The organism is Tepidanaerobacter sp. EBM-38 (genome assembly GCA_001896545.1).
In the GTDB taxonomy this organism is placed as follows: Bacteria; Bacillota; Thermosediminibacteria; order Thermosediminibacterales; family Tepidanaerobacteraceae; genus Tepidanaerobacter.
Window position 1 is genome coordinate 57,672 of sequence record MPOT01000041.1, and the last position, 49,760, is coordinate 107,431.

Below are 49,760 nucleotides of genomic sequence, written 5' to 3' on the forward strand. Positions count from 1 at the left end.
GATGCACTAAGTGTTATTAAAAAGGCTAAGCAAGACGGCATACAGGTAATAGTGGGAGATGCGGTATCTGTTCGATACAGTAAAAAGTTGGGTTTACAGTCTGTGCTTGTAACTTCCGGTAAAGAGTCTATAAGTATGGCATTAAGAGAAGCTCAAGAGTTAGTTGCCGTGCGTCGAAGGGAAAAAGCTAAAGCTGAGCAGTTTAAAGCAATACTTGATTTTACGTATGAAGGAATTATCGCTACAGATGCAGAAGGCAAAATTTCCTTGGTAAACCCTGCAGCAGAGAAGATATTAGGTAAATCAAAAACTTCACTTTTAAACCAGCCTGCGGGAAACGTGCTGCCAAGCCTAGCTTTAAAAAGGGTTCAAGAACAGGGCAAGCCCCTTTTGGGAGAACTTCATCGTGTTGGAAACTCTATGGTGGTTCACAATTTAGTCCCGGTAATAACGAACAACGAAACAACCGGAACCGTAATAACATTTCAAGATGCCGGCCATCTACAGGCTGTTGAAAATAAAGTGCGACGGGAACTTTATTTAAAAGGACATGTTGCTCAACATACTTTTGAAGATATTATAACTTGTTCGCCGATAATGAAAAAAGTTATCAATCAGGCAAAACAATTTGCACAAGCTGAGGCAGCAGTGGTAGTTACCGGGGAAACTGGTACAGGCAAGGAAATGCTTGTGCAGAGCATACATAATGCGAGCCTCCGAAAAGACGGCCCTTTTGTTGCCGTTAACTGTGCGGCGGTCCCCGAGAATCTGTTGGAAAGCGAGCTGTTCGGCTATGAAGAAGGAGCCTTCACCGGTGCTCGCCGCGGAGGCAAAAAAGGATTATTTGAATTAGCTCACAATGGTACTATATTCCTGGATGAGATTGGAGAACTTCCGCTAAAATTACAAGCCCGCCTTCTTCGAGTTCTTCAGGAAAAGGCTATTATACGAGTAGGCGGTGACAGAGTTATCCCGGTTAATGTTCGCATTATTGCGGCAACTCACAGAAATTTAGAAGAAGATGTTGAAAAAGGCACCTTTCGTCAAGATTTATATTATAGGTTAAATGTGCTTAGATTATTGCTGCCCCCTTTACGAGAACGAAAAGATGACATTCCCTTGCTAATAGACCGCTTACTTGAAAAGATTTGCAGTAAAACTAACAAGGCACGGCCTATAATTACTGATGAAGTATTGCAGATATTTAATGCCTATCATTGGCCAGGAAATGTGAGAGAACTAGAAAATATGCTTGAACGATTAGTAGTGCTTAAGGGAGGATTGCAAGTTACTCCGGAAGATATAGGTGGAATAAAAGGGATACTAGAAGATAAAATGAAAAACAAAGAAACATCTGGCAGTGTTCACATAGAACTAAAAGGTAGCATGGAAGATATGGAAAAAGAAATAGTATGTAAAACTTTAGAGCTTACGGGCTACAATAAAGAGGAAACCTGTAAAAAACTCGGAATAAGCCAGACCACATTGTGGCGGAAATTAAAAAAATGGGATATTGCAAAATGAAATATCCATTTCAAATTAAAAAAATACGTTATTTTATTACCACTCAATGAAAATAGGTTGTTTATTAAGACAGCCTATTTTTCATTTTGAAAAATAAAATTAAAATAAAAAAAGCATTTTTACCTATAAAACTAAATTAGTAAGTTCTTTAAACCCTTGCTATTACAAAGATATAGCTGCTTTTAAAATTATTTATCAACTTTTAATCAATGTTGGCACAGATATTGCATGTTATTAAATAGTGAAAATAAAAATTCATTTGACATTCGCTGCACTTTAAAAAGCAAAGCTATCGGAAGGAGTAGATCTATGGGGTACATATCAATAATAGCAGATGATCTTACCGGTGCCAGTGATACAGGCATTCAATTTCGAAAATATGGATTAAAGACTAAGGTTGTAGTAAATTATGATACATTAGACGAGTTTTTAGACAGTGATGAGATTTTAGCAATTAATTCAAATACCCGACCATTAAATAATGAAAAAGCCTACAGAAGAGTTTTTGATATATGCAACATGCTAAAAAATGCTGGTTTTAGCCGTATATACAAAAAGGTAGATTCAACATTTAGAGGCAATCCGGGAGCTGAACTGGAGGCTGTGATGGATGCTCTGAGTTCAAACTTAGCAATATTAGTCCCGTCTTATCCAGATAATGGACGCTACATGGTAAATGGATATTTAAAAGTTACATCAGTACCTGTTTGTAATGATAATAATGTTGAAAACGCATGTCCATCCAATAAAACGGAACAAGAATTATGCCATGTTCCAACGATTATTCAAAAACAAGTAGGAAGAAAAGTGGCCAACATAGACTTGAAAACTGTCCGTCAAGGAAGTTTTGCAATATTAGGTGCAGTTGAAGATCTCCAGGAAAATGGATACCAAATAATAGCAATTGATGCTGTCACGAAAGATGATTTTAACAATATTGCACTTGCTTGCAAGTCCTTGCCAGAAGAAACAGTAATGGCAGGCGCAGCCGGATTTGCCGCATATTTACCTAAGGTCATAGGTCTATCATCTAATAAACTTGCAAAGCTGCCATCTAAGGAAGGAATTATACTAGTGGTAGCCGGAACATGCAACCCGACAACTCGCAGGCAGATAGAAGAAGTATTGCAAAACATAAATGCTGATTTTGCAAAAATCAATACAGAAAAAATAATTAAAGGTATGGCAGCTGAAGAAGTACAAGACATTGTGCAAAAGATTCAAATAAATATTGAAACTCAAAAAACAGCAGCTAAACCATTCATAATAGCGGTTGATACGCTTTTTAAGCCAATAAACGAAAAAGACTCCTCAATAAATGAGAAAGGAAAGATTATAGCATCTGCTATCGGTGAAATTGTAGTCAAGCTGGTTGATGAGAAAGTAGTTCAAAGCCTTGTAATAACCGGTGGCGATACGGCTCTTCATGTATTAAGCGCATTAAAAGCGAAGGGTATAGAGTTGGAAGATGAAATCCTAGCCGGTATTCCATTGGGACGATTAATCGGAGGTAAAGCCCATGATATTCCCATTGTGACTAAAGCCGGAGGTTTTGGAACACCAACGGCACTTTTGGAGGTAATTAAACATCTACAAAATAATATCGAAGTAGAAAAAACATTAAGTTTTTTAGAAGAAGCATAATAATCCATAATACTTAAATTTGTTGCCAAGGAGGTTAATAAATAATGTCTAGTAAAAAGCCCATAGTAGCCATTACGGTAGGAGATCCCTGCGGTATCGGACCTGAGATAACGGCTAAAGCCTTGAGTGAAGCTGAAATATATAATAAATGCAACCCTGTTGTAATAGGTGATGCCGAGGTCATGAAACAAGCGGTAAAAATTGCAAAAGTAAATATGAAAATAAACCCTGTGACTAATCTTGAAGACTGTAAATACGAGCATGGAATAATCGATGTATTTGATTTAAAAAATGTAAATGTCGAGAAAATTGAATTTGGTAAAGTAACGAAACTAGGAGGTGAGTCAAGCTTTCAGTATATAGTAAAAGGTATCGAGCTGGCATTGGAAGGCAAGGTAGATGCAGTTACAACAGGTCCGATACACAAACAAGCCATAAATCTTGCAGGACATAAGTATTCGGGCCACACGGAGATATTTGCCGATTATACTAAGACCAAAGACTACTGCATGATGCTTGTGGACAAAGATTTTCGAGTTTCACATGTTACAACACATGTGGCCTTTAGGCAAGTGCCGGATTTAGTTACGAAGGACAGAGTTCTTAAGGTAATCCAGCTTACGAATGAAGCAGTAACAAAAATGGGCATAGAAAATCCTCGCACAGCTGTAGCGGGTCTTAATCCACATTCCGGTGAAGACGGCCTTTTCGGACGAGAGGAAATAGAAGAAATTGAGCCTGCGATAAAAGAAGCATCTTCAATGGGAATACAGGTAGAAGGTCCCATACCGCCTGATACCGTATTTGTCAAACTTAGAGGAGGCCAATATGATGCGGTAGTAGCTATGTACCACGACCAAGGCCATATCCCCATAAAACTTGTTGGCTTTAAATACGATGACAAGTTAGGAAAATGGGGCTCCCTCTCCGGCGTCAATACAACTTTAGGATTGCCAATAATTCGGACATCGGTAGACCATGGTGTGGCTTTCGGCAAAGCCGGTAAAGGCACAGCAAACCCCGAAAGCATGATTGACGCCATAAATCTTGCAGCTGTGATGGCTGGTGGGAAAATTTATTAAGAGGGTGATATATTAATGTTCCAGCCTAAAGGTATTATAGTTGCTATGTTGACGCCTATGTTTCCTGACGAAACAATAAATGAAAAAGAATTAAGAAATCAGGTAAACCGCTTTGTAAATAGCGGAATACATGGCCTTTTTTGTCTCGGCACAAATGGGGAGTTCTATGGGTTGAGTTATGAAGAAAAACTGCGAGTGATGGAAATTGTAATAGATGAAAACAGGGGCAGATTGCCAGTTTATGCAGGGACAGGTTGCATTACTACAAAAGAGACCATTGGATTAACAAGAAAAGCTAAAGAAATGGGAGCGGATGCGGTATCAATTGTATGCCCATATTATGCTGCAAGTGATCAAAAAATGCTTTACAATCATTTTAAGGATATAGCTTTAGCAGTTGATATACCAATTATCCTCTACAATATTCCTCCACGAACAGGAGTGAATTTAGGGGTAGAAACAGTAAAAAAACTTTCAGAGATAGATAATATTGTTGGGATAAAAGACAGCAGCGGAAATTTTGATAATATACTTAAGTATATAGAAGCAACACCGGAGGATTTCTCAGTACTTTCGGGAAATGATTCTTTGATTTTATGGAATCTATTAGCCGGGGGCAAGGGAGGAATAGCTGGTTGTGCAAATATAGTTCCTAAGGAATTAGTTGCTATATATGAAAAATTTATCGCAGGAGATTTGGAAGGCGCCAAAAAAGCCCAGGTCAGTATAAGACCGATTAGAGAGGTATTTAAAATGGGGAATCCTAATTCAATTATCAAACGTGCAACGGAATTAATGGGTTACGAGGTAGGTCCTTGCCGAGCGCCATTTAATCTAGATGATTCTAAAATTGATGCTGCATTAAAAGAAGTTTTAAGTAAATTTGAGAAGCAATAAATAAAGGAGAATAAGTATGACAAGTTTTTATCAGATGAGGCTTCCAAGAATGGTCATAGGCGGAGCCGGAAGCGTCTCGCAGCTATCTGAACTAGCAAAAGAATCAGAAGCAAAAGATGTAATAATTTTGACAGATAAAGGTATATTTGAAACCGGCATTACCTCGCGGATTGAAAAAATACTTACTTCATGTAATACAAGGATTGTAAAAGATGTTCCATCTGAGCCGGAATATGCCCAGGTACTTAAAATATATGATGAAATTAAAAATGTAGAATTCGACTTAATTGTTGCAGTAGGCGGTGGAAGTGTTATGGATACTGCCAAGATAATTTCAGTTTTGGTGACGAACCCAGAATATGCTAAAGATATTTTAAATCCCTCATTAATTAAAAACAGAGGTAAATTGTCAGCATTTATCCCGACTACAGCAGGAACGGGCTCCGAGGCAACGCCTAATTCCATAGTAGTCGTTCCAGAAAAAGAATTAAAAGTTGGGATCGTTAATCCAAACTTTATACCGGACTATGTGATACTTGATCCTGAAATGACATTGAAGCTTCCACCTTCGGTTACTGCCTCAACCGGCTTAGATGCATTTTGCCATGCTATCGAATGTTTTATTTCTAAGAAGGCCAATCCTTTCAGTGACATGTATGCATTAAAAGCAATCAACCTTATTTCAAAAAATATAAGAAGGGCATATACCAATGGTAGCGATATTTCTGCACGGGAGAATATGTTGCTTGCTGCCTTTTACGGAGGGATGTGTATAGCATCATCGAGCACGGTTGCAGTGCATGCTCTCTCTTATCCCCTTGGTGGCAAATATCGCATACCTCATGGAATATCGAATGCCATTTTACTTCCTTATGTTATGGAATACAATGCAGATTATGTTGAAGATAAGTTTAAAGAGGTTGCCATTGCTATGGGTTTAGATGTTGATGAATCTAGCAATATCTCCAAAAAAGTTGTAGAAGAAATATTCAAGTTAACAGATGACTTAAAAATACCACATGATTTAAAGAAATATGGGATAACAAAAGCAGATCTCGACATTCTTGTCGAAGGAGCTGCCGAAGTGACAAGGCTTTTGGATAATAATCCCAAATCAATGACAAAAGATGATATAAGGAATATATATCTAAGATTGATGTAAAACGCTATAATATAAAGACATCAAAAAGAGCGGCCTAATAGAAATCGCTCTGGTTAAGAACATAAATGTATCAAAATTAAAAATGGAGGGAAAATTATGACTAATTACAGATTTACCAAAATTTTAGTGCTTGTCATGTGTTTAATTTTTGTGCTTTTAATGGCAAGTGGATGCGGGGGTACATCTCAAGAGCAAATAGATGGTAAAACATCAAGTAGCGAAACTTCTGAACCTGTTAATCTTACATTCGCTACTATGGGTGTTGGCACAGGTATGTATGTTTATGCATCTAGTATAACTCAACTTATAGAGCCGGTTCTTCCTGAGGGTTCAACGATTGATGTTGTAACGACTTCTCCGGGCGGTGTAGGCGCACCTATTGTTATAGAAGAAGGTAAAGCTGATTTGTGTCTAGGTAATTCTGCTCCTGCAAAATGGGCATGTACAGAAGGTATTTTAGGCAAACCGCCTGTTACCAATGTTGCATCGATCGTAGGCGGTTTAGATGCTCCATTTATTAATGTAATGTTTACGCAGTCTTTTGTTAATAAAACAGGTTATACAACACTTGAAGAAGTTGTTGAAAACAAGTATCCGATAAGAATTGCTATAAAATCTACTGGTTCTTTTGGTGAATTAGCTTGTTCTAGTGTTTTGCAAGCTTTGGGCATAGATTATAAAACTATTGAGTCATGGGGAGGTTCTGTAACACAGACTGGATCTGATGCGATTGTAACATTACTAAGAGATGGCAAAGCTGATATGACTATAGATCATCTTGCTGCTGGTCAATCTGCTACAACTGAACTTTGTATGACTACTGATATGTTTTTCCCACAATTAAGTGATGAGCTAATTAACAAGTTAGTTGAATCAGGCTGGGATCGTACAATAATGCCAGCTGGCACATGGAAGGGTCAAGATAAAGATATAAAAACGGTAGGTTCAGGTCAAGTGCTTTTGTGTTCAAAAAATCTTCCAAATGATATTGTGTATGCTATGACAAAGGCCATATGTGAAGGAAAGGAAATACTCGCTAGTGCTCATAATGCTATGTCTGTTTTTGATCCTACGATTGCTTGGCAAGAGTCGAAATGTGGTGCTCCGCTTCACCCAGGTGCAGAGCAGTACTATAAGGAAATGGGATATATGAAATAAGTTGATTATTCAAGCAAATTATACATTGTCGGCTTCTGCCGGCAATGTATAATCCTTATGATATTAGTTCTATATTGCAATTTATTTTATATATAAAAGAATCTATTTCCTCAGGCGTATATGCTTAAATAATAGAAGTGCGAAGCAGGATTAAATTATGAAAATAGTGGAAATTAAAAAGAAAAGAGAGGTAATACTATGGGTGACATAGGATTTGGCATAGTTGGATGCGGAACAATAGCTGATACACATGCGCTAGCAATATCCCATATTAAAGACGCCCAATTGATTGCTGTTTCATCTCGCAATGAGGATAATGCTAAGCAATTTTCAATTAAATATGAGTGTGATTATTATACTGATTACAATGACATGTTAAAAAGGCAAGATATCGATGTTATAAACATTTGCGTTCCTAGCGGCCTACATGCTGAAATAGCAATTAAGGCAGCTGAAGCAGGAAAACATGTCATTGTAGATAAACCTATGGAGATAACCATCGAGAAAGCAAACAGAATGATTGAAGTGTTTCAAGAAAAAAAGTTGAAACTTTGTGTGGTTTTCCAACGCCGATATAAAAATGACATAATGATTGCAAAAAAAATAATTGATCAAGGAAAACTAGGTAGAATTTTTTTTGGTGGCTGCTATATAAAATGGTATAGAAGTCAAGAATATTATGATAGTTCAGCTTGGCGAGGAACATGGGCATTGGATGGTGGAGGAGTGTTAATGAATCAGGCGAGTCACTATATTGACCTTATGCAGCATTTTTTGGGTCCAGTGAAAGAAGTTTACGCTCGCAGCAAGACTGTTAATCATTGCATCGAGGTAGAGGATTTGGCTATAGTTAACCTAGAATATACTAGCGGAGCATTAGGAGTCATTGAGGCAACAACTAGTGCCTATCCTGGGTTGTGCTCCCGTATTGATATATATGGAACTAATGGAAGAATAGTTATAGAAAATGATGACATTATCGAACTTTATACAAAAAATAAAGAAGCCTTGTTTGATAAAACACAAAAACAGTGTCCCGAAAACCCACATGTTCCTTTTCAAAGGCAGTTTGAGCAGATGATGGAAGCAATTCGAAATGATAGAGATCCTGAAGTAAATGGCAACGAAGGTAAAAAATCATTGGAAATAATCCTTGCAGCATATAAATCAGTCTTTTCGAAAAAATCAGTAAAGCTACCATTGAAAGATAGTAAATTTTTGGAAGAATTCATACAAACAAACAACCAAAATCTAGAAACAACAAAAATGAAGAGCGTAAACAAGCTTGTAAAAAATTGATTAGTTTATTCTACGGACCTAAATAAATGTACTTTTGAAAATGAATGGAGGTATTATGATATGAAAGACAAAATAGCACCTAGAGCTATAGCATCAATCATTGTTAGCATAATATGGTTATTATTTCAACTGTATATTGCTGTATTTGTACCCTTTCATCCTATTCTGCAAAGCCCTTTACACCTTCTCTTTGCTTTAACGTTGGTATTTATAAACAATCCTATTGATAAAAGTTGTAGCAAAAAATGGGTAAAACTTATAGATATTACTGTATATATTGGTATCATTTACGGATTTTACTACTTTATTTCTCAAACATACAGACTTCAAACTCGTGTTCCATATATTTCAGAAATTACCCCTACGGATATTATAGCTATGTTGGTTGTTGTAGCAATACTGTTAGAAGCGGTAAGAAGAGTATTCGGAATAGTATTACTTAGTTTTATCTCTGTATTCATTGTATACGCATGGTTTGGAAAATACATTCCTGGATTACTATCTTATAAAGGCACGAACCTAAATCAATTTACAGAGTTAATGATTATGGGGCCTGATGGAATCTTTGGTGCACCTCTTGCTACCACGGCAAACTCTATTTTTTATTTTATAATTTTTGGAGTTCTCTTTTCGGTATGCGGTGGAGGTGGGCTTCTTATTGACGTTGGAATGAAGTTTTCCGGCAAAACTTCTGGTGGGCCTGCTAAAGCGGCTGTAATCAGTTCGGCATTACTGGGAATGGTAAGTGGAAGCGCTGTTGCAAATGTTTCTACGACGGGTGTTATGACTATTCCGATGATGAAGAAAGTTGGATATAAACCCGAGCAGGCAGCTGCTATTGAAGCCGTAGCTTCAACAGGTGGTCAAATTATGCCACCAATTATGGGGATTGGCGCTTTTATCATGGCGGAGATGCTTGGCATAAAATATGGAAAAATTGCAATGTCTGCCTTGATTCCTGCAAGTGCATATTTTATATCAATTTTTCTTCTTGTTGATTTTATCGCAAGAAAACAAAAAATCTCTGAACAGGAAGTTATGACAGATTTTAATATTGAACCAATTATTCCGCGTTTGTATTTATTAATTCCCGTATGCATTCTAGTTGGTTATATACTTAAGGGTGCTTCGCTCATGCGGGCTGGTATGGCTGGCATTGTATCAGTTTTAGTTATTAATTTTATCAGCAAATTTGTATCAGACGGGAAGAACTATGCAAGTGTTAATGAAATAGGGAAAGCACTTATCCAAGGCACAAAACAGGCTTCAGAAATTGCAATACCTACAGCAGCTTGTGGCATTATAATTGGTATTGTAATTCAATCAGGCTTTGCTACAAAGTTATCAAGTGTAATAGCTAAAATTGGAAGTGGAAGTCTTGCCACAGCTTTAATTATTGCAGCTACAGGTTGTATACTTCTTGGTATGGCTCTTCCAACAGTTGCTGCTTATCTAGTATCTAATGTGCTTTTTGTTCCTGTTATAATCAAATTAGGCGTAGATCCATTGCCTGCTAATATGTTTGTATTTTACTTCGGGATTATTGCACAAATAACACCACCTGTTTGCGTTGCTTCATTTACGGCAGCAGGCATTGCTGGGGCAGATTCTTGGAAGACGGGTTGGACTGCGTTTAACTATGCAATAGTTGCCTTTCTGATTCCTTTCGTATTTGTGTACAATCCAGGAATACTGCTCATAGGTACAGTAACTGAGATTATTAAATCGACATTGATTTTAATTTTTGGCACATATATTCTTGCGGGTGGAGTTGCAGGCTACTTCTTTATACCATTGGAAAGAATATGGGAAAGAACAGCGTTGATTGGAACGGCAATTCTATTGATCATTCCAGAAACTATTACCTCAATAATTGGTATAGTTTTAGGTATTGTTCTAATACTTTTTTTTAATACAAAGAAACGAAAAAGTAAATCCACGCACGGGAGGGCTTATAATGAAGCAGCACAATAACATTATTATTGTTGGTTCAGGTCTTGCAGCACTTTCTACAGCTGCTAGGCTAACTGAACTAGGAAAACAAGACATATCGATTTATGCATTGGGAGATGGAGCAACTCCATATATAGCAGCGATTAATTTTGTCCTTGAGGATAATCCTTATAATGATACTCCGAAGCAATATGCTGAAGATATGATGAATGCAGGATATAATATTAATAATCGTATTTTGGTGGATTTAATGTGTAATTCTACAGTAGAGGGATACCAATTGTTGAAACGCTGGGGAGTAAAATTTGCGACAGAAAAAGACAAAAGTATAAAACTTAGGCATGCTTCAGGTTCCACTTATCCTCGCTCTTTGTGTCTTACAACGCGATTAATAGGCGAAGAAATGATCAATAAATTGACCAAAGGGCTTATTGAACAGGGAATTGAGTTTCATACTGGATGTGAATGTTTAAAAATTTTAGTAAAAAATAATAAAGTCCATGGTATTACTATAAAAAATGCAGAAGGTCAGATTCAAAACGTCTATGCCCCTATAGTGATTGCTGCATGGGGCGGAGTAGGAAATTTATTTTATGATTCTACGTATCCTAACGACATCTGCGGAAGAACAATAGCTATTGCATACGAAGCTGGTGCTCAACTAGTTGATATGGAATTCTTAGAGTATGAACCAATGGTTGTAATCTCACCAGATAGTGCAAAAGGCGAACCATGTCCAACAGCAATGTTAGGTGAAGGGGCATATTTACTAAATAGTGATATGGAGCGTTTTATACTAAACGACAGGCCGCAAGGCGAAGCTGGTGCACCTAAGACTTTTTTAAATAAATCAATTTGGCATCAAATACAAATTGGTAAAGGCTCATCAAATGGTGGTGTTTATGTAGACCTAAGACACATTCCTAAGCAAACTTTACAAAGCTATCCTTGGTTTTATAATCGCATGGTGTCTGCAGGGGTTGATCCTTCAGAAGAATTAATCGAAGTAGGTCCTATGGCACACAGTTTATCTGGAGGTATATTAGTAGATGAAAACTTACAGTCTTCAATTGAGGGATTATATGCTGTAGGTGAAGCAGCAGGATCTTTTCATGGAGCTTGCCGTCTAGGCGGTAATGCAGCTTCGCAAGCAGTGTTAACTGGTCTTCTGTGCGCAGAGGCAATAGCCAAAGAGGAAGATATTTATATTTCTGAAGATGATTTTTCGATGCTGATTGATTATCGAGTAAACAAAAAAGTTTATGAAAAATATGTTCCGCAAATTAAGAAACTAGCGTCTAAGGGTTTGGGCATACTTAGAAATGGTAAAGATCTAGCAGAAGCTCAAAAAACACTGCAGGAAATGTTGTTGGATTTTCAACTTAGGAGTGATACCGCTACTTACCAAACAGCTCTTTCTGCTTTTATAATGGTAACTGCTGCACTAGAAAGAAAAGAAAGTAGAGGTTGCCATATACGTGCAGATTATCCTCATATGGATAAGGGCTTTGAAAAGCAAATTATTCTTTCTAAACTTCCAAATGGTGAGATAAGTATTTCATGAATAGAATACAGGGATACCTTGGTTTGGCTAAAGTGCTTATGTATCACTCTTAAATCTTTACCTCGTAAACAATACAACTTTAAAACAAGGTAGAAATGCGTTTGAACTTTTAATAAATTCTAAAAGCTACCCAATCATGCGAATAATAGATTTTATAAATATTAATAAGCAACAAAGATGATTAAGCGTTGATTAGTTCTTTTAAAATGCTGTGTAGAGAATGTTTTTTCAATTATAGGTATGAAAAAGATGATTCTTTTGAGGAAAGTTAATTTCGACCTGTAAATTTCGACCTGTAAATGTAGGCCATGAACAAGGTAGCTCTTTAATTTGTCAACTATAACAAAAAGGAACCTTACGGTTCCCTTTTTTTATTTTATAGATCTAGCTACTCTGAGGGCGTCTTTTTCGCTCAAATCGGTTTCAAGGTTGAATTCAATATCATCTATACACCATAATATGTAGATTTGATTTTGGCCTGTATAAGGGTTGTTTTGTGTTATTAGCGTTGCTTCGGTACCATTTATATTCACTTTTTTTACTTTAGAAGATGAAAAATAATAACTTGATGCAAACCCTCCTGAAAAATAATGCTGTTCTATTACAAGTCTGTTTTTATCTGAGCGGTAGTATTGATTAACTCTAAATTCATTTAAAACCGTAATAATATCGAGGCTTACACCTTTTGGCAGGTAAGAAGGCATTATAAAATTGAATGCGGCCTCAGAGCGAGCCTGTTCTAATGTCACTACTTTTTCTCCGGTATCTAGCGGCCAATCCGGAGGTGGCAAAGGTGCATCAGAATCAGGTAAAGTATTTTTGCTTATTGAAACATTGACCGAACCGGTTGTTTCCGGTGACGAAAAAAAGTCAACCACAGTTTTTAAGATGTTGCTGTTTATAGCGATTGCTGGTTGGTTAGATATAAAAAGCCCAATAAACAATACAGAAATTACAAAGCAAGCAATCGCTTTTGAAGTAGAAAATCTTTGATGTAAACTGCTTCTTCTAATAGTTTTTGCCGTTTGTCGGTCTGAAGATATTTTTTCCCATATGTGTTGCGGAGGAGGAACAATGACATTTTCTGCATCCTCCTGAAATATTTCTTGTATTAAACTTTCAAGATTCAGTTCGTTAGGTTTCATTGTAAGCTTTCCTCCTTGCCAAGACTATTATTTTCATCTTGCAGGGAAATCTTCAATTGATTTAATGCCCTAAACAGCCTGGATTTAACGGTGCCCACAGGCAAGTCGAGTGCATCTGCAATTTCTTGACTGGTAAGATTTAAAAAGTATTTCATTACTATTACCTGCCGGTAGATGGGGTTTAAATCATAAATAGCTCTCTTTATACAGGATTTAAGCTCATTCTTTTCTAATTCATTTTCCGGTAATAATTGAGGTAGGGAGTTTACATAATTATCCTGGGAGAATTGAGCAAAATCTTCTACTACGGTGAAATGCTGTCTTTTACGCATAATATCGATGGCACAGCGAGCTGCGATGGTTTTTATCCAAGAGCCGAACTTGTTGAATTCCCTCAAAGTGTCAAGTTTTTGAAAGGCTTTGCAAAAAGCTTCTTGAGTTGCATCTTCAGCAAGAGAAAAATCTTGTGTGATAAAATATGAGGTTTTATATACATCCGAATAAAACAATTCAAATAATACTTGAAAAGCATTGCTGTCTTTATTTTTTGACCGTTTAATCGCAGTAAGAAGCTTCATTTGTCATAAAGTCCTTTCAAAAGAAATGACGTAATTAATAATGAAAAGGTTTCATCTCATACATATTAGTATACTATAAAAATTTAATTATGGCAGATAAAAAATATTTGATTAAGGTATTGCGTTTATTTTGTTTAAGCTAAGCAGAATTCTATTTTTTAACAGAATTTGGCTCAACCCTCAATCGCTTTTATAGCCAATTTTTCCACTTGTTTTAGATGGAATAAAATGTTACACTAAACATATATGAATTCAAGCGAGCAGGGATTAGTTTGATTACAAAAGGTGATAAATTACTAATTATTTTTGTATTGATGCTGGCATTTATAATCTTTACAGGTTTTCAGATATATGGTTTTACTGATGATAAAACTTATGTTTTAATCGAAATTGACGGGAAACTATATCAAAAGATTTCTTTAGGAGAAAATGGTCCAAACCTTAGATTAACTATCCCGGTAGCTCATGGTAAAAGCATAGTGGAAATTAACCGGAATAAAGTCCGGATGCAGTATTCAGATTGCCCCGACAGAGATTGCGTGAGGCAGGGCTGGATAAGTCGCCCGGGGCAGATGATTGTATGTCTTCCTAATAAGTTAGTCTTAAAAATAGAAGGCAGTAAACCGGCTAAAGATGAAGTCGATGCAGTAAGCTTTTAGGCTAAAGGATGAATCAACATGCAAAAACACAGTAAGATGTCATTTCTCTCACTTCTTGTAGCTTTTGGTATTATAATACACATTATTGAAGATATGCTACCAGTACCTTTCCCGATACCAGGGGCAAAGTTAGGTCTTGCTAATATAATATCACTTTTAACCATCGTATTTTATGGGTTAAAGGAAGGGCTTATTGTTTGTGTACTGCGGTGCATTATTGCAGCATTGTTGGCAGGATCTCTTTCAAGCTTGCTTTATAGTCTGTCCGGAGCAATTTTAAGCACCATGGTTATGGCGTTTACCTACCATCATTTTAAGGATACATTTAGTCTGGTAGGAATAAGCATTTTAGGGGCAGTTACCCACAATTTTGTCCAAGTGACCATGGCGAGCATTGTTCTTTCTACTTTTGGACTTTATGTTTACTTGCCGTATTTGATGGTAATAGGTCTTTGTACAGGCATGTTTACAGGCTTGACAGCTAATTTTGCAAAGCAAAATCTTTTTACATTCTTTACTAAAACTAATTTTTAGGAAAGGACAAATAAAAATGAAACGTAATTATCATAGTCCTGCAATATTGGTTATAATACTAATAGTTGGTTTATTAGTGGGAGGTACTTTAGGCCAGGCATTAGGCGGCTTTGCTCCGATTTTAAATAAGGGTATGAACATAGGTTTAGCTACAACTAAGCTTGACTTAGGTATTATAAGTATTACATTTGGACTTGATATAAGTTTTAATTTGGCTGCAGCCTTGGGACTCATTATAGCTATTCTTTTATATCAGCGTATGTAGTGGAGGAATGTAGACTATGCACGAACGCATAATTCTGGCTTCAGCCTCTCCACGAAGACAACAACTTTTAAAACATATAGGTTTGAATTTTTTCGTGGAGCCGAGCTACATAGATGAAAATTTTAATCATAAAATGGATTTTGGTCATTCAGTAGCTGAGATTGCTTTTCAGAAAGCCGCAGCTGTTGCAAAAAAACATGAAAAAGGATTGGTGCTTGGTGCTGATACTATAGTAGTTTTGGATGAGGAAGTCCTTGGTAAACCTGCGACTTTAGAGGCAGCAGAAGGAATGTTAGGTCGTTTAAGTGGCCGTTGGCACCGAGTTTTTACTGGATTGGCATTGATAGATGCAGCCACAAATCATTGCTTAAAAGAATTTGAAGAAAGCCAAGTTAAATTTAAAAATCTAAGCAGCTCAGAGATACAAAACTATATAGCAACCGGTGAACCGTTGGATAAGGCAGGAGCTTATGCAATACAAGGAAAAGGTGCATTGTTTGTTGAGAAAATTGATGGTGATTATTATAATATCGTAGGATTGCCGCTATTTAAATTAAACACAATGCTTATCCGTTTTGGTATAAAAATACTCTGATTTAGGGGGCTACAATCGTTGGGTAATGACATCTTGATAAAGGATTTGCCGATTGAAGAACGCCCACGAGAACGCTTGCAAAAATATGGAGCTCAAGCTTTAAGTGATGCGGAACTTCTGGCAGTATTGATACGGACCGGAACCAGGTCGGAGTCAGCACTGGTTCTTGCTCAGCGCATACTAAAAGGTGATATAGGCAAGAGTGGGCTTGCTTATGTGGTCGATTCAAGTATAGAAGAACTTTCAAAGATAAAAGGCATAGGCGCAGCTAAGGCTGTTCAAATAAAAGCAGCTGTGGAGCTTGGCAGGAGGATAGCTTCATATAACCAGCGTAAGCAAGTTGTCATAAAAAGCCCTTTAGATGTTAAAGACCTTCTTATGGAAGAAATGAGATTTCTAGAGAAGGAATACTTTAAAACAATTTTACTAAATGTAAAAAACCATGTTATTTCCGTCGAAGATATTTCAATAGGAAGTTTAAATTCTTCCATAGTTCACCCGCGAGAGGTTTTTAAACCGGCTATCAGGAGAAGTAGTGCTTCTATACTGTTGGTTCACAACCATCCAAGCGGAGATCCGACACCAAGCAGAGAGGATATTGAAGTCACCGAAAGGTTGGTTGAGGCAGGTAAAATTTTAGGTATAAATGTTTTGGACCATATTATAATTGGTAGTGACTCAATTATAAGCCTTAAAGAAAAAAATCTTATGTAAAAATAAAAATCCATAACTACAATTCGACAAAAAGCTGAGGCACTAGAAAGGGGAAAATTAATGAGGTTTTTTAATATATTTTCAAATGATTTAGGAATTGATTTAGGTTCGGCTAATACTTTGGTACATGTTAAAGGGAAGGGTATTGTTCTTAAAGAACCTTCTGTTGTTGCGGTTCAGCGAGATAATGGATCTATTTTAGCTGTAGGTGAAGAAGCCAAGCTGATGATAGGCCGTACTCCTGGCAACATAGTAGCAATAAGACCTATGAGGGATGGTGTCATAGCTGATTTTGACGTGACTGAAAACATGCTGAAGTATTTTATATCAAGGGCGTTAAAGAGCAAACACTTTATTAAACCTAGAGTTGTTGTAGGAGTTCCTTCGGGAGTAACTGAAGTTGAAAAAAGAGCGGTAATCGATGCTACTCTTCAGGCAGGAGCAAGAGAGGCTTATTTAATTGAAGAACCTATGGCAGCAGCCATAGGGGCAGGTCTTGAAGTTTATGAACCGGCTGGAAATATGGTGGTGGATATAGGAGGCGGCACTACCGAAGTTGCGATTATTTCACTGGGAGGTATTGTCACCAGCAAATCAATTCGTGTTGGCGGCGATGAGATGGATGAAGCCATTGTCTATTATATCAAGAAAGAATATAACCTTATGATTGGCGAGCGCACTGCAGAACAAATAAAGATTACAATTGGTTCTGCAGCACTAGATGCAAATATGGAATCTATGGATATACGGGGTCGTGATTTGGTTACCGGTTTACCAAAGACTATTTCTATCACTGCCGAAGAAATTAATAACGCTCTGGCAGAACCGGTAAATAATATTGTGGATGCGATTAAGGTAACACTCGAGAAGACACCACCAGAGTTAGCAGCTGATATTATGGACCGAGGTATCGTTATGACCGGAGGAGGTTCATTGCTTACGGGTTTAGATAGGAGAGTAAACAGTGAAACGGGAATGCCTGTGCATATTGCTGAAGAACCTATGAATTGTGTAGCAATGGGAACAGGTAAAGTTTTAGAAGAACTAGATATTTTAAAGCGTGTATTGATCTCACCTAAAAAAGTGGGTTGAAGGTTGTGGTGTTGTTGCGGCGCCTTTTGAAAAACCGAAGATGGTTAATTCTGGTTTTACTTTTATTCATCTCAATCATGATTGTGAATATAACATTGAATCAAGAAGCTATCTTTAAAAAAATTGAAATTCCAATAATAACCGTACTTAGTCCTGCACAAAAAATCCTGTCAAAAATAGGTTTTGATATAAAAGACAAGCTGGATACCATACCACAGATTTTTTATCTTAAAGAAGAGAATGAAGCTTTAAAAAAGCAGGTGGCAGAACTTTTGCAGTATAAACAAAATCTTTTGGAATATCAGCGAGAAAACACAGACTTACGCAGCCTTTTAGGCTTCAAAGATAAAAATCTGCAATATGATCTTGAGGCAGCAGAAGTTATAGCAAGAGATACGGGTAATTGGTTTAATGTTATTTTAATTGACAAGGGTGAAAAACAAGCCTTAAAAAAAGATATGGCTGTGATTACTAATGAAGGTTTAGTTGGCTGTATAATAAGCACTACTGCTAATACATCTAAGGTAATGCTAATCACCGATGAGCGTAGCTCTATTAGTGCAATGTTACAAAGGACTAGAGATAATGGAATCGTCAAAGGAAGTATTGATACAGCGCCTAGGGGTTACCTAAAAATGGACTTTTTATCTCAGGATGCTAACTTAGTAAAGGGAGATATAGTTATTTCTTCTGGCTTGGGAGGTTTAGTGCCTAAGGGCATTGTTATAGGTGAAGTTGTGGAAACTAAAAAAGAATCTTATGAATTAATGCAATATGCTATAATCAAGCCCGCTGTGGATTTTCTCAAACTTGAGCGAGTTTTTGTGATTAAGGGTGAAAAGGAGGCCAATCAATGAGGACTATTGTATATATTTTAGTATTAGGTGTTCTCATATTGGTCCAGACAGCTCTTTCAAATTTTATTGGAATTTTCGGAGTAAAACCAGACCTGCCGCTGGTTTTTGCTTTGTGTATGGCTATGGTTAAGAATGAAAAAGCGGGAGCATTGATGGGATTAATGAATGGTTTTTTAGAGGATATTCTTTTTGGAAGATTTATAGGTCTTAATACTATAGCAAAATCTATTGCAGGATATGTTGTTGGCCTTGGTTCGCGGAATCTTTACAAGGGTAGAGTCATTATAACTATGTTACTTGTATTTACCGGTTCTGTAATATTTAATTTTATCTTTATGATAATTGCTTTTTTTACAGGTGAGCTCATTCATCCATGGCGATATCTTTTGTCTATTACGGTGGCATCATCATTAATAAATATGTTTGTATCACCCTTGATTTATATTGGGGCGTATAGGATAGAACGATTCTTTGATTATTATTTTGATATAAAATATTAATAGCCTTGAGGGATCTGTATGGATGTAAAAAAACTCCAAAAACGATTGAATGTTCTATTGGGGATTGTAATTTTGATTTTTGTGGTATTAACGATAAGCTTATCAACTCTGCAAATAGTAAAAGGAAATGAATATGAAAAGCTTGCCGAGGAAAATAGGATAAGGCTTATTCCTATAACAGCACCAAGGGGAGTTTTTAAGGATAGATACGGTAGAGAATTAGTTAATAATCGCCCTAGTTTTACGGTATCATATATGAGCGTAAAAACGGAAGAATTTGAACAGGAAGAAGTGTTCGAAATTCTTAGAAACATTCTAGAAATTCCTCTTTATACAGAAGTGTCAAATCAAACATATACTGTAGATAAAGATAAAAAGATTATTCTGAGTAAATTACCCATAGTCGATAGAAATGGGAATGCCAAAATTGATATTGCTGATATATCGATTACAGATAGTGGTACAGGCAAGCCGGTTTTACCAAGCAAAGTAGATTTTGCTACCGGCACTGTTACGCTTGACAAGCCACCGAATACACAGGTGTTAGTTTCATATAACTATGATACATTAAAGAATAAGCTGCAAAGTCGAGATTATAAACCGGTTAGACTTAAGACTGATGTGGATTTCCAGACAGTAGCAGAAATTGAAGAACGTCGTCTTCCTGGTGTGGTCATAGAAGTAGAACCTTTGCGAAATTATATTTATGGTAGCACAGCTTCACATGTTTTTGGTTATGTAGGAGAAATAAGTCAAGAGGAGTTAGCTGCTGCAAAAGATAACGGATACCGCCCAGGAGACCTTATAGGTAAAATGGGATTGGAAAAGGTATTAGAATCTTATTTAAAAGGTACTGATGGCGGTCAGCAGGTGGAGGTTACAGCTTCTGGAAAGCCTATAAAAGTATTAGGTCAAAAGGAGCCGATTCCCGGCCATTTGATAAATCTAACACTAGATATAAAACTTCAGCAAATTGCTGAAAATAAGTTAAGAGAGCAATTAATAAAATTACAGACTGATAAGTATAAGCCTTTTCCTAATGCAAAAAGGGGTGCTGTAGTTGCTATTAATATAAAAACTGGTGAAGTGCTAGCAATGGCAAGTGTTCCAGATTTCGATCCGAATATGTTTGCTCGGGGGATAACCCAAAAAGAATGGGAGGAAATATCGAAAAATCCGCTCAATCCAATGGTTAATCTTGCCATTAGCGGGACGTTTCCCCCAGGGTCAATTTTTAAGATGGTTACTGCAACTGCAGCACTAGAAGAAAAAGTAACTAATGAGCGTGAGCTTGTTAGAGATACCGGAGTTTATTGGACTATTTTGCCGAAGAAGTGTTGGAAGGCAGGAGGCCATGGTCTAGTAAATATTGAAAAGGCCATTGCGGAATCGTGCAATATTTATTTTTATGAAATGGGGCGTAGATTAGGCATAGATAATATTGAAAAATATGCGAGGATGTATGGGCTTGGAGAAATTACAGGAATTGAGCTGCCCGGTGAAAAAGCAGGAAACGTAGCAAGCCGTGAATATAAAAAGAATACTTTTAGCAGTTCCCAAGATAAAATATGGTATCCTGCCGAAACATTAGATGCATCCATAGGACAAGGCTATCATAGCTTTACACCGATACAAATTGCAGATTATATTGCAGCTATTGCAAATGAAGGAATCTGGATGAAACCTCATTTAATAAAGTCAATAGTTGATGCTGATGGTAACGTTGTTCTTGAAAAAAACCCAGAAATTGGCGGCAGATTGGATATCTCTAACAAGACATATGAAATAATAAAAAATGGTATGCGAGGTGTTACGCTGCCAGGTGGTACAGCCTACGGAGTTTTTGCGGATTTTCCCATTTCTGTAGCGGGAAAAACCGGAACCGCCGAGTGGGATTTGCGTAAAGACCCGCATGGTTGGTTTGTGGCATTTGCTCCTTATGAGGACCCGGAAATTGCAGTAGCAGTGTTTATAGAGCAAGCCGGTTCAGGTGGAACTACGGGAGGACCTGTTGCAAGAGCTATTTTTGAAGAATATTTCCATCTAACAAATGAGAACAATAACAATGAAGATTATCTTGTCCAACCTTAACCGGAATCTTTACAGATTCTGGTTTTTTTATCATCAAAAGAAGGATTTACTTGATTTATGAAGAATAAAATACTTTGTAGTGGTGCTGCTTGGAGGGAATTAGTATGACGAACGAGCCTGTAATTATCAAAGGTACAAAAGAAGGTATAACTATCATACTTGATGAAAATTCGAGCTTTGAAGATATGGAAAAAGCTATTTATGAGAAACTTCAACGTAGTCGGAACTTTTTTTCAGGAGGTAAGGTTAGTATAAAAATTAAAAACGGATTTTTAAGTAAAGATGAATATAATAAGCTACAAAATATCTTTACAGATTTTGGGATGAGCTTGCAGGAGGCAAGTTCTCCGAAAACCCTGATATTTCCAAAACCAAATAGGAATAGGGTGCTACTGCTAAAAAAAACTGTGAGATCGGGGCAAAAAATTACTTATAAGGGGACCATAGTCATCCTGGGCGATGCCAATCCAGGCAGTGAGATAGTTGCTACCGGCGACATCCTGGTTATGGGGACTCTTCGTGGGATGGCTCACGCCGGGGTACAGGGAGATACTACTGCTATAGTAGCCGCATTTCGTTTAAAACCGACTCAATTAAGAATTGCTGAAGTTATTTCAAGACCTCCGGAAGAGAAGGAAGATATACCATCATTTCCGGAAATAGCACGCTTGAAAGATAATGTAATAGTAATAGAACCCTTATAATGCCCCAAGATAATTACAAAAGCAAACAGGAGGGATAATATGGGCGAGGTAATAGTAATCACATCTGGCAAAGGTGGAGTGGGAAAAACCACAACAACTGCAAATCTTGGAACCGGTCTTGCTTTATACAAGCAAAAGAAGGTAGTAATGTTAGACGCCGATATAGGTTTAAGAAACCTTGACGTGGTAATGGGTTTGGAAAACCGTATAGTTTATGACCTTGTAGATGTAGCAAATGGAATGTGTCGTTTGAAACAAGCACTTATAAAGGATAAGCGTTTTGAAAACCTATATCTTATGCCAGCAGCTCAGACCAAAGATAAGACAGCGATAACGCCGACTCAGATGAAAAAATTATGTGAAGAGCTAAAGCGCGATTATGACTATATATTAATTGACTGCCCTGCAGGTATAGAACAGGGATTTAAGAATGCCATCGCCGGAGCTGATAGAGCACTCATTGTCACTACGCCTGAAGTTTCTGCCGTAAGAGATGCTGATAGAATAGTAGGCCTGTTAGAGGCTGCCGGTTTTGAAGAACCCAAACTGATTATTAATCGACTAAGGCCAGATATGGTAAAACGCGGCGATATGATGGATATTGATGATATGATAGATGTTTTGGCTATTGAGCTACTTGGAGTTATACCAGAAGATGAGAAAATTGTAATATCTACCAACAGAGGCGAACCGGCAGTTGTTGATGAATCATCAAAAGCAGGCCAAGCCTACAGAAATATGATTCGACGTTTAGAGGGTGAGGAAGTTCCCTTGATGAAAATAGAAAACATAGAGCCCAACTTTATGGATAAATTGCGTGTGTTTTTTGGGTTAAAAGCTCGGGCAAAATAAAAAGGGAGGAGAGTTTAGTGGATTTTTTAAAAATTTTCGGAAGAGAGGATGTTTCAAGTAAGGATATAGCCAAAGAACGATTAAGGTTAATCCTTGTGCACGATCGGGCTAATGTATCACCAAAATTTCTTGAGATGATAAAAAGCCAACTGATAGATATGATTTCAGATTATATGGAAATTGATGAAAATGGCCTTGAGGTAAAATTAACTCGCATGGAAAAAGATGATGATGTAACAGTTCCGGCATTAGTAGCAAATATTCCTATAAAGAAAGTGAAGCACCTGGCTAAGATTTAAAGGAGGAAGTTGTTTGGATAAAGTCGGACAGGAAGTTTTTGCTTTGGACATCGGCACCAGAACTGTAGCGGGTTTGGTTGTAAGCAAGCAAGGCAAAACCTATAAAATCCTTGCACATAAAGTTCTTGAACACGAAAGCCGTGTTATGTATGATGGTCAAATCCATGACATTGAGGCTGTGGCCAAAAGTGTAAGGGCGATTAAGGAAGACCTTGAAAAGAAACTCAATAAAAAACTAGAGAAAGCTGCAGTTGCTGCGGCAGGCAGAGCGCTTTATACGGTTGAAGCTGAAACTGAAAGAAAAACTTCTCCTTTTATAGAAGTAACCGAAGAAGATATTCGAAGTTTAGAAACTGAGGCTCTGTCAAAAGCGATTAAATCCTTAGCCGAAAAAAATAAACAAGGAGATTTCGACAATTATTACTGTGTAGGTTTTAGCCCAATCAAATGGTTTTTAGAGGACGAATCTTTAGAAAATTTACTGGGCCAAAAAGGCAGTAGCATATCGGTTAAGATTGTAGCTACTTTTCTTCCTCGCACTGTTGTTGAAAGTTTGCTTACGGTTCTTAATAGATGTGATTTAGGTCTTGAGAGCTTAACATTAGAGCCTATTGCCGCAGGTGATATTGTGGTTCTTCCCGGTATGCGTAAACTGAATATTGCATTGGTAGATATAGGTGCAGGAACGTCAGATATTGCTATATCTCGCGAGGGAAGCATATTTGCTTATGGAATGGTCCCTATGGCCGGTGATGAAATTACGGAAAAAATCTGTGAAGAGTTCTTATTAAACTTTGATGAGGGCGAAAGAGTAAAACGTGAGTTGTCTTTACATGAAACAGTGAAATTCATAGATATTCTTGGGAATACACAGGAGCTTTGCACTAAAAAAATAATAGAGATTATAAGTCCAATTACAAATGAACTTTCGGCCAAGATAGCACGAAAAATATTAGAACTCAATGGTAAAACACCTGCTGCTGTTTTAATGATTGGTGGTGGCAGCCTGATGCCAGGTTTATCGGAATTTTTGGCTGCACACTTGGAAATACCTAAAGAACGGGTTGGAGTCAAAGGTCGTGAAGGGTTAGCTGATGTACAGGGTTGCGAAGATTTTACAGGACCTTTTTCAGTAACTCCTATAGGTATAGCCATAAACTCACTCAAGGGCGCTCACTTGTCCTCCTACAAGGTGTATATAAACGAAAAGCCAATAAATATTTTAGCACAAGACAATCCTACGGTTTTAAATGCATTGCTTTATGCAGGGAAATCATCGGCAGAAATTTTCGGACGGCCGGGTCTTGCCAAGACTTTTAAGCTAAATGGAAAACTTAAAATAGTCAAAGGTGAAATGGCGAAACCGGCAATTGTTACAATGAATGGCAAAAATGTCGATTTGAACGAACCGATTAAAGATGGTGCGGTCATAAGCTTTATACCTGCTGAGGACGGAAAGGCTGGGGCTTCTAAGATAAAGGAGTATATATCTGAAGAAGATAGGATTTCTCTAAAAATAAACGGACGCAATTTTATCATAGATCCTGTTATAAAAATCTTTGGGCGTACAATGTCGCCTGAAGAGGAAATACCCGATGACGCCTTGATAACCATAGAACCAAGAGATATGATTTTAAGTGATGTTTTCAGTATTATATCATTTAAACCCGAAGGCATGGCAGGTAAGCTGGTTATGAAAATAAATGGTATTGATGCCGGCTTTGCCGATCCAATAAAAGATAATGATGAAATAGATATTTATTGGGAAAACTTAACAAGATGATTTTATAAAAGAGTTTTTATGGATGCGAGGTTTTATGATATAATGGTTAACGGGTTTAGGGGGCCATCAACATGGATCGAAAATTGTTAAAAAATATAGAGTATCCTATTTTAATTGCCATTATTTTACTAACCATAATAAGTGTTCTAATGATAAGCAGTGCAACGCATGCCATGAGCTCCGGAGGTAGTTTCAATACGGCTCGTAATCAGCTTATTTGGTTTTGTATCGGATTAGTAGCTATGGTATTTGTTATTTCGATAGACTATCATTCTTTTGCTAATTGGGCTAACATTATATATATTGTAAATCTTCTATTATTAATTTTTGTATTATTTATTGGGGAAGAAGGTGGTGGAGCTCAGCGATGGCTCGATATTGGCCCTTTTAGATTACAACCGTCGGAATTTGCCAAATTAGCCGTTGTAATTACACTGGCCAGACATCTTGAAAAAAAGAAGTCTTTAAATAGCGTGCAAGATTTATTTTCGGTGGGTTTGCATATGATACCTATAATGTTGCTTATAGCGAAACAGCCGGATTTGGGGACATCACTGGTGCTGTTGGCGATGGTTTTCGGCATGCTGTTTATCGCAGGTCTTAGCTATAAACTTTTGGCTGGGATTATAACAGCAGGCCTTTTTTCCCTACCAATACTCTGGTTTTTTTTAAAACCTTACCAAAAGGACCGAATTTTAGTTTTTATAAACCCATATCTAGATCCCCTGGGAAAAGGATACCATGTTATACAATCTAAAATTGCAATTGGTTCAGGCAAGATATTTGGAAAAGGCCTTTACCAAGGAACTCAGAATCAGCTGAATTTTCTTCCGGTAAAACATACGGATTTTATTTTTGCCGTTTTAGGGGAAGAATTAGGTTTTATAGGTGGTATCATACTTTTTATATTATATTTCATACTGCTTTACTATTCTTTAAGGGTAGCATTTAAGGCCCGAGATCTTTTAGGAACTTATATGGTCGTAGGCGTAGTTTCGATGTGGGCATTTCAGATCTTAATCAACATCGGCATGAACATGGGTATAATGCCGGTGACCGGTATACCGTTGCCCTTTATGAGCTATGGAGGAAGTTCTTTTTTAATGAACATGATTGCAGCCGGACTTGTAATCAATGTTGGAATGCGCCGACAGAAAATCCTATTTTAAAAAGGCTGTTGAAAAGGTTTTAATTTAATTGCTAGATTATATATACGGGTTCTTTTGAACCCGTATTTTGCATTTATTTACTCGTTTTAGCAGCTCATTTTTGTTGTAATAAACGAGCTTTACAGGAAATAGATATATATAACAAAGATTTTTACAAAAGCCGTATAAATTAATTATAAATGACTTTGATTTTCACAATTAATATAACTGAGGTTTATACTGGGGGAATTTATACTTTTTCATGGACTTACAATACAAGGGGGTGCCTTTTATGTACTACTATGAACAACCTTCCGAAAAAAAATGGCTAGGGCCTGAAAATCTAAAAAAAGTTGTAATCTGTATTTTAATTGTAATAGTAGTGCTATGCATTAAGAAAATAAATATTCCGGTAACCAAAACGGCTCTTGCAAAAATTGAGTATTTTATTTCGGATTATTCATATGAATTTAAAGATTTAGTAGAAGTCGTAAATAGTATTTCGAAGGTATCAAAAAGTATTCCGGCAATAGGGCAAAAGAAACAAGGATTGTTACCTATGCCGGTGGATGGAAAAGTGTCTTCAGAATATGGCATGCGATATCACCCGCTATTAAAAGAACGGCTCATGCATAATGGCATAGATATAGTTCAAAAAGAGGGAATCCCTGTAAAGTCGGTACTCGATGGTGTGGTTTTTTCGGTAGGGCAAGACAAAGAGATGGGAAATGTGGTTAAAATACGTCACGACAATAATTTGGTAACGGTTTATGCTCATTTAAAAGATGTCTATGTGAAGGAACAAGAAGCAGTAAAACAGGGATTTATTATAGGAACTGTTGGTAAGACAGGCCTTGCAGAGACTCCTCACCTGCATTTTGAAATCTGGCATAATGACAAAGCCGAAGATCCAAAAAAATGGCTGAACATCTTAGATGATGATGCTCAGGAGGAGTTAAATGAATTTAAGAGTCTCTAATTTCAGAATAAGTATAAGCTTTTTTTTTATTATAATTGTTGCCCTTGCCTTATTAGCAGGATTGTACTTTGAAGTAATGGCTGCATTGTTGGCTTTGGGAATACATGAATATGCACATATATTTGTAGGATATAGGCTTGGCATTGAAATTTATGAAATTGAAATATTGCCATTTGGCGGTCGCATAAGGTCAAGCTTAGATGAGGCTTCTTTGGAGAAGGAAATGCTTATGGTTATGGCTGGCCCGCTTGCAAACTTTGCAATAGCAGGTTTAATTCTTTTTTTAGTAACTCAAGCGTTTATAGCACCAAACATAGCTCGACAACTTATACATTATCAATTAATGCTAGGGATATTTAATATGCTTCCTGCTCTTCCCCTCGACGGGGGAAGAATTTTTGCATTATGGCTTAGACAGCGTTTCCCCTATACTTTATCAATACGTATTGCTTCAAGAGCAGGCAAAATACTTGCATATTTGATGTTGAGCTTAGCTTTAATAGGTCTTGCTTTTAAAAGGCTATTTTTAAGCTTTTTTGTGGCAGGAATTTTTTTATTACAACAGACTTCAAAAGAAGAAAAAAATGCACACTTGATTTTTATGAAGCACTTAGCAGGAAAAAAGGAGAAGATTAGTAAAAACAAATATATGCCAGGAGAAATTATAGTGGTGAATGAAGATACTCCGGCAAAAAACATACTATATTCATTTGCACCACAAAAATATTTTATTGTATATGTATTAGATGAGAATATGAGAATTAAAAAAAGTCTAACAGAAACCGAAATATTTAATAAAGTAGTCGAAAAAGGATTAGACTTAATGATGAAAGACCTGATATAATAAATAAGTGGAGTTTTATACCATTAAACATAGGAGGCACATCATTGACCATAGAGAAACAATTAGAAAAACTTTTGCCACAGGTTTCAAAACCAACTCGCTATATGGGAAACGAATATAATAGTATAAAAAAAGATAAAGATAATATAAAAGTTCATGTAGCATTGGCATTTCCTGATGTCTACGAAGTGGGTATGTCACACTTAGGTATAAAAATTTTATATCATCTTCTTAATCAATATCCTGACATTTATGCTGAAAGGGTTTTTGCACCTTGGGTTGATTTTGAGGATTTAATGCGAAAAGAAGGTATTCCGCTGTTCAGTCTAGAAAGCAAAACTGCAGTTGCTGAATTTGATTTTTTAGGCTTTACCCTGCAGTATGAAATGAGTTACACAAATATATTAAATATGCTGGAACTGTCAGGAATACCTATTTTCTCAAATGAAAGAAGGGAAGGTCACCCCTTCATAATAGCTGGCGGTCCTTGTACTTATAATCCAGAACCATTATCGGATATCGTGGATTTTTTTGTTATAGGAGAAGCTGAAGAAGTTATTGTAGAGATTATGGATTTATATAAAAGTTTTAAAGAAAGAGGTGAAAGCAGACAACGGTTTTTAGAAGAGGTTGCCGGAATTTCCGGAGTGTATGTGCCATCTTTGTATAATGTAACATATAATGATGATGGAACCATAAAAAGCATCTTACCAAAGCAAGCAGATATCCCTCGAAGGATACAAAAGCGGCTGATAAAAGACTTGGACAATGTTTACTACCCCACGAATTTTGTGGTGCCTTATATGGACATCGTGCACGACCGAGCTGTACTGGAGATTTTCCGCGGCTGTACCAGAGGATGCCGTTTCTGTCAAGCCGGAATGATTTATAGGCCGGTAAGGGAAAAGTCAGTAGTTCGCCTAGAGAAACTAGCGAAAGACATCATTGCATCAACTGGCTATGGGGAATTATCTCTAGCATCACTGAGCACCAGTGACTATTCTGAATTAAAACAGCTTACTGAAATATTGACTGATGAATTTCGCCAAAGTCGAGTAAGTTTGTCACTGCCTTCGCTTAGAATTGATGCTTTTTCACTTGAACTTGCTAAGAAGGTACAGGAAATTAAAAAATCCGGTCTTACATTTGCACCGGAAGCCGGAACGCAAAGGCTTAGGGATGTAATAAATAAAGGTGTTACGGTACAAGACCTTCTGACATCAGTTAAAGATGCATTTTCTTCAGGTTGGAAAACGGTTAAGCTATATTTTATGATTGGCCTTCCTACCGAAACTTATGAAGATGTAGAAGGAATAGCAAATCTCGCTTTTGCTGTTGTGGATGTATACAAAAAAGTCCATGGCAATACAAAAGGTTTAAAAGTTAATGTCAGTACATCTACTTTTGTTCCTAAACCATTTACGCCATTTCAGTGGGAATCACAGATAACACTTTCGGAAATCGAAGAAAGACAAAAGTTTCTAAGGAGTCTGTTCAGGAAAAATAAAAATATATCATATAGTTGGCATGATGGCAAGTTAAGCTTCCTAGAGGCTGTTTTTTCACGTGGAGATCGTAGATTAGGCCAAGTTTTAAAAATCGCCCATGATAAAGGATGCAAATTCGATGGATGGAATGACATGTTTTCGTTTGAAAAATGGATGTCTGCCTTTAATGAATCAGGGGTATGTCCAGAATTTTATGCTTATCGCAAAAGGTCTAAGGATGAACTTTGCCCGTGGGATATTATAGACCCTGGTATTGATAAGAAGTTTTTACTAAGAGAATTAGAAAAATCCCAAAAAGCAGAAATTACACCTGACTGCAGGATAAGATGTCATGCTTGCGGGGCAAGTAAGCTGAAAGCCGGTGGTTGTTGTGAAACTAAGAATGAAATTTAAAAAGGGTCGTCCTGTAATGTTCATATCTCATTTGGATATGATAAGGACTTTCGAACGAAGCTTCAGACGCGCTGATTTGCCTTTGGCATTTACACAAGGGTTCAATCCAAGACCCAGAATATCTTTTACCCCGGCTTTATCCGTGGGTATTACCAGCAGCAGTGAATATATGGATGTGGAGTTTGAGGAAACCATTTCACCTGATGATGCGGTTGCCCGACTAAATGCGGTTTTGCCAGAAGGCATTCAAATAATAAAAGCCGGAACTGCCGATGAAAAAATACCTCTTTCTACAGTAAATTGTGCTACATACATTGTCAAGACAGCTTTAGAGATGGAAAATCCAAGTGAACTAGAAAAAGGCATCAACAACCTTTTAAACAGAAAAGAGATTATTATTGAAAAATCCACTAAATCTGGCGTCAAATCGGTGAATATTGCTCCATTCATTTATAATATGAAATTATTAAGCAATACTAATGGCACTGCAGATATTTGCATGGAAGTTTCGATTGGTCAGCAAGGCAGTGTGTCACCAAAGTTGATAATCTTGGAATTAGAAAAAGTTCTTGCAAAAAAACTTGAAATAGTAAGTATTCATAGGGAGGAAATTTTTTATAGAAATGAGAATAATAAAATTCTTCCACTTTAATTTAGCGGAATATCTGAGCCCCCAGATCATTGGCAAGTCCGCTTTAATTTTGGAGGAGATTTGAGGAGCTGAAAATTTTATGTCAAAAGAGATTTTGGCAGATGTTGCTCGGGACCAAATTCGAATTGGGGTTTTGGAAGACCGACAACTAGTAGAATATTATGTAGAAAAGACTTATGATGAAAGGATAACAGGAAATATCTATAAAGGTAAGGTGGCAAATGTACTCCCGGGTATGCAAGCCGCCTTTGTGGATATAGGTTTGGGCAAAAATGCTTTTTTATATGTGGGTGATTTGAATTCTTATAATCTTGGCCTTGAAGATGCAGATACAATTGTTGATTTAAAAAAAGCACCGATAAAGGATATATTGCATGTTGGCCAAGAGGTTTTAGTTCAGGTCGTAAAAGAGCCTATCGGCACTAAAGGAGCTAGAGTATCTACCAATATAACACTGCCTGGCAGATACCTGGTCCTTATGCCTACGGTTGATTATATAGGAATTTCTCGAAGAATCGAGAATGAAGAAGAACGCCAACGTTTAAAATCCCTGGCGGAGGAAATACAGCCACAGAATATGGGAATAATTGTAAGAACGGCGGCGGAAGGAGAAGATATAGAGAATCTAAAATCCGATATGGAGTATTTAAAACGCCTCTGGAATAATATACAAATGAAACAGAAGAATGGGAAGGCTCCTCGGTTGATATATAAAGATATGGATCTGCTTACTCGCATGGTAAGGGATGTATTTACACCGGAAGTTAATAAGTTTTATGTAAATACATCATATGGATATGAGAAAGTATTAGAAGCTGCTTCATTGATATCACATTCTCTGAAAGATCGTGTAAGTCTGTATATGGGTCAGGAAGATATTTTTGAGTATTTTAATATAGAATCAGAGGTCGAAAGAGCCTTAGAAAGAAAGATTTGGCTAAAATCCGGCGGTTATATCGTTATAGATCATACAGAGGCTCTAACTGCTATAGACGTAAATACGGGCAAATTTGTCGGCAGTATAAACCTGGAAGATACAGTAGTTAAAACCAATTTGGAGGCAGCTAAAGAGATTGCAAAACAGCTAAGATTGCGAGATATAGGTGGAATAATAGTTATAGATTTTATCGATATGGACTCCCAAGAACATCAAAAAATGGTTATAGACACTTTAGAAATTGAGTTAAAAAAGGATAGAACTAAAGCACATGTCTTAGGGATTACAAATTTAGGCTTGGTAGAAATGACGCGGAAAAAAGTTCGTCAAAGCTTGCATGAAGTCCTAGAAAAAGTATGTCCGTATTGTGACGGCAGAGGCAGGATATTATCTGAGGAAACAATGGCTAAAAAAGTCGAGCAAGAAATATCTCGAATATTCAGGACTAGAAAAGGCGAAGCAATTCTTATAGAAGTTCATCCATCGGTGGCAGCGGTGGTTATAGGTGCTGGCGGAACAAGACTAAGCCAATTAGAGCAGCGTTATGGGAAATATATATTCATTAAAGGTAAGGATGACCTACATCCTGAAGAAATCCGAATTAAGGCAGTGGGAAGCAGGGTTAAACTGGAGAACTTTGCTATGCCTGTCAGAGAAGGTCAGGTAATAGATGTGATTATAGAAGATAGGCATATAACCAATCACAATGATGGCATAGCCAGAGTAGATGGCTATGTAATCAATGTGGAGGAAGGTGCCGGCCTTTTAGGCGCAAAGGCAAAAGTCCAGATAAATAAGACTTACAGAACTTATGCAAAGGCGAGGCTGATATAAAAAACTTTGGCAAAACAGGTGACAGGAGAAATATTTTCTGTCACCTGTTTTTTGTAACCTCAAAACCGTATTTTGCATATATTATAGCAGGTAATGAGAAGCAGGTTTAAAAAAATACTAGATGTAAGAGAAATATATATTTCAGGTAGCTTATAAAAAGGAGGGAATTATAATGACAGATTCTCTAGGTACTGGTCATCACAAAGACAAATGGGCGTTTATCCTGTTTCTGATATTACTCCTTCTGCTTTTTGCAGATAACTAAAAGATTAGGTCGTGCCGATAGAGCACGACCTAATCTTTTTTGATTTCATCAGATTTAGCTGAGTTTTTTGGGTTATTCACGCTACCTTCTGATGTAGAAAATGTTTTCATTAAATTAATGAGAGTGGCGGGATTAATTTTTTTATCACCGGTTCCTCCCATTGAGTCTAATAGGTCAGCAGCCATTTCCTTCAGTTCAGATACCTCGGATTTCGATGAGAAACCTCTTGTATCAGACTTGAAGTTTTGTGCATTCAAAAAACTAATAATTCCCAATAAATTACTTAGAGCTAGCAGACTTATTAATTCGTTTGCACTTTGGTCGTTCGGACCATTGATTACCTTTAAGACTGTTTCAAGCAAGTCATTTCTAAAACCCAAGTCATCATTTTCTTCCAAGTTTACCACTCCCTTATGGTTTAAAACAGCTAAGTATCAAATGCACTATATAAAATATATTCTATTGACTACCTAAAAATGATTATTTTTAAATAAATAAAAGATGGCATAATAAGCCATCATATTTGAAAGTTTTTCTTAAAACCCCTAATGAATATCACATATTATTTTCTGGTTCAGCCAAAGTATTTAATAAATTCTCTACATTCTCAGCCTGTTTAGCTAAAGCATCTTTTTTGCATTCATCTATTTCTATTGTTTGAGTATTTTTTTTTGGCTGTCTAGATTCTTGAATCATCGTCAAAAGAGAGTTCAAGGCCTCAAAATTCATTTTTTGATTTGGCTGTTCCGGCCTAAACACATTAATAGTTGTAATTAGAAAATCAAGCAGTTCCTGACTTTTTGAACTCATAAAAGGTCGTATAGCTTTTAAAAGCTGCACATCGTTATCACTTATTGAAAAGGTCTTCATCTTTATTCCTCCGCTTCCTTTAGTAAAAAACTTCTTATAATTTTTATCATGCGATCAAGTGTTCCAAATGACATAATAAGTAATATAAGTATGAGAAAAAGTATATATGGATTAGGATTGTTATCGGGATTCTCAAAGCTGGTATTTTGGTCTATATCCGTAGAATTCATTGATTTTCACTCCTTAACATGAACTTCCTTAAGTTATTATATGAACAAAGTATATAAAAAGGTGCTGGAATAAGCGCTAAAAAAATAAGCAAACTAAATATAGCAATTAAAACGAGGTGATAAAATGTTCAAAACTAAGAAGCTAATTATTCCGGCGATTGCTTTGTCTGTCGTAGTTTTAATAGGGTTATTAAGTATAAATTACAAAGCTCATGCAAAAGCAAAAAATTATGCCGTTTCATCATGGGAAGGCGATTACACTCTTTTAGCTCGGCTTGTAGCCGGTGAAGCAGAAGGAGAACCGTATCTTGGTCAGGTGGGTGTTGCAGCCGTTATTATTAACCGTACAAAGCATCCTAAATTTCCGCCGACGATAGCCGATGTAATCTACCAGCCGGGGGCATTTGAATCGGTCAGCAATGGTTTAGTATGGTCAAGATATCCATCAAGAAATAATTTTGACGCTGCTCGTCAAGCTATGAGCGGATGGGATCCGACCTATGGCAGTATATTCTTCTGGAATCCTTATAAACCTGTTAGCCCATGGATATGGTCGCGCTCAATAGTAACCAGAATAGGGCGACATGTGTTTGCCAAGTAGAAAAGGAGGGGCCTAATGTTGAAAAAAAAATATATATGGATAATTAATCTGATAGTATTAGGAGGTCTTGTATTTGGTTACTGGTCGGTGTCCAGCAGGGCATTCTCGGCGGAAAACGCTTTAGAGGCTTCTTATCAACGAGGATTTTATAATCTGCTGGAGCAAGTTAGCAATCTAAATATCTTAATTTCAAAAAGTGAAGTTACGTCATCAAACGAACAGAGGATTATGATGTTGACTACGATTTGGCATCAGGCTGAAGGAGCCAGAACCAGCCTAGCAACTATGCCGTTGGGCGACAGGGATATGACAAATATGCAAAAATTCTTTGCACAGTTGGGTGATTTTTCTTATAATATTGCCGGTAAATTAGTAAAAAAGGAAGAAATATCTGATGCTGAATGGGAGAAGATGAGACAATTCAGAAAAAACATTCAAAGCTTAAATAAAGATCTTCGGCGCTTACAAGAAGATGTATCTGCTGGCAAAATAAGATGGGAAGATAAACCAGATCGATTGATAGCCGTAAAGAAAGTTCAAGGTATGGCAGATAATTTTGAAGCCATTGATCAAAAGCTTAAAAAGGAAGCGCCTACTATTACTTATGATGGACCTTTTTCCGATCATGTCGAACAAGTGACTGCAAAAACCTTATCAGGTAAGCGTATAAGTGAGAGTGAAGCTACTGCAATTGCTCAACAAGCTGTAAATAAAGTAGCAAAAGGGGATTTTAGAGCTGATGTAGTTGGGAGAACAAAGGGGAATATTCCTGCATACACTATCGAATTTACAAAAAAGGGAAATACGACCCCTAATATTATAATGGATGTAAGTGAAGTTGGCGGTCATGTAATATGGTTTTTAAATACCAGGGAAATAGAGGGCTCTAAAATACCTATAAAGCGAGCACTAGATAAAGCAAAAACCTATATAGAATCTATAGATTACAAAAATATGGAGCCTACCGGTTCTATCAGGGAAAACAATACTGTGACAATATCATTCGTTCCAAAAGAAAATGATGTGCTATTATATCCTGATTTTATAAAAGTTGAGGTGGCCTTGGATACTGGTGAAGTTGTAGGGTTTAATGCCTTGGCGTATCTAACCTTGCATAATAAGCGTAAGTTGCCTGAACCCAAAATTACCGAACAAGAGGTAAAAGATAAATTAAGTCCAAATTTAAGTATCAGAAGAATCCGACTGGCTTTGATTCCTGATGAAGCGTTAAGAGAAAAGCTTTGCTATGAGGTGGATGCAGAGCTAAATTCTGACCGCTATTTTATTTATATAAGTGCTGAAAATGGCAATGAAGAACAAATTTTAAAAGTTGTAGAAACAGACAAGGGCACAATGACTATGTAAAAAATGGCAGTTGAATAAGCCCCTTACAAAACCAAAAGCCATGCATTAATGTAAGTGGTACAACCATCTTACATGCATGGCTTTTGGTTATGAGAATATCTAAATATAAATTTTTTGAAGCCTTAATCTTTCAGAGATAAATTTTTGTGGCGAATAAAATTTTGACAACATAATATAGATATAAGGTAATAAATAAGAGAATTGATGTAAGGGGAGAGGATATGATATGGGTGACGTGAAGAATTTTTCTCCTGGTTATGAAGATGAAATTACTACGCCGGTAATTTACCTATTGCTTATGGCCAATGTTTTAGGACTGGTGGTTTTTCTTGATGACAAGATGAGCAAACATACTTCTATTAAAAAAAACGGATATAAGAATCACCCTAGAAATCACGCAATGAAGCAAATTGTAAAAACGTTACCAACTATATATGATAAAAATATCATGTCAGAGCTGACCACCGAGAATGAATTAACTTCAGATGATAATATACCAGATAAAAAAGATAAAGATAAAAACAAAGATGTGGTGTTAGAACAAATTGAACAAACAATTGAGCAAATCGACAAAGAAATACCTAAACACAGAGATTACATCATTAGATTTAAAGAAACTACAGATTATAACAAACAAGTGGCTAAGCAGCCACTAGAACCATTAGTTTGGCACTTTCCAATTAAATAATATAACAAAACGTTAAATTGCATTGACATGTAAGCTTTTCATGTGCTAAAATATCGTAGGTGGTTGTATTATACCTTCCACCGCACGGAACGGGTTTTAAAACAAGTTACCTGGATTCCGGCGAGAATAAGGAGGAGATTAATTATGTACGCAGTTATTGAAACTGGTGGAAAACAGTATCGTGTATCGGAAGGTGATATAATTCAAGTTGAAAAACTTCCGGCAGATGTAGGAGAATCAATTGAAATCGACAAAGTTATGGCATTATCTGCGGATAATGGTCTTAAGGTAGGGAAACCATGGCTTGAGAATGCGAAAGTGACAGCTAAAGTGCTGCGTCACGGCAAAAGCGATAAGATTATCGTCTTTAAGTACAAGCCTAAGAAAAATTATCGTAAGAGGCAAGGCCATCGCCAGCCATTTACGGAAATTCAAATTGAAAAAATAGAAGGATAGTATGATAAGGGTAAGAATAAAGTCCCATCCTTTTGGCGGTTATAAATCAATAGAAATATCAGGCCATGCAGAGTATGCCGATTATGGCAAAGATATAGTTTGTGCTGGAGTTTCAGCCTTGGCAGAAACCGCAGTTTTGGGGCTAAAGAATGTCGCTGGCATAAAACCTGTGGTTGATAAAAAACCAGGTTGTTTCATGCTAAAACTTCCTGATGATATGACAGCAGAAGAGTTTAAAAAAGCGACAATTATTCTTGAGACCATATTTTTAGGAATTCGAGATATTGCAGAATCATATCCGTCGAATATTCAGACTGAACTTATAGAGGAGGTGTAGCTGATGAATTTACAGCTTTTTGCTCAGAAAAAAGGCGGAGGAAGTTCGAAAAACGGTCGAGACAGTCAGGCTAAGCGCTTAGGGGTCAAGAGGTATGACGGGCAGTTTGTAAGCGCCGGGAGCATACTGGTTCGCCAAAGAGGCACGAGGATATATCCAGGACAAAATGTAGGTATGGGTGTAGATCATACACTTTTTGCTAAAGCTGATGGTTATGTTAAGTTCGAACAAAAGGGAAAAGATAAGAAACTTGTAAGCATATATGCAGCAAACTAAGCTCCTATAAATAGGAGCTGCTTTTTTAAGGTAACTATGGAAAAAGTTACCTTTGTTTTTTATCATTGACTCAAGACTACTAATGTGGCAACAACGTCGGATAAAATGGAAATATATTTTCTAAATATAAATTAAATATTAGAAAGATCAATGTTCTATTTTGATAGAAGGATTTTAAGATAAAAGGATAGAATATAAATAAAATATATAAAAAGTAAAAATACTAATATCAAATTTTATACCTTCAAACTTAATTATAGAAGCACACGAAACTATTAGTGAAATTAAGTGTGAAAGGGGATTGGGTTTGTTGGACAATAAAGGCTTCCCGATTATAATTACAATAAGTCAAATGCTTTCGACTATAGCAGCAATTGCCTTACTTAATCTAGAATTTGATGAAAAAATACAGATTATTTTGATATGTCTTTTTTTCACTGTAGCTAGTTTTGCAATGATTAATTTTTTCTATGGTCAAAGACAAAATTCAAGCACCGCAAAAAGTCTTTTTCAAGTTTTTCGATTGACAAGACATGATTTTCAAAATCACTTGCAGGTTTTATATAGTATGATTCAGTTGAAAAAATATGAAGATGCTTTAAAATATATAGATAGTATAAAAAACAGAGATAAAGAAGTTAGTTATATTTGCAACAATTTGACCGATGTTTCGGTTATAAGCTGCTTATTGGAAATGTTATACACCTTGAAACGAAAGAATATAGGTATGAGTATTGAAGTAATTGATAAAGAACCTTATATTCCACAATTATCAAAGTTAACAGAAGAATTACAGAGATATATCTTGCAACTAGATAAGTTTCAGGGTAAAAAAGATATAAAGATTATTTTAGGAAAGTCAAAGTTAGAGATATGCTCTGAAACTATAGGAGAAAGGGTAGTATTCAGTACTAAACATATCAATTTAAGCGATAGTAAAACACCCGTTTTTAAGTGGCTGAATGAGATGGTTTCCAATTATTGCGGTAAAAAACTGATTGATAGGTGTGATATAAATGTTCGTAGATAATGCAAAAATCTATGTAAAAGCAGGAGACGGAGGTAATGGCGTTGTAGCTTTCAGAAGAGAAAAATATGTACCGCGTGGAGGACCTAGCGGAGGCGACGGAGGTCGAGGCGGAGATGTGATTCTAATGGTAGATTCCAGCTTGTCAACTCTTATGGATTTTAAGTATAAAATTCATTATAAAGCAAAAAGAGGTGAACATGGACAAGGGTCTAATAAATTTGGCCGAAGTGCTGAAGATCTTGTTATCAATGTACCACCAGGAACTATTGTAAAGGATGCCGAGACTGGTGAAGTACTTGCGGATTTGGTAGAAAACGGAGAAAGCTTTGTTGTAGCTAAAGGCGGCCGAGGAGGTCGCGGTAATGCACGATTTACTTCTTCGGTTCACAGGGCTCCAGACTTTGCCGAGAAAGGTGAGCCGGGTGAAGAACGTTGGATTGTGTTAGAATTAAAACTAATAGCCGATGTAGGCCTTATAGGTTTTCCCAATGCCGGAAAATCTACACTGCTTTCCCGAATGACATCGGCAAAACCTAAAATCGCCGACTACCCATTTACTACACTATCCCCTAACTTAGGAGTTGTAGACCCGGGGTTAGGCAAAGGAAACAGCTTTGTATTGGCTGATATTCCTGGCCTTATCGAAGGAGCTCATGAAGGGCAGGGCTTGGGCTATGAGTTTTTACGACATGTGGAAAGGACCCGTCTGCTTGTTCATGTGTTGGACATGTCAGGCATAGAAAGAGATCCGCTTGAGGGTTTCTATGCGATTAATCAAGAACTTGTAAAATACAGCAAGGAGCTTTCAGAAAAGCCTCAGGTGGTTGTAGCCAATAAAATGGATTTACCAAAAGCACAGGAAAATTACGAAAGAATCAAACCGATAATTGAAAAATCCGGTTATACTATAATGCCTGTATCAGGAGCGACAGGTCATGGAATAAAGCAACTTTTGCAGTATATTGGAGAGATGCTTTCAAAAATACCAAAGGCAGAACCGGTAGAACATATTAAGCAATATAGAATAATAGAGGAAGAACCTTTTAAAATCAGTAAGGGTGGTCAGGTGTTTTATATTTCAGGTAAGACGGTAGAACGATTGGTAGCAATGACCGACCTTGAGAATGAGTCTGCAGTCAAACGCCTTCAGCGTACTTTCAAGAGGATGGGCATTGATAATGAATTAAAAGCTCAAGGGATTAAGCCCGGCGATACGGTAAAAATCGGTAATATAGAATTCTATTATATGGAATAAGGATAACTATGTAATAATTTTATATTGAAAGATTAGAGTTAAGCGTGGTATAATTTTGGTGATTTAAAGCTGTAAAGGGAGGATTTTGTATTGTCAAACAACGAAAAGGTGGGTATAATGGGAGGAACATTTGACCCCATTCATTATGGCCATCTTGTCACAGCAGAAACTGCTAGAACTAACTTTAAATTAGACAGAGTTATTTTCACGCCTGCCGGAAGGCCACCTCACAAAAAAGGTTATACGGTTACATCTTCTGAAGACAGATATCTTATGACAATGCTTGCTATCAACAATAATCCTTTTTTTGAAATTTCAAGAATGGAGATTGAAAGACCGGGCTTAACTTATACTGTTGATACTTTAGAGCAGTTTTACAACGAGCTAGGCAAGAATGTAAAACTTTATTTTATTAGCGGGGCAGATGCAGTTTTTGATATACTGACATGGAAAGATGTGGACAAGGTTTTAAGTTACTGCACTTTTATTGCTGCAACAAGGCCCGGTTACCCAATGGATCAGCTAAATCAGAAACTGATGCAAATTAGGCAGATATATGGGCAGCAAGTTGTTCCTATGAAAGTTACAAGCCTTGATATCTCCTCGACTGAAATACGTAGGAGGGTTAAAGAGGGTCTTTCCATCAAATATCTCCTTCCTGAGAGTGTAGAAACATATATACAGAAAAGTGGTCTTTATAGGTGAAAATGACGCTGGAAAAAATGAAACAAAAATTAAGAAAAAACATGAATGATAAAAGGTTCTTACATTCATTAGGTGTTATGCAAACTGCAGAAAAATTAGCGGTTCGTTATGAAGGGGATATCGAGAAAGCCAAAGTAGCAGGTCTGCTTCATGATTGTGCTAGAGGGTTGGATACGGAATGTCAGTTGAAACTGGTAAAATATTTTGGTATACTTTTAGATGATATTGAAAGACGAGAAAAAGTTCTAATACACGGACCTTTAGGGGCTGTGATAGCCAAAGTAGAATACGGTATTACTGACGAACAGATACTTAAAGCTATAAAAGTTCATACTACTGGTGATGCAGATATGAACCTGCTTGATAAGATAATATTTCTTTCGGATTTTATTGAGCCAAATAGATGTTTTCCTGGCGTTGAAGAGTTAAGAGTAAAGGCCTTTCAAGACCTTGATGATGCAATTATTGGTGCTTTTGATTCTACAATAAGGTATGTTTTAAGCAAAAAAAGCTTATTACATCCAAAGACAATTTTAGGCAGGAATTTTATTCTTATGCAAAGGGAGAGCGAGGGGAAAGTATGAAAAGGCCTTTGAAAATAGCTTTATCAATTCTTTTATTTATAGTACTTTCACTCGGAAGCGGATTCTATTATACGCTTAGGAGTTTGAATGCACCATTGGAAGCCGGCAGCGATCCTAATACTTCAAATACCGATGAACTAGTGGAAGGCGGCAGACAAAATATATTACTTTTGGGCATGGATGCAGGTACCTTAGGAGCTAAAGAAGAACATAACCGGCATCGTTCAGATACTATTTTAGTAGTAAGTTTGGACAAAAAAAATAAAGATGTCAAGATTTTATCAATCCCAAGAGATACAAGAGTAAGACTTGGGGGATACGGAATCCAAAAGATAAATGCTGCTACGGCTTTTGGTGGGGCGGACTTGGCGGTAAAAACTGTTAAGAATTTTTTAGGTGTGCCTATTCACAATTATGTGGTAGTTAAGCTTTCAAGCTTTAAAAATATAGTAGATGCCTTGGGTGGTGTAGATATAGATATTAAAGAACGAATGAAATACAGTGACCCTGCAGGTGGCATATATATAGATTTATACCCCGGGCAGCAGACTCTTGACGGAGATAAGGCAGAACAATTTGTAAGATACAGAGGTTATGCAGATGCCGATATTGGTCGTGTTAAAGCTCAGCAGCAGTTCATGGAGGCTCTGATCAAGAAAGCTCTTAAACCTGCTACTCTTTTAAAGCTTCCTAAAATCATAGATATAGTTCAAGAAAATGTAGAAACTGACATACAACCTTTGGAGATGGCGAGCCTGGCTAATTTTGCAAGGCAGGTAAAGCAAGAAGATATAAAAATGTATATAGTACCGGGTGAGGGCAAATACATCTCGGGGATAAGTTATTTTATACCTTTTCAGAATCAGCTTGACGAGATGATAGATGAGATATTTTTTGATGATGGTAACATCAAAGTTGCCGTGCTAAACGGGAATGGCGCTAAGGGTGTTGCCTCTAAAGTGGCAAGCAAGCTCGAATCCCAAGGCTTTAAGGTAGTTACCGTGGCAAATGCCGATAATTTCGACTATGAAACTACCACTATAATATATCCGAAGGATAAAAAGAGTGAAGCGGAGGAAGTCGCTAAAGTGCTTGCACAAGCACGGCTGGAAGAAGAAGCAGATGACAGTATTGTTCTTCCTACGATAATAGTTGGGAAGGATGCAAATTAATATATGGAGGGAAATGGATGATAATAGACCCTAAAACCTGTGCCATTGAAGCGGCCGGTATTTTAAAGGATAAAAAGGGTCAGGATATTTTAGTGCTGGATATAAGTTCTATAGCGGTATTTTCTGATTACTTTGTAATAGCTACCGGCATATCACCGATTCATGTTCAAGCACTGGCCGACGAAGTTGAACAAAGGCTTGTTGCAAAAGGATATAGATTTAAAAGCAAAGAAGGCTATAAAGACGGCAGATGGGTGCTTATAGATTTTTATGATGTAATCGTTCATATTTTTACTCGTTCTGAAAGAGAATACTACATGTTGGAGCGACTCTGGGCAGATGCAAAAACGATTGATTTACCGTCGGATAGCATTGACACTAAAAAAGACTTGCAATATAATAATAAGGAAAATCTAATATAATTATTTATTCCATTGAATCATTACTTAATTTAAAAGATACTAGAAGGAATAGTAAGAGGTAGTTGTTCTTAACAGAGACTCGGAACACAGGTGAAATCCGGGAGAACAAACCTCTGAACTCACCTTCGGATAAGCCGACAGGCGTTAAAATGTTTAAGTTGGGCATCAAGGCCAATTAGGGTGGTACCGCGAGGAAGAGTTTCTCGTCCCTAACAAGGGATAAGAAACTTTTTTTAATTTAATGCATTTAAAATATAAGCTTTTGTTAATATAATATAAACCTAGCTGCTTTTTGAATATTATTTACGAAGGAGGCAATTAAGTTGAAATACGATTTTAAACTGATCGAGAGTAAGTGGCAGAAAAAATGGGAAGAAGATAAGATATACAAAACCTCAGAAGATTATAATAAACCTAAATATTACTGTCTTGAAATGTTTCCATATCCTTCAGGGAATCTGCATATGGGCCATGTTCGCAATTATTCAATAGGTGACGTAGTTGCACGATTTAAAAGAATGAACGGTTTTAATGTACTCTATCCCATGGGGTGGGATGCATTTGGTCTTCCGGCTGAAAATGCTGCCATAAAGCATGGCATACATCCGTCTAAATGGACATGGAGTAATATCGACAATATGAGAACACAGTTAAAGCAATTAGGATTAAGCTATGACTGGGATAGAGAAGTTGCTACATGTCACCCTAATTACTATAAATGGACTCAGTGGTTTTTTTTATTGTTATATAAAAGAGGTCTTGCGTATCGCAAAAAGGCTTTCGTGAATTGGTGCCCATCATGTTCAACAGTTTTGGCAAACGAACAGGTGGTAGATGGAATATGTGACCGTTGCAAAACTGAGGTTGTTAAAAAAGAACTTGAACAATGGTTTTTTAAGATAACTGATTATGCGGACGAACTGTTAAATGATTTGGAAAAACTTCCTGGATGGCCTGATAAAGTCAAAACCATGCAGCAAAATTGGATTGGGCGAAGTGAAGGTGTAGAGTTCTCATTTACTGCTGAGAAAACGGGTGATAAAATTTCGGTATTTACCACACGACCTGATACGGTCTATGGGGTTTCATATGTAGTCTTAGCACCTGAACATCCGTTGGTAGAAACCCTTTCTTCTGGAACAGAGTATGAAGCTTCTGTTAAAGAATTCAAAAAGAAAATGGAAAAATACAATGAAATAGTCAGAACTTCTACTGAAACTGAAAAAGAAGGTGTATTTACAGGAGCATATGCTATAAATCCCATGAACGGCGAAAAAGTGCCTATTTGGATAGCAAATTATGTGCTATTGGGTTATGGCACTGGGGCTGTTATGGGGGTTCCGGCCCATGACCAGCGTGACTTTGAATTTGCGAAAAAGTATAACTTGCCTATAAAGGTAGTTATTTCTCCGCAAGATAAAACCTTACATCCTGATGAAATGAATGAGGCTTTTGTAGATGACGGCATCCTGGTGAACTCCGATAGATTTAACGGTATGAGTAATATTGAGGCCATCAAAGCCATAGGTCAATATATGGAAGATATAGGGATTGGAAAGTTTGAAGTAAACTTTAAACTTAGAGACTGGCTGATTTCACGTCAGAGATACTGGGGTGCACCTATACCCATAGTTTACTGCGATAAATGCGGTGTGGTCCCAGTGCCTGAAGAGGATTTACCGGTGTTGCTGCCGGAGGATATACAGTTTAATACTCGAGGCACTTCTCCACTGCAAGAATGCGATGAATTTTTAAATACGACCTGTCCAAAATGCCATGGGCCAGCTCGCAGAGAAACGGATACAATGGATACATTTGTATGTTCTTCTTGGTATTTTTACAGATATACTGATGCCAGAAACGAAGAAGAACCATTTGCTCGAGAAAAGGTTAATTATTGGATGCCTGTGGATCAATATATAGGCGGTGTGGAGCATGCCATACTGCATTTAATGTATTCAAGGTTTTTTAATAAGGTAATTCGTGATGCCGGTCTGGTAGCCGTTGATGAGCCTTTTGAGAATTTGCTCACACAGGGTATGGTGTTAAGAGACGGTATAAAGATGTCAAAATCTATTGGGAACACTGTAAGCCCTGAAGAAATTATAGAAAAATATGGAGCTGATACTGCAAGGCTGTTCATACTTTTTGCTGCTCCACCGGAAAGGGATTTGGAGTGGAGTGACCAAGGTGTGGAAGGATGTTTTAGATTTCTTCAGAGGGTCTTTCGACTGGTAGAAGAATTATCCAATAAATTAAGTAATGCAGGGAACTTTGGAGAATATGATAAGGATGTACGCCGTATTACTCACAAAACTATCAAGAAAGTAACCGAAGATGTAAGCGAAAGGTTTAACTTCAATACTGCCATAAGCGCTATAATGGAAATGGTAAACGGATTAAATGCCCACAAAGATACTAACATTTCAAAAACCGTATTAAAAGAAGCTTTAGATAATCTCCTTTTGCTGCTAGCTCCTTTTGCCCCTCATATAACGGAGGAGTTGTGGCATACTTTAGGCCATAAAGAGAGTGTTCATCTAATGCCTTGGCCTAAATATGATGCTAATGCCATTGTGGAAGATGAAATAGAAATTGTTATACAGATTAATGGAAAAGTGCGAGATAAAATGAAAATTTCTGTTGAAGCCTCAGAAGATGAAATGAGAGAAACAGCATTAAAACAAGAAAAACTTTTATCTTTATTAGAAGGTAAAAAAATAGTAAAGGTTATCACTGTACCCAAAAAGCTTGTAAATATAGTGGTAAAGTAAACATGTTTTAAGAATCTCATATAATAAACTGTCTACATGTAAAATAGACAGTTAAAACAATATAACATTATTACGCAGAGCGCCAACCAGAGATGATTGGTGCTCTTTTTGTGCTTCAAAGCCTGAAAGACAATCAAGATGTTTCAACAGACATACTGTAGTTATTTTGATTCTACCCTGTATCGCCTTAATATTTTACTCATATGGCGGTTCCGATTTATCTTGGTACAGCTATTATCTAAGGACAACTATTGTATGAAAGAGGAAAGTGAGGTAAAATATTAACAGGTTAACAATCACCTGTAAATAGCTTTTGAATAAATCTTTATTTAGCTTTATGCAATATATATAACACGGAAGGAAAGAGGTTGGGAATTATGTTAAAACTCGAATCTGTTTACCTGCACTTGAAAAACGGTCATGAGGACTTTCCTATATTAGAAGATATAAATTTAGAGTTGGAAAATAATAAGTTTTATGCCTTGACCGGTCCAAATGGTGGTGGGAAAACATCACTAGCCAAAGTCATCATGGGTATTTATAAAAATGATAAAGGCCGACTGATTTTTGATGGCGAGGATATAACAAATCTAAGCATAACCGAACGTGCCAAGGTCGGCATCAGTTATGCGTTTCAAAATCCTCCTAGATTTAAGGGTATGAAGATTAAAGACCTTCTTAAAATATCTGCCGACGAAAGTTCGTTAAGAGCTATGCTTCGAGCCGTAGGTTTATGCCCCCAGGATTATCTTGACAGAGAATGCGATGCAAGCCTTTCAGGCGGCGAGATGAAGAGGATTGAGTTAGCTACGGTTCTTGCAAGACCATCAAAATTAGTAATCTACGATGAACCGGAAGCAGGTGTTGACCTTTGGAGTTTTGAAAATCTACTGCAACTAATTAGAAACTACCATAAAAAAGGCAATGTAACGAGTGTGGTTATCACGCATCATGAAAGAGTCTTATCGCTGGCGGATGAAATAATTCTTTTGGCCGATGGCAAAATAGCCGAAAGAGGTTCGAAGGAAAAAATATTGCCACTGATACAAAAGGATTCAAGATGCTGCTGGCAGGCAAATTGTGGAGGTAATGACAATGAAATTGAATGCTATTGAAAACGAACTTTTGAAAAATATTGCAGATTTGCATAAAATACCATCAGGAGCTGTTAATATCAGAAAGAATGGTGAGGGCATTATACGCCACTCTTCTGCCAATATTGAGGTTCGTCCAAAAACTGACAAGCCTGGCATCGATGTCATAATTGCACCAGGCACTAAAAATGAAGCGGTACACATTCCTGTTTTGATAACCATGTCCGGGGTGGTGGATGTCGTATATAATACAATCATCATAGGTGAAGGAGCAGATGTAACTGTAGTAGCTGGCTGTGGGATTCATAATCCCGGCTCTAAAAAATCCCAGCATGACGGTATTCATGAAATAATTGTTAAAAAAGGCGCCAAAATGCGGTATTTAGAAAAACACTACGGTGAAGGTGAAGGAACCGGTGAAAGGGTTTTAAATCCACAAACACTTGTCATAATGGAACAAGACTCTATGGCCGAAATGGAACTTGTGCAAATAAAAGGTGTTGATAGTACTGTCCGTGATACAAAGGCTAAATTAGCCGAAGGGGCAAGCCTGATTATAACCGAACGTCTTCTGACCCACCAAAATCAGGAAGCGGTATCTGATATGACAATAGAGCTTAATGGTCAGGGTTCTAATGCAAAAGTTGTATCTCGCTCAGTTGCAAAGGATAATTCCAAGCAGGTATTTCGCCCAATAGTTATCGCTAGGGCCAGCAGTAAGGGACATGTTGAATGTGATTCTATCATAATGAATCAAGGCAAAATAAGCTCGACACCTGCCATTACTGCAGAGCATCCAGATGCTCAATTGACTCACGAGGCTGCTATTGGCAGAATAGCTGAAGAACAACTTCTAAAATTAATGACTCTAGGTCTTTCTGAAGAAGAAGCTGAGGATGTAATACTACGAGGTTTTCTACAATGACGGCTAAATGTATAATGATTCAAGGAACTGGGTCTTCTGTAGGAAAAAGTCGATTAGTTACCGGACTTTGCAGGTTATTTAAGCAAGATGGATTTAAAGTTGCGCCATTTAAATCTCAAAACATGGCATTAAATTCATATATAACCCGGGATGGCTTAGAGATGGGCAGAGCTCAAGCTACCCAGGCTGAAGCATGCGGCATAGAGCCTTCGGTCATAATGAATCCGGTACTGTTAAAGCCGCGTTCAGACAAGAATAGTCAGGTAATAGTTAGAGGCAAACCTTTTGGCAACTTCTCAGCGATGGACTATCATGAATACAAACCGAAACTAATGCAACTGATAAAAGAAAGTTATGATGAGTTGGCTCGGGATAATGACATAATTGTTATAGAGGGGGCTGGAAGTCCTGCGGAAATAAATCTTCGTGAAAGAGATATTGTCAATATGGGTATGGCTGAATTGGTTAATGCCCCGGTAGTTATTGTAGGTGATATCGACAGAGGTGGGGTTTTTGCATCATTGGCAGGAACAATGCTTTTATTGAATGATAATGAAAAAGCCATGGTAAAAGCCGTTATAATAAACAAGTTTCGGGGAGATTTAAAGCTGCTTGAACCAGGCCTTAAAATGCTGGAGGATATAATAAAACGGCCGGTTTTAGGAGTTGTACCTTATGCCGATATCTATATAGATGAGGAGGATTCTCCTCAAGCGGAAAAAGAACGGTTGATGCAAAAGTATGATAGAAGCGATAATGCCGATATGGCTAAAGAAGGCCAATTAAAGGTAAAAGTCTTGAGTCTGCCTCGAATCACAAATTTTACTGACTTTGTGCCATTAGGTGAGTTTCCGGGTATTCAGCTATCATATGTATCCAATGGTCCTATTGGCGATGCTGATATGGTTTTAATTCCAGGATCGGAAAATCCCAAAGAGAGCATGGAATTTATTCAATCAAGAGGTTGGGATAAAGAGATTCAAGCCCTTTCTAAAACAGGTGTGGTAATTTTGGGTATGGGCAGCAGTTATCCTTTGTTGGGAAAAACCCTGAGTTTTTCTTCGGACTTTGGAATAAAGGAAAACATAAAAGGATTAGGCCTGCTTGATGTGCACATAGAACTGCAACAACAGGACTCTGCACGTGTGTTAGGGAAAATTTCAAACGATCTGCCGGCTCCAGCAGATGTTTTAAGCGAATCAGAAATAGAAGGTTATCGCATATATTCTGGAAATATTATACAACAAGGCAAAGAAATTAATTTTATAAAAACCTATAACTGCTCTGATAATTCATTAGACGGCCTTATATCAGCAACGGGTCGTACCCTTGGAACCTTTATTCACGGAATATTTGACAATCCTGATTTTACCATGAAATTCATAAACTTTTTAAAAAATATTAAACATGATGAAAGTGTTATCATAAACAATGCCAAATCTTTTGATTTTAATAAATTTAAAGAGGCTGAATATGATCGCTGGGCGGATATAGTCAGGGCTAATATCGATATTAAAAAGTTATATGAGATAATAGGTATAGAAATATAGGAAGATCGAGGGGGGTGAGGTGATAAAAGTGTTTGATTTTAGTAGAAGAGAAAAAATGCTTTTGGGTATATTGCTGATATTGATTGTTTCCTTAGGTTCCATTACATATTATGTATTTTTCAGGAAACCTCCTGAGATAGCATTTAAACTTCAGGAGGAACCTGCAATCCCTGTTACAGCTCCAGCTGCGGAAACGGAGAAAATAGTGGTTTATGTTACCGGAGCGGTAAAAAACCCCGGCGTATATACATTGGAAGAAGGGAATAGAGTAAAAGATGCTATAGAAATAGCAGGAGGTCACCTCCCCGATGCTGATCTTTTACGGTTAAATCTGGCTCAAAAGGTGCATGATGAAGATAAATTATATGTTCCCCAAATTGGGGAAACACCGGAACAATCAGAATTTGAAGATACTACTTATGAGGCTACGGTAGGTTTAAGTTCCAAAAATGATGGCAAAATTAATATCAATACTGCAGGCGAAACAGAACTTACCCAATTGCCCGGCATTGGTCCCGTGACCGCACAGAAAATTATGGATTACAGAAAAACTAACGGTTTGTTTAAGACTATAGATGATATAAAGAATGTTTCGGGAATAGGAGATAAAAAATTTGAACAAATAAAGGATAAAATTAAAGTTAAATAAGGCAGATATGATGTCTAAATAAACGGCAAACCACCGCGAAATATACTTATTTATTTTTAGTATTTTCAGCTATAATTTGGTTTGCGCGTTCATTCATATTGGGATATAAATCAATCGGAACATATTGCGGTCCTAAAGTAGTTGCTACAGTAAATCTTGCACATTTTGTTTTATCGGATTCACAGTAATTTTTGCGGTAAATAGCTCCTAAACCGCTTTCAATTGGGCAGTGCTGACGCATGAAAAACATAAACCATATCTGACAAAGGATGAAAGCTCTTCCTAAAAAAACTTTTTCGCAAAACCAGTCTGGACAAACTTTTCCC

General features: G+C 37.1%; 50 protein-coding genes and 1 pseudogene (1 of these 51 only partly in view). 45 read left to right on the forward strand and 6 right to left on the reverse strand.

Annotation, left to right across the window (positions count from 1 at the left end):
- The 9 genes from BUC45_RS04800 to BUC45_RS04840 all read left to right on the forward strand — a co-directional run.
- Window positions 1-1,524, forward strand: partial view of a sigma 54-interacting transcriptional regulator gene (locus tag BUC45_RS04800; RefSeq protein ID WP_296970732.1) — the 3' portion only. It extends 384 nt beyond the left edge of the window; the window shows 1,524 of its 1,908 coding nt (coding positions 385-1,908); its start codon lies off the left edge, out of view; its stop codon occupies window positions 1,522-1,524.
- Between the two features lie 309 nt (window positions 1,525-1,833).
- Window positions 1,834-3,168, forward strand: coding sequence for a four-carbon acid sugar kinase family protein (locus BUC45_RS04805; protein WP_296970733.1), 1,335 nt, complete (start codon window positions 1,834-1,836; stop codon window positions 3,166-3,168).
- 44 nt (window positions 3,169-3,212) lie between these two features.
- A complete protein-coding gene (gene pdxA / locus BUC45_RS04810) occupies window positions 3,213-4,250 on the forward strand; it encodes a 4-hydroxythreonine-4-phosphate dehydrogenase PdxA (protein WP_296970734.1) in 1,038 nt (345 codons plus the stop codon).
- Between the two features lie 15 nt (window positions 4,251-4,265).
- Window positions 4,266-5,147, forward strand: coding sequence for a 4-hydroxy-tetrahydrodipicolinate synthase (gene dapA, locus BUC45_RS04815; RefSeq protein WP_296970735.1), 882 nt, complete (start codon window positions 4,266-4,268; stop codon window positions 5,145-5,147).
- A gap of 16 nt (window positions 5,148-5,163) precedes the next feature.
- Complete coding sequence (locus BUC45_RS04820; protein ID WP_296970736.1) at window positions 5,164-6,309, forward strand: iron-containing alcohol dehydrogenase; 1,146 nt, start codon at window positions 5,164-5,166, stop codon at window positions 6,307-6,309.
- 96 nt (window positions 6,310-6,405) lie between these two features.
- The gene (locus BUC45_RS04825) at window positions 6,406-7,467 is read left to right on the forward strand and encodes a TAXI family TRAP transporter solute-binding subunit (RefSeq protein ID WP_296970737.1); all 1,062 of its coding nucleotides are present in this window, start codon (window positions 6,406-6,408) and stop codon (window positions 7,465-7,467) included.
- 198 nt (window positions 7,468-7,665) lie between these two features.
- Window positions 7,666-8,766, forward strand: coding sequence for a Gfo/Idh/MocA family oxidoreductase (locus BUC45_RS04830; protein ID WP_296970738.1), 1,101 nt, complete (start codon window positions 7,666-7,668; stop codon window positions 8,764-8,766).
- 60 nt (window positions 8,767-8,826) lie between these two features.
- Entirely contained in the window at window positions 8,827-10,740 is a 1,914-nt protein-coding gene (locus BUC45_RS04835) for a TRAP transporter fused permease subunit (protein ID WP_296970739.1), read from the forward strand.
- Window positions 10,724-12,283, forward strand: a complete 1,560-nt coding sequence (locus BUC45_RS04840) for an FAD-binding protein (protein WP_296970740.1) — start codon at window positions 10,724-10,726, stop codon at window positions 12,281-12,283. Before BUC45_RS04835 ends, BUC45_RS04840 begins: the two co-directional genes overlap by 17 nt.
- A 371-nt stretch (window positions 12,284-12,654) precedes the next feature.
- Here the strand turns inward: BUC45_RS04840 and BUC45_RS04845 are convergent, their stop codons facing one another.
- The gene (locus tag BUC45_RS04845) at window positions 12,655-13,428 is read right to left on the reverse strand and encodes a DUF4367 domain-containing protein (RefSeq protein ID WP_296970741.1); all 774 of its coding nucleotides are present in this window, start codon (window positions 13,426-13,428) and stop codon (window positions 12,655-12,657) included.
- Window positions 13,425-14,006, reverse strand: coding sequence for a sigma-70 family RNA polymerase sigma factor (locus BUC45_RS04850; RefSeq protein ID WP_013778613.1), 582 nt, complete (start codon window positions 14,004-14,006; stop codon window positions 13,425-13,427). The genes BUC45_RS04845 and BUC45_RS04850 overlap by 4 nt, the downstream gene beginning before the upstream one ends.
- 272 nt (window positions 14,007-14,278) lie before the next feature.
- Between BUC45_RS04850 and BUC45_RS04855 the strand changes: the two genes are divergently transcribed.
- The 19 genes from BUC45_RS04855 to BUC45_RS04945 all read left to right on the forward strand — a co-directional run bounded on the left by BUC45_RS04855 (window position 14,279) and on the right by BUC45_RS04945 (window position 32,246).
- Window positions 14,279-14,665, forward strand: coding sequence for a NusG domain II-containing protein (locus BUC45_RS04855; RefSeq protein ID WP_013778612.1), 387 nt, complete (start codon window positions 14,279-14,281; stop codon window positions 14,663-14,665).
- An 18-nt stretch (window positions 14,666-14,683) separates the two neighbouring features.
- On the forward strand, window positions 14,684-15,199 hold the full coding sequence (locus BUC45_RS04860; protein WP_296970742.1) for a Gx transporter family protein: 516 nt from the start codon (window positions 14,684-14,686) through the stop codon (window positions 15,197-15,199).
- A gap of 16 nt (window positions 15,200-15,215) precedes the next feature.
- Window positions 15,216-15,464: a DUF4321 domain-containing protein gene (locus tag BUC45_RS04865; RefSeq protein WP_296970743.1), complete on the forward strand. Its 249-nt coding sequence runs from the start codon at window positions 15,216-15,218 to the stop codon at window positions 15,462-15,464.
- 16 nt (window positions 15,465-15,480) lie between these two features.
- Window positions 15,481-16,059, forward strand: coding sequence for a Maf family protein (locus BUC45_RS04870; RefSeq protein WP_296970744.1), 579 nt, complete (start codon window positions 15,481-15,483; stop codon window positions 16,057-16,059).
- 18 nt (window positions 16,060-16,077) lie between these two features.
- Window positions 16,078-16,773, forward strand: coding sequence for a DNA repair protein RadC (gene radC, locus BUC45_RS04875; protein WP_296970745.1), 696 nt, complete (start codon window positions 16,078-16,080; stop codon window positions 16,771-16,773).
- Window positions 16,774-16,833: 60 nt separating this feature from the next.
- Window positions 16,834-17,865: a rod shape-determining protein gene (locus tag BUC45_RS04880; protein WP_296970746.1), complete on the forward strand. Its 1,032-nt coding sequence runs from the start codon at window positions 16,834-16,836 to the stop codon at window positions 17,863-17,865.
- Window positions 17,866-17,873: 8 nt separating this feature from the next.
- A complete protein-coding gene (gene mreC, locus BUC45_RS04885; RefSeq protein WP_296970782.1) occupies window positions 17,874-18,722 on the forward strand; it encodes a rod shape-determining protein MreC in 849 nt (282 codons plus the stop codon).
- Window positions 18,719-19,222, forward strand: coding sequence for a rod shape-determining protein MreD (mreD, locus tag BUC45_RS04890; protein WP_296970747.1), 504 nt, complete (start codon window positions 18,719-18,721; stop codon window positions 19,220-19,222). Before mreC ends, mreD begins: the two co-directional genes overlap by 4 nt.
- An 18-nt stretch (window positions 19,223-19,240) precedes the next feature.
- A complete protein-coding gene (gene mrdA, locus BUC45_RS04895; protein WP_296970748.1) occupies window positions 19,241-21,313 on the forward strand; it encodes a penicillin-binding protein 2 in 2,073 nt (690 codons plus the stop codon).
- Between the two features lie 104 nt (window positions 21,314-21,417).
- Window positions 21,418-22,017 carry a septum site-determining protein MinC gene (minC, locus tag BUC45_RS04900; RefSeq protein ID WP_296970749.1) on the forward strand — a complete coding sequence of 200 codons (600 nt, stop codon included), beginning with the start codon at window positions 21,418-21,420 and terminating at the stop codon, window positions 22,015-22,017.
- 39 nt (window positions 22,018-22,056) lie between these two features.
- A complete protein-coding gene (minD, locus tag BUC45_RS04905) occupies window positions 22,057-22,869 on the forward strand; it encodes a septum site-determining protein MinD (protein ID WP_296970750.1) in 813 nt (270 codons plus the stop codon).
- A gap of 17 nt (window positions 22,870-22,886) precedes the next feature.
- Entirely contained in the window at window positions 22,887-23,168 is a 282-nt protein-coding gene (gene minE, locus BUC45_RS04910) for a cell division topological specificity factor MinE (protein ID WP_296970752.1), read from the forward strand.
- 13 nt (window positions 23,169-23,181) lie between these two features.
- Window positions 23,182-24,951, forward strand: a complete 1,770-nt coding sequence (locus tag BUC45_RS04915; protein WP_296970753.1) for a cell division FtsA domain-containing protein — start codon at window positions 23,182-23,184, stop codon at window positions 24,949-24,951.
- 71 nt (window positions 24,952-25,022) lie between these two features.
- Window positions 25,023-26,120, forward strand: coding sequence for a rod shape-determining protein RodA (gene rodA, locus BUC45_RS04920; RefSeq protein ID WP_296970754.1), 1,098 nt, complete (start codon window positions 25,023-25,025; stop codon window positions 26,118-26,120).
- 271 nt (window positions 26,121-26,391) lie between these two features.
- Complete coding sequence (locus tag BUC45_RS04925; RefSeq protein WP_296970755.1) at window positions 26,392-27,078, forward strand: M23 family metallopeptidase; 687 nt, start codon at window positions 26,392-26,394, stop codon at window positions 27,076-27,078.
- On the forward strand, window positions 27,059-27,922 hold the full coding sequence (locus BUC45_RS04930; RefSeq protein ID WP_296970756.1) for a M50 family metallopeptidase: 864 nt from the start codon (window positions 27,059-27,061) through the stop codon (window positions 27,920-27,922). Before BUC45_RS04925 ends, BUC45_RS04930 begins: the two co-directional genes overlap by 20 nt.
- A gap of 44 nt (window positions 27,923-27,966) precedes the next feature.
- Complete coding sequence (locus BUC45_RS04935) at window positions 27,967-29,823, forward strand: TIGR03960 family B12-binding radical SAM protein (protein ID WP_296970757.1); 1,857 nt, start codon at window positions 27,967-27,969, stop codon at window positions 29,821-29,823.
- On the forward strand, window positions 29,813-30,475 hold the full coding sequence (locus BUC45_RS04940; RefSeq protein WP_296970758.1) for a TIGR03936 family radical SAM-associated protein: 663 nt from the start codon (window positions 29,813-29,815) through the stop codon (window positions 30,473-30,475). The genes BUC45_RS04935 and BUC45_RS04940 overlap by 11 nt, the downstream gene beginning before the upstream one ends.
- A gap of 79 nt (window positions 30,476-30,554) precedes the next feature.
- Window positions 30,555-32,246, forward strand: coding sequence for an Rne/Rng family ribonuclease (locus tag BUC45_RS04945; protein ID WP_296970759.1), 1,692 nt, complete (start codon window positions 30,555-30,557; stop codon window positions 32,244-32,246).
- Between the two features lie 294 nt (window positions 32,247-32,540).
- Here the strand turns inward: BUC45_RS04945 and BUC45_RS04950 are convergent, their stop codons facing one another.
- The 3 genes from BUC45_RS04950 to BUC45_RS04960 all read right to left on the reverse strand — a co-directional run bounded on the left by BUC45_RS04950 (window position 32,541) and on the right by BUC45_RS04960 (window position 33,551).
- Window positions 32,541-32,909 carry a hypothetical protein gene (locus tag BUC45_RS04950; RefSeq protein WP_296970760.1) on the reverse strand — a complete coding sequence of 123 codons (369 nt, stop codon included), beginning with the start codon at window positions 32,907-32,909 and terminating at the stop codon, window positions 32,541-32,543.
- 157 nt (window positions 32,910-33,066) lie between these two features.
- On the reverse strand, window positions 33,067-33,381 hold the full coding sequence (locus BUC45_RS04955; protein ID WP_296970761.1) for a hypothetical protein: 315 nt from the start codon (window positions 33,379-33,381) through the stop codon (window positions 33,067-33,069).
- 2 nt (window positions 33,382-33,383) lie between these two features.
- Entirely contained in the window at window positions 33,384-33,551 is a 168-nt protein-coding gene (locus BUC45_RS04960) for a hypothetical protein (protein WP_296970762.1), read from the reverse strand.
- Between the two features lie 124 nt (window positions 33,552-33,675).
- On the opposite strand from BUC45_RS04960, the gene BUC45_RS04965 reads away from it, so the two are divergent.
- The 17 genes from BUC45_RS04965 to BUC45_RS05045 all read left to right on the forward strand — a co-directional run bounded on the left by BUC45_RS04965 (window position 33,676) and on the right by BUC45_RS05045 (window position 49,434).
- A complete protein-coding gene (locus tag BUC45_RS04965; RefSeq protein WP_296970763.1) occupies window positions 33,676-34,152 on the forward strand; it encodes a cell wall hydrolase in 477 nt (158 codons plus the stop codon).
- A 15-nt stretch (window positions 34,153-34,167) separates the two neighbouring features.
- On the forward strand, window positions 34,168-35,517 hold the full coding sequence (gene ypeB / locus BUC45_RS04970) for a germination protein YpeB (protein WP_296970764.1): 1,350 nt from the start codon (window positions 34,168-34,170) through the stop codon (window positions 35,515-35,517).
- 226 nt (window positions 35,518-35,743) lie between these two features.
- On the forward strand, window positions 35,744-36,205 hold the full coding sequence (locus BUC45_RS04975; protein WP_296970765.1) for a hypothetical protein: 462 nt from the start codon (window positions 35,744-35,746) through the stop codon (window positions 36,203-36,205).
- 144 nt (window positions 36,206-36,349) lie between these two features.
- Window positions 36,350-36,661 (forward strand): 50S ribosomal protein L21, encoded by a 312-nt coding sequence (rplU, locus tag BUC45_RS04980; protein WP_296970766.1) that lies wholly within the window; start codon window positions 36,350-36,352, stop codon window positions 36,659-36,661.
- A 1-nt stretch (window position 36,662) separates the two neighbouring features.
- Window positions 36,663-36,998, forward strand: a complete 336-nt coding sequence (locus BUC45_RS04985; protein WP_013778585.1) for a ribosomal-processing cysteine protease Prp — start codon at window positions 36,663-36,665, stop codon at window positions 36,996-36,998.
- Window positions 36,999-37,001: 3 nt separating this feature from the next.
- Window positions 37,002-37,274, forward strand: a complete 273-nt coding sequence (gene rpmA, locus BUC45_RS04990; protein WP_013778584.1) for a 50S ribosomal protein L27 — start codon at window positions 37,002-37,004, stop codon at window positions 37,272-37,274.
- Window positions 37,275-37,584: 310 nt separating this feature from the next.
- Entirely contained in the window at window positions 37,585-38,304 is a 720-nt protein-coding gene (locus tag BUC45_RS04995) for a Spo0B domain-containing protein (protein ID WP_296970767.1), read from the forward strand.
- Entirely contained in the window at window positions 38,291-39,559 is a 1,269-nt protein-coding gene (gene obgE / locus BUC45_RS05000; RefSeq protein WP_296970768.1) for a GTPase ObgE, read from the forward strand. Before BUC45_RS04995 ends, obgE begins: the two co-directional genes overlap by 14 nt.
- A 117-nt stretch (window positions 39,560-39,676) precedes the next feature.
- Window positions 39,677-40,264: a nicotinate-nucleotide adenylyltransferase gene (gene nadD / locus BUC45_RS05005; protein ID WP_366749744.1), complete on the forward strand. Its 588-nt coding sequence runs from the start codon at window positions 39,677-39,679 to the stop codon at window positions 40,262-40,264.
- Window positions 40,265-40,266: 2 nt separating this feature from the next.
- Window positions 40,267-40,848 carry a bis(5'-nucleosyl)-tetraphosphatase (symmetrical) YqeK gene (gene yqeK, locus BUC45_RS05010; RefSeq protein ID WP_366749746.1) on the forward strand — a complete coding sequence of 194 codons (582 nt, stop codon included), beginning with the start codon at window positions 40,267-40,269 and terminating at the stop codon, window positions 40,846-40,848.
- On the forward strand, window positions 40,845-42,020 hold the full coding sequence (locus tag BUC45_RS05015; protein WP_296970772.1) for an LCP family protein: 1,176 nt from the start codon (window positions 40,845-40,847) through the stop codon (window positions 42,018-42,020). The genes yqeK and BUC45_RS05015 overlap by 4 nt, the downstream gene beginning before the upstream one ends.
- 17 nt (window positions 42,021-42,037) lie before the next feature.
- Window positions 42,038-42,442, forward strand: a complete 405-nt coding sequence (gene rsfS / locus BUC45_RS05020) for a ribosome silencing factor (protein ID WP_013778578.1) — start codon at window positions 42,038-42,040, stop codon at window positions 42,440-42,442.
- 323 nt (window positions 42,443-42,765) lie between these two features.
- Window positions 42,766-45,216, forward strand: coding sequence for a leucine--tRNA ligase (gene leuS, locus BUC45_RS05025; protein ID WP_296970773.1), 2,451 nt, complete (start codon window positions 42,766-42,768; stop codon window positions 45,214-45,216).
- 377 nt (window positions 45,217-45,593) lie between these two features.
- Window positions 45,594-46,331: an ATP-binding cassette domain-containing protein gene (locus tag BUC45_RS05030; protein ID WP_296970774.1), complete on the forward strand. Its 738-nt coding sequence runs from the start codon at window positions 45,594-45,596 to the stop codon at window positions 46,329-46,331.
- Window positions 46,312-47,235, forward strand: coding sequence for a SufD family Fe-S cluster assembly protein (locus BUC45_RS05035; protein WP_296970775.1), 924 nt, complete (start codon window positions 46,312-46,314; stop codon window positions 47,233-47,235). Before BUC45_RS05030 ends, BUC45_RS05035 begins: the two co-directional genes overlap by 20 nt.
- On the forward strand, window positions 47,232-48,785 hold the full coding sequence (locus tag BUC45_RS05040) for a cobyric acid synthase (protein ID WP_296970776.1): 1,554 nt from the start codon (window positions 47,232-47,234) through the stop codon (window positions 48,783-48,785). The genes BUC45_RS05035 and BUC45_RS05040 overlap by 4 nt, the downstream gene beginning before the upstream one ends.
- Before the next feature lie 19 nt (window positions 48,786-48,804).
- A complete protein-coding gene (locus tag BUC45_RS05045; protein WP_296970777.1) occupies window positions 48,805-49,434 on the forward strand; it encodes a helix-hairpin-helix domain-containing protein in 630 nt (209 codons plus the stop codon).
- A gap of 46 nt (window positions 49,435-49,480) precedes the next feature.
- Here the strand turns inward: BUC45_RS05045 and BUC45_RS05050 are convergent.
- Window positions 49,481-49,760: pseudogene (locus BUC45_RS05050) on the reverse strand (hypothetical protein); the annotation flags it as partial.

What these genes read in the sequence shown, in the direction of transcription:
- BUC45_RS04805 (WP_296970733.1), top strand. Translation starts at nt 1,834, where the DNA reads ATGGGGTACATATCAATAATAGCAGATGATCTTACCGGTGCCAGTGAT.
- pdxA (WP_296970734.1), top strand. Translation starts at nt 3,213, where the DNA reads ATGTCTAGTAAAAAGCCCATAGTAGCCATTACGGTAGGAGATCCCTGC.
- dapA (WP_296970735.1), top strand. Translation starts at nt 4,266, where the DNA reads ATGTTCCAGCCTAAAGGTATTATAGTTGCTATGTTGACGCCTATGTTT.
- BUC45_RS04820 (WP_296970736.1), top strand. Translation starts at nt 5,164, where the DNA reads ATGACAAGTTTTTATCAGATGAGGCTTCCAAGAATGGTCATAGGCGGA.
- BUC45_RS04825 (WP_296970737.1), top strand. Translation starts at nt 6,406, where the DNA reads ATGACTAATTACAGATTTACCAAAATTTTAGTGCTTGTCATGTGTTTA.
- BUC45_RS04830 (WP_296970738.1), top strand. Translation starts at nt 7,666, where the DNA reads ATGGGTGACATAGGATTTGGCATAGTTGGATGCGGAACAATAGCTGAT.
- BUC45_RS04835 (WP_296970739.1), top strand. Translation starts at nt 8,827, where the DNA reads ATGAAAGACAAAATAGCACCTAGAGCTATAGCATCAATCATTGTTAGC.
- BUC45_RS04840 (WP_296970740.1), top strand. Translation starts at nt 10,724, where the DNA reads ATGAAGCAGCACAATAACATTATTATTGTTGGTTCAGGTCTTGCAGCA.
- BUC45_RS04845 (WP_296970741.1), bottom strand. Translation starts at nt 13,428, where the DNA reads ATGAAACCTAACGAACTGAATCTTGAAAGTTTAATACAAGAAATATTT.
- BUC45_RS04850 (WP_013778613.1), bottom strand. Translation starts at nt 14,006, where the DNA reads ATGAAGCTTCTTACTGCGATTAAACGGTCAAAAAATAAAGACAGCAAT.
- BUC45_RS04860 (WP_296970742.1), top strand. Translation starts at nt 14,684, where the DNA reads ATGCAAAAACACAGTAAGATGTCATTTCTCTCACTTCTTGTAGCTTTT.
- BUC45_RS04865 (WP_296970743.1), top strand. Translation starts at nt 15,216, where the DNA reads ATGAAACGTAATTATCATAGTCCTGCAATATTGGTTATAATACTAATA.
- BUC45_RS04870 (WP_296970744.1), top strand. Translation starts at nt 15,481, where the DNA reads ATGCACGAACGCATAATTCTGGCTTCAGCCTCTCCACGAAGACAACAA.
- BUC45_RS04880 (WP_296970746.1), top strand. Translation starts at nt 16,834, where the DNA reads ATGAGGTTTTTTAATATATTTTCAAATGATTTAGGAATTGATTTAGGT.
- mreD (WP_296970747.1), top strand. Translation starts at nt 18,719, where the DNA reads ATGAGGACTATTGTATATATTTTAGTATTAGGTGTTCTCATATTGGTC.
- mrdA (WP_296970748.1), top strand. Translation starts at nt 19,241, where the DNA reads ATGGATGTAAAAAAACTCCAAAAACGATTGAATGTTCTATTGGGGATT.
- minC (WP_296970749.1), top strand. Translation starts at nt 21,418, where the DNA reads ATGACGAACGAGCCTGTAATTATCAAAGGTACAAAAGAAGGTATAACT.
- minD (WP_296970750.1), top strand. Translation starts at nt 22,057, where the DNA reads ATGGGCGAGGTAATAGTAATCACATCTGGCAAAGGTGGAGTGGGAAAA.
- rodA (WP_296970754.1), top strand. Translation starts at nt 25,023, where the DNA reads ATGGATCGAAAATTGTTAAAAAATATAGAGTATCCTATTTTAATTGCC.
- BUC45_RS04925 (WP_296970755.1), top strand. Translation starts at nt 26,392, where the DNA reads ATGTACTACTATGAACAACCTTCCGAAAAAAAATGGCTAGGGCCTGAA.
- BUC45_RS04930 (WP_296970756.1), top strand. Translation starts at nt 27,059, where the DNA reads ATGAATTTAAGAGTCTCTAATTTCAGAATAAGTATAAGCTTTTTTTTT.
- BUC45_RS04940 (WP_296970758.1), top strand. Translation starts at nt 29,813, where the DNA reads ATGAAATTTAAAAAGGGTCGTCCTGTAATGTTCATATCTCATTTGGAT.
- BUC45_RS04945 (WP_296970759.1), top strand. Translation starts at nt 30,555, where the DNA reads ATGTCAAAAGAGATTTTGGCAGATGTTGCTCGGGACCAAATTCGAATT.
- BUC45_RS04955 (WP_296970761.1), bottom strand. Translation starts at nt 33,381, where the DNA reads ATGAAGACCTTTTCAATAAGTGATAACGATGTGCAGCTTTTAAAAGCT.
- BUC45_RS04960 (WP_296970762.1), bottom strand. Translation starts at nt 33,551, where the DNA reads ATGAATTCTACGGATATAGACCAAAATACCAGCTTTGAGAATCCCGAT.
- BUC45_RS04965 (WP_296970763.1), top strand. Translation starts at nt 33,676, where the DNA reads ATGTTCAAAACTAAGAAGCTAATTATTCCGGCGATTGCTTTGTCTGTC.
- ypeB (WP_296970764.1), top strand. Translation starts at nt 34,168, where the DNA reads ATGTTGAAAAAAAAATATATATGGATAATTAATCTGATAGTATTAGGA.
- BUC45_RS04975 (WP_296970765.1), top strand. Translation starts at nt 35,744, where the DNA reads ATGGGTGACGTGAAGAATTTTTCTCCTGGTTATGAAGATGAAATTACT.
- rplU (WP_296970766.1), top strand. Translation starts at nt 36,350, where the DNA reads ATGTACGCAGTTATTGAAACTGGTGGAAAACAGTATCGTGTATCGGAA.
- BUC45_RS04985 (WP_013778585.1), top strand. Translation starts at nt 36,663, where the DNA reads ATGATAAGGGTAAGAATAAAGTCCCATCCTTTTGGCGGTTATAAATCA.
- rpmA (WP_013778584.1), top strand. Translation starts at nt 37,002, where the DNA reads ATGAATTTACAGCTTTTTGCTCAGAAAAAAGGCGGAGGAAGTTCGAAA.
- obgE (WP_296970768.1), top strand. Translation starts at nt 38,291, where the DNA reads ATGTTCGTAGATAATGCAAAAATCTATGTAAAAGCAGGAGACGGAGGT.
- nadD (WP_366749744.1), top strand. Translation starts at nt 39,677, where the DNA reads ATGGGAGGAACATTTGACCCCATTCATTATGGCCATCTTGTCACAGCA.
- yqeK (WP_366749746.1), top strand. Translation starts at nt 40,267, where the DNA reads ATGACGCTGGAAAAAATGAAACAAAAATTAAGAAAAAACATGAATGAT.
- BUC45_RS05015 (WP_296970772.1), top strand. Translation starts at nt 40,845, where the DNA reads ATGAAAAGGCCTTTGAAAATAGCTTTATCAATTCTTTTATTTATAGTA.
- rsfS (WP_013778578.1), top strand. Translation starts at nt 42,038, where the DNA reads ATGATAATAGACCCTAAAACCTGTGCCATTGAAGCGGCCGGTATTTTA.
- BUC45_RS05030 (WP_296970774.1), top strand. Translation starts at nt 45,594, where the DNA reads ATGTTAAAACTCGAATCTGTTTACCTGCACTTGAAAAACGGTCATGAG.
- BUC45_RS05035 (WP_296970775.1), top strand. Translation starts at nt 46,312, where the DNA reads ATGAAATTGAATGCTATTGAAAACGAACTTTTGAAAAATATTGCAGAT.
- BUC45_RS05040 (WP_296970776.1), top strand. Translation starts at nt 47,232, where the DNA reads ATGACGGCTAAATGTATAATGATTCAAGGAACTGGGTCTTCTGTAGGA.